The following is a 57,053-nucleotide window of genomic DNA, read 5'->3' on the forward strand; positions in this document are numbered from 1 at the left end:
CGTAGTCGGCCGCCCGGCGGCGGATCTCCGTCACCGGACGCCGTCCGTCGTGCCAGGCACACCGCACCGTCACCTCGAAGTCGTAGGCGTCGCCCTTGCTCGGAGTCTGGACCGGCTCACCGGCGATGATCCATTCCTGTTCGGGACGGTTCTCGGGCGCGCCAGCGATCCAGGTGCGCAGTCGCCGCAGCGGCCCTCGCCGGTCGGGCTCGGCACTCATCACTGGGCTCCCATCGGTCCGAAGATGTCGTTGATCAGACTCTGTGCGGCGGGATGGTCGCCAGAGGTCCGCCAGTCCGCCCACCACAGGTCCGCATAGAAGCGCAGGCGCTTGACCAGCTCGCCGTGATTGGTGAGGCGGATGAGCAGATCCACGGTGGCCTCGGCCCGCTCCGGCTTCGTGTCCGCCTCCTCGCACCACGTCCGCAGCAGCGGCCAGCCCAGGGTCGCCAGGACCGGCGCGGTCAGCAGCAGCCGCCACAGCTCGTCATGGATCTTCTGGCGGTGCGGGTCGGTGCCGACGTGCCCGTTCAATGCCCAGCGGGTGCCGCCGTCCGGGCCGTCGTCGGAGGCGAGGTAGAGCAGGCAGCCGGCGGCGTAGTAGAAGACGGTGGGAGGGCGTATCCGCAGCTGTGTCTCGTACGACCCCCGCAGCCGCAGCCGTATTATCCGTTCCCGTACCTGTTCGATCTCCTGCACCCATTGATCGAGCAGGTCGAATACCTGCTCCATCCCGCCGGCGGACGCCACCGCGTACACCACCTCCATGGCGAACGCGAGCGGCTGGCGGTTCTGCCGAAATGGCACGGCCGCGGTGCGGCGGACCAGCTCGAGGGCCTCCCCGGTGCGGCTGGCCCCGGGCGCAGTGGCGTAGACCAGCAGGGCCGCCGTCCGCCACCGGTCCCCCTGACCGCTCCAGCGCTGCACCCGTTCCCACGCCCGGTCGGTGATCAGTGGGTACCCGATCATCGCCTCAACCGTCCAGGCCGCGGCGCGCTGGCCCGACCGGTTGCGGCGGATCCACGGTTCGACCAGCTCTGCCATAATCAGGTCGAAGTCGTGGGTGGCGAACCGGCCGACGGCCTGCGCCGCTCGCAGCCGCACCGCCTCGGGTTCGGCGCCGTGCGCGCCCACCAGAGCGAGCTCGGTGAGCCAGTGCCGCAATGCCGTCTGCGTCAGGTGGTGCTCGTCCCAGACGAGGTCGAGGACGGCACCCGCCATCGCCGGATTGCGGAACCGGACCCGGCCGGCGTTCCCGGCCGGCGTGTCGTCCTCGTCACGGTCGACCGGGCTCGCCTCCACCCACACCAGCAGCGCCGCAGTCGGCTCGGTGAACGATGTGCCGACCCGCATGCCCGGCCGGCCGTCGGTGAGGACGTCCCGCAGCCGGTTCGCGGCCCGGATGACGAGATCGAGTGGCATGTCGTTGCAGACCGCGAGGGCGACCAGGAAGGCTCGCCGAAACAGTCGCACCGCCTCGGCGGAGCGCGGCAGGTCCTCCTGGGCGATGCCCCGCAGCGGATCGGCGAGCAGGCCCGCGGTCTGCCGACGGACCTGCTTGTCGAGGTAGGCGTCCGCCGGAGCGCGGTCCCGCAACGCGGCGGCGACCAGCGCCGCGATCTGCGCGACCCGCCGCAGCGGCGCGCCGTCCAGAGCGCTGAACACCGATGGCGGCAACCCGCTGATCTGATCGGCCCGGCATGCGTACTGCCGGTCGAGCAGGATCTTCAGTACGTCGGCGCGCTCGGGCATCTCGTGCCGGACCACGTCGCCCCCGGTCAGCACCGTGGCGCCGACGGCTGCGTCAATGGCGAGCACGAACCAGGCGCGTTGGAAGCGCGCCAGTCGGGTCAGCTCGTCCACGAGCAGGTCGAACCCGTCCCGGCGGGCCGCCGCGGTGACGTCGAGGACGTAGCCGTAGCCGGCGCGCAGGTCGGTCGCGGTGAGCCGACCCGGATCGGTACCCGGGTCGAACAGTGCGACGCCGGCGCCCTCCGGCAGTATGTCGGCGAGCGCGCACAGCGCGAGACTGGTACGTCCGGAACCGTCCGGGCCGACCAGCAGCCCGACCGGGCTGTACCGCAGCCGGTCGGCCAGCCGTTGCCTGCTGGTGGCGACGCCGGGGGCCGGGCTGTACTCGACAAGAACGGTGCGTAGCCGCGCGATGGTTCCCGCGCCGACTTCCCGGGCCCGCGGTCCAACGCGTCGCCCGGGGTTGATGTTGATCGTCCCGACCGACCCGCCGATCGTGATCGAGTCGTCGCCCATGCCGATGGTGCCGTGCAGGCTGCGGTGGCCTCGTTCGGCCTCGGCGCGTAGCCGGCGGTTGCCCTCGACGTCGTAACCGAACTCGTCGTCGGATGAGCCGGCTGGATCGGCGCCGTCCGTCTTGCGGTGTCCGTTGTCGTCTCGATCATCGTTGCCCCCGCGGGTATCACGGGGTGGCCGGGGCGGTTCGCCGTCCCCGTGTCCGCCGCCCGCCCGCCCGGGATCGTTCGCGGATCCGGTGGCGCCGGCCGCGCTGCCCTCGCCTGGGCCTGAGCCAGCTGCTCCGCTGTCGCCGCCGGTGTCGTCGGCCGTCGGTGTCGTCATCGTGAACCCGCTGTCATCCGAAATTCAGGGTGTCGACGTCGCCGATGATCACCGGGCTGCGGTCTCCGGTGGTGACCACGAAGCCGGCGCTGGAACCCCCTGGGCTGGACGGACCGGCCGGATCCGGCTGAGCCGGGCCGGGTTCATGAGGACCTGATTCCCCCGGACCTGATTTCCCTGGATCCGGCTCGTCTGGCCTTGCACCGGTCTCCCGGGCGATGGCGGTGAGTACCTCCGGCGACGGAGCGGACTGGGTCGTTCCCCACAGGCAGACCCACAGGGCGGTGCCGGCGCCCTTGCGCCCCGGGCCGATCCGCATCGGGGCGAAGTCGGCCGGGTGCAGGTCACGCCGCTGATCGTGCACGGTGTCGTCGTACATGGCCTGGGAGAGCAGCAGGACGAGATTGGCCGTGGGCACGTGACGCAGCAGCAGGCGTCCTTCGTCCGCGTCGAGGATGCCGGCGGTGGTGTTGATGGCCGAGCTGACCCAGCCGTTGCCGGACGGCTGTGCCAGGCCGTGGTGCAGGGCGAACCGGACGCGCAGCCGGTGGCTGTCCAGCCGGTCGGAGTTGCGCCGGGCGAGGCCCATCGCGAACTCGCGCGGCAGATCCGCGACGAGTCTCTCGCGAGGAACGGACGCGGGGACCAGACCCAGCGCTCCGTCCCCGTCGTCGCGCAGGCCCGGCGCAGCCAGCTCGATGCCGAGCCTGGTGAGACAGGCAGTGAGGATGAACCGGAAGTCCTCCCGAAGTTGGCGCTGGTCGGCCGTTATGTGCGCGCTCGAGTTCGCGATGTCGGCGGCGAGGACGGAGTAGGGCAGCAGGTCCTGGTCGTTCATCGGGCTCCTTCCCGACCGTTGCTGATGGATGCAGCAAACGGGTAGATGGGTGTTGTGATGCGCCAGAACTGGCGGATTGAGCGGTCTGGTCGCGGACACGGCCGGCGACGTCCGCGGTCACCGGGGCAGTGGGCAGCGATCGCCGGTGCGAACCCGCGAATCAGGCGTCGGCTCAGGTGTTCGTGCCGGTCCGAGTGTCCGCATCGGCGAGGCGACCCAGTCCCGCCGGATCGAGGACGACCAAGCGTCGGTACTCGGTCGACAGAACCCGCGCTTCCCGCAGTTCGCGGAGAATCGTCCGCACCGTGGATTCGCTGCAGGCAGCCGCCGCGGCGAGCTCGGGCTGGGTGAGGGCGACGTCGATCTCCACGCCGAGGGGAGTGTGCGTACCGTACAGCTGGCACAGCTCGGCGAGGATGCGGGCCACCCGGACCGGCGGACGGCAGCCGGCGAGGTCGACCTGGCGCCGGGTGGCCGCACACAGCCGGTCGCCGAGCATCCGGGTGTAAGCGGCCTGGGCCTCGGGCCGGTCGCACAGGAACGATCGCCAGCTCGTCGCCGACAGCCGGCGGGTCTCGACGTCGTGGCAGGCCATGACCGTGGCGATCCGTTGCCGGCCGCTCAGGGCCGCGAGGTCGCCGACGATGTCGCCGCCCACCCGCAACGAGATCAGGACGTCCCGATCGTCGGATCTGCCAATCACCTTAATGATTCCGCTTAATAATAGAAGAACATGGTCTGACTGTTCGCCTTCCCGGAGCAGATATTCCTGCGCGGTGAACCGGTATGCGCGGCCCAACCGCGTCGCCTGTTCCGCGATGGGCGCAGGTAGGCGACCCAGAAAGGTGTAGGGCGGCCACTGCGGCAGCCAGGTATACGACACGACGGCCCCCCGAACATCGCCGGATCGATGGCGACAGTATGATCTGATTGATCGGTAAACAATACAGCAGAATTTGGGATTTTCCGCTCTTGCGTCGTCGCCGAGGGCGGCCGCGGTGTGGCGGTGATCGCAGCCGGCCACGGGAACTGGGCGCTGGCGTCATCGACCCGGCGACGTAGGGCGCATCCGCGGAGCAGGGTTGCCACCCCCGGTGGGGTGAAGCATTGCGTACTTCGGCCCCGGTCAGCGTGGCTGTGCCCGCGGTGGCGGTGCCCGGATCGACGATCTGCGTGCCGTCCGCGGGCGGGGCCGGCTTCTGTCCTAATTTGTACGTGATGGTTGCCGGGACGAGCTGTGGGACTGTGGCAGATAGCCGGTCAAGCGGTCAATATGTCGTGCCGGGGGATTCCACCGCCAGGCCCGAGGCGCGCCGCCTCCACGAGGGGCTTGTCATATTTGAGCATGATGTGCAGCGAATCCCCGAGGTCCAGCGCAGTGGCGAGGTGAGTTGCTTCCAGGATGCGCAGGCGCGGTGGTGGAACACGCGTCCCATCGCCGAGCACCGGAGGCATGATTTCGACGGAATCGCCAGCGGGTGGGGGCTTCGATGGCGGGTTCGCAGACCGCACGTCAGGCGGTGAGGAGAACTCGGCCGTCGTGTGCGCGGATGGCTGGCGGCCCGTCGTTCAGTGCGTCGAGGACACGCACCGCGTATGCCTCGGCCATGTCGTTGCGCACGTCGTCGGGTGTCATCCAGCGGAGTCGGGAGGTCTCGTCACTCGTACGGATGGTGCCGCCGATGACGTGGCATCGGAAGACCAGGGCGACGACGGCAAGTCTCATGTTCTTGTAGACGCCGGTGAGAGCCTCCGCTGCAACGAGAAGGCCGGTTTCTTCCTCGACTTCCCGTCGAAGTCCGCTGTCGATGCTTTCGCCCAGTTCCAGGACGCCTCCTGGGGGCTCCCAATGGGCGTTGTCCCGACGTTGGACGGCCAGGACCTGGCCCTGGCCGTTGACGATGGTCGCGGCGACGCTGACCGAGTGCCGCGGGGCCGTTGTGCTCATGTGCGTGATTCTTCTCGGCCTGGTGCTGCCCCGGGGACACGGGGAACGCGCGAGATGGGGGTGGGTCAGGCGGGGGTCGGCAAGCTGGCGGGTCTGGTCGTCGCCGGGGTTGTCGTGCCGGCGGTCGCGGTCTCGCGGTTTGCGGTCTCGCAGTTTGCCGTCTCGGCGGTTGCCGGGATGGCACGACGGCCGGGGATGGCCAGGCCGGCGAGGGCGCCGGCGGTGAGGGCGGCCACGCCGGCCCACAGCGCGGGGACGGTGCCGTCGACGAACGTTTGCGGGTTGTCATATCCGCCCCGGCTCGCGAAGACAGAGGCGAGGACGGCGACGCCGAGGACCCCACCGAATTCGCGGATGGCGTTGTTGGTGCCGGAGGCGAGACCTTCCTGGTCGGGCCGGACGGAGCCCAGCGCGACGGACGCGATCGGGACGAAGAACAGCGCCATGCCGATGCCGGAGAGGGTGAACGCCGGAATGAGCGTGTCGTAGGTCATGGTGGTGGTCATGTTCGCCGCGATCCAGGCGAGTCCGGCGGCTTGGAGGAACAGGCCGGTGACCAGGAGCGGACGTCCACCGATGCGGTCGGAGAGCGGGCCGGCCAGCGGCGCGACCAGCAGTGGCATGGCCGTCCATGGCAGGGTGCGCAGCCCGGCCTCCAGGGGCGAGTAGCCGAAGACGCTCTGCAGGGCCTGTGCGAGCAGGAAGATCGAGCCGAACATGCCGACGGAGAACAGCAGGGCGGTAATGTTCACCGCGGCGAACCCGCGGCCGCGGAACAGGCTCATGGGTAGCATCGGCTGGCCGCCGCGGGCGGCGACGCGCAGTTCCCAGGCAACGAACGCGGTGACACCGGCTGCCCCCAGGAGCAGGCTCGCAAGAACTGGGGCGCTGGTCCAGCCGTGGCCTTCGCCGCGGACCAGGCCGAGAGTGAGGCCGAACAGCCCGGCGGAGGCGAGTGCGACGCCGGGCAGGTCCAGGCGGGTGGACGCCCCGTGGGTCTCGGCGAGGCGGCGCAGCGCCATCGGGATGGCGATGATCCCGACCGGTACGTTCACCCAGAAGATCCACTGCCAGGCGGCGCCCTGGGTGATCGCGCCACCGACGAGTGGGCCGACCGCGACGGCGAGGCCGGAGACCGCGCCCCACACGCCGAGGGCCGCACCGCGCCGTTGCGCCGGGACGGCCGCGGACAGGATGGTGAGGGTCAGCGGCAGGATGAACGCCGCGCCGAGTCCCTGGACGGCCCGCGCGGCGATGAGGATCCCGATGGATGGGGCGAGGGCGGCGGCTGCACTACCCAGAGTGAAGATCGTAAGGCCGGTGACGAAGATGCGGCGACGGCCCAGCCGGTCGCCGAGGGCTGCGCCGATGAGCAGCATGACGGCGAACGGCAGCGTGTAGGCGTTCACCGTCCACTCCAGGCCCTCGAGCCCGGCGCCGAGGTCCGCCCGGATCTGGGGGAGCGCGAAGGTCACCACCAGGTTGTCCAGGGAAACCATGAACGCGGCCAGCGAGGTCACGACGAAGGTCCAGATGATCCGTGTCCGTTGGGTGATCACGATCTACCTTCTTTCTAGTTAGTACTCACTTACTTTTGATGAAGTGAGTAGTCACTCTCTTTGCTGGGCAAAAAAAATCAGTCCTCGGCCGACGGAGCGGCCAGGCAGACCAGCCGTGCCCACTCCTCGCTGAGGGAGGGCAGGTCCATCGCGGCCGCGACGTTCATGAGCATCCCGTGGGCGAAGAATCCACGCAGCGCCTCGGACGGCACCCCCGAGAGCCGCTCCACAGCGCGCCACAGATCGCGGAAGCCGGTGCGGGTCACCGCCCGAATGTCAGGGTCGGTGCAGCTGGCGTACGCCTGCAGCTGCATGAGCAGGTAGGTCCGGTCGCGCAGGAGTTCCTGGTAGGACAGGCCGATCGCCTTGAGCGCCGGCTGCCCGCCGAGCTCGCCCGCCGCCTGTTCGAAGCGTCGCACGGTGCGGGCGAAGGTGTCCCGCACGGCGGTGAGGAAAAGATCCTTCTTGGTGGGGTACAGGCGGAACAGGTACGGCTGGGAGATGCCGGCGCGTTTGGCGATCACCTCGGTGGATGTGCCGGCCAGGCCGCCACGGGCGAACTCCTCGACGGCTACGGCCAGCACGCTCGTGCGACGCTCGTCCGCGGTCATCCGCGTCCTGCTGCTGCCCGTCGCACGCGTGGCCATGCCAGAAAGGTAGTGCCCACTCACTTTCTCTGTCAACCGGACGCCGCCGCGACCGACTCGTCCCGACTCGGCCCGGCCCGGATCCGGTGGAGAACGCCTGGTGTCGGTCAGCCTAACCACGCTTAGTCTAACTCGGGTTAGTCTAGATGCATGGCAAAGCCATCGGACCTGTTCGATCGCGAGTACGAATGGGATGACCTGGAGCGATTCGTCACGTCAACGAGCCCCGGCGTCCGGGTCGGTGTCCTGTCAGGACGACGCCGGGTCGGCAAGAGTTACCTGCTCCGCCGACTTGTCTGGGAGTTCGGCGGGATCTACCACATGGCCCTGGAGGAAGAGCCTGGCCCGGCCCTGCAGCGTTTTGCCGACGGACTGGTCGCGCAGCGACTCCATGCAGGTCAGGTGCGCTTTCGGGACTGGAACGAGGCGATGCGCGCCGCGCTACCGCCCGCCGGTGTCGGTCTCGCCCCCCTGGGCGACCCGGCGCCCGGTCGTGCGGGTGCGCCTCTGCTGGTCATTGACGAGCTGCCGTACCTGCTGGCCCATCCCGCTGGACGGGAGCTGCCGTCGGTGCTGCAGAGTCTTGTGGATGAGAGCCGTTCCGCCTTCGGGTGGCCCTCGTACCGGGTGATCGTCTGTGGATCGGCGCTTTCGATCATGTCGGAGCTGCGAGCGGGCCAAAGGCGACGCGAACATGTTCCTTCCGCGTCGCCGGAGGCCGAAATACCCGAGCAATTGTCAGGGAGCAGGCCGCTGCGCGGGCGAGCCGAACTCGACCTGATGCTGCGTCCGTTCGACTTCCGCACCAGCGCCGGTCTGTACGGCATTGCCGACCCGGCCGTCGCCTTTGCGCTGTATGCGATTGTCGGCGGTATTCCCGGTTATCGCGACCTGCTTGCCGACGCCTCCCCACAGACCATGGCCGAGCTTGACGACCTGCTGGTGAGCACGGTCCTCAATCCCAGTCATGCATTGTTCGGGGAAACGGCCTACCTGCTGCGGGAGGATCCGCGTATCACCGAGCGGGCGCTGTACTACTCGGTGCTCGCCGCGATTGCCGGCGGCGCTACCACACCGTCCAAGATTGCTGCTGTGCTCGGACGGGCGCAACGCAGTCTCGGCCATGCGCTCGACGTTCTGATCACCGCCGGGTTCGTCTGCAAGGACGACGACGTGCTGCTGCAGCGCAGACCGACGTTGACCATCGCCGACCCCATCGTTCGTTTTCACGAGCTGGTGGTGAACCCGCGGTTGGTCGCCTTCGAGGAGCGTCGGGCGATGCAGGCATGGCGCGCGGCTCGGGAAACCGTCCGGGCACAGGTTTTCGGGCCGGCGTTCGAGGAGATTGCCAGGGAGTGGACGCTTCGCTATGCCTGCGAGGAGACCCTGGGGGGTCCGGTGGGCGAGGTCGGGCGGACGGTTGTCAACGACCGTGCGGGTCGAGCCCAGCACGAGCTGGACGTAGTGGCCCTCGCGGCCGGCGGGCGTCGCGGCGGCGGAGCGCCGGTGGTGCGCGCGATCGGTGAGGTCAAGGACTCCGATCGGCCCCGCAGCGGCGCCGATCTGGCGCGCTTGGACCGCGTCCGGGCACTACTGGTCGCCCGCGGAGTGGAGGCGGCCGGCGCGAAACTGCTGCTGTTCGGGCGCGCCGGATTCGACCCGGAGCTGCAGGCTGCCGCGGACCGGCGATCCGAGGTCGAACTCGTCGACATACACCGCCTGTACACCGGCATGTAAGAGCGCCCGGCAACAGGTGTGTGGATCAAGGAGCGGGGCTGGGGCGCGCACGCTCGTGGTCCACCCCGTCCGGCGGATCAGGCGACCCGGACCTCAACTCCGGCGACGGCGACGACGTCACCGCATCGAAGCTGCCGGCCGCGGCGCTCGTCGACCTCGCCGTTCACCTGTACCAGGCCGGCTGCGAGCAGCGGCTTGACGTCTCCGCCGGAATCCACCAGATCCGCGAGCTTCAGGAACTGGCTCAGGCGGATCGCCTCGCCGGCGATGGCCACCTCTCGCATGTCGATTTCCTCCTCTAGTCGGCATCCGAAGTCGGCATCTGGCGATGCGACAGAACCACAATCGCATCGCCGTCGGCCCGTCAGCACGACGGGCCGTTCACGTCACATGGCCGTGCGAGAGTGGTCGGGTGCAGGTGGGGATCCTCGGTCCACTCGAGGTACGCGGCGACGACGGTCGGGAGATCGATATCCCGGGCGCTGAGGTCGCCGGGCGCTGAGGTCACTGGGCGCTGGGGTAGTCAGGCGCGGCGGTTGTAGGCCCGCAGCGCGAGCGGCACGAACACCGCCAGCAGCGCCGCCATCCAGCCCAGCGTCCACACCAGGTCCGAGGCGACCGGTCCGCCCAGCATCAGGCCGCGCACCGCGGCGACCAGGTGCGAGATCGGGTTCACCTTGACCGGCGCCTGCAGCCAGCCGGGCATCGTCGAGACCCGGACGAAGGTGTTGCTGCCGAACGACAGCGGCAGCACCAGCATGAACATGATCCCCTGCACCGTACCGGGAGTGCGCGCCACCATGCCGACCCACACCGAGATCCAGCAGAAGCACAGGGCGAACGCGATCGACAGCCCCAGCGCGGCCACCAGTGACAGCGGGTCGGTGGCGATACGGAAGCCGATGAGGTACCCGAAGCCCAGAAGAATGACACACAACAGCAGATAGCGCACGACATCGGCGAGGACCGCGCCGACCAGCGGAGCCGACCGGGTGATGGGCAGTGCCCGGAACCGGTCGAACACCCCCTTCTCGATGTCGGCGTTGAGGTTCTGCCCCAGCGCGATGCTGCCCATGGCGATGGACTGGCCGAGCATCCCCGGCAGCAGGAACTCAAGGTAGTCGTGCTGGGACCCGCCGCCGATCGCGCCACCGAAGATGTAGACGAACAGCAACAGGAAGATCACGGGTTGCAGTGTCACGTCGACGAGCTGTTCAGGTGTCCGCATGGTCTTGATCAGATTCCGGCGCGCGAGCACCAGGGCATGGCGCAGCGCACGGTGCCGGGGCTGGGCGGCTACGGGCCCGGGTGTCGGTGGCGCGGGTGGCCGCCGCCGTGGCTTGGTGGTCATGACTGTCATGCGGCCGACTCCTGTTCGGACGTGGTGCGGTCGTCGGTGCGGCTGCCGGTGCGGCTGCCGGTGCGGTTGCCGGTGAGGGTGAAGAACACCTCGTCCAGGCTCGGCAGGTGCAGAGACAGCTCGGTGACGCGGATGCCGGCCAGCTGCAGCTGGGCGATCGCCTCCGGCAGCACCTCGTCGCTGTCGACGGCGACGGTCAGGCGGTCGCGCCCGTCGGGCTGCGGCGCTGACCCCGCGATGTCGGCGAGCAGCCGGCTCAACGCGTCGCGCTGGGCCGGGTCGGCCGGGCGGACGCTCAGGCGCTGGCCGCCGAGTACGCGTTTGAGGCCGTCGGGGGTGTCGTGGGCGATCACCCGGCCGTGGTCGATGACGGTGATCTCATCGGCGAGCGCGTCGGCCTCCTGTAGGTACTGGGTGGTCAGCAGCACCGTCGAGCCGTCGTGGACGAGGCTGCGCACGACGTCCCACATCTCCTCCCGTTTCACCGGGTCCAGGCCGGTGGTCGGCTCATCCAGGAAGATCACTGCTGGTCGGCCGACGAGCGACGCGGCGAGGTCGAGCCGGCGCCGCATGCCGCCGGAGTAGGTCTTGGCCAACCGGCCGCCGGCCTCGACCAGGTCGAACCACTCCAGCAGCTCGCCTGCCCGCCGCCGGGCCTGCGCTGCGGGCAGGTCGAGCAGCTGGCCGATCATGACGAGGTTCTCGACGCCGGTCAGGTCCTCGTCGACGGAGGCGTACTGGCCGGTCAGGCCGATGTGCATACGGACCTGCTGCGGGTTGCGCGCGACGTCGAAGCCGGCCACTGTGGCGTGTCCGGAGTCGGCGCGCAGCAGGGTGGCGAGGATGCGGACGGCGGTGGTCTTCCCGGCACCGTTGGGGCCCAGCACACCGAGCACGGTGCCCTCCCGCGCCGCCAGATCGATGCCGGCTAACGCGTGGGTGTCACCAAAGCGCTTGGTGATCTTTTCGGCATGGATGGCGAACGTCATACGCCAGATACTGCCGGGCAAGGCTGGTATGGCGCGTACATCCTGCTGGCACATGTTGACGGAGGCAGGTAGGGACGGCGGGGTGTAGGGACGGCTCCGGCGGCCTACCGCTGGTCGAGCATCCATGCGACCAGGAGCGCGATGCCCATCACGACGAAGACGATCATTGTTCCCGCCAGCACGTAGAAACCGACGGTCTTGATCAGCCCGATGGTGACCGGAACCGCCGCGGCGACCACGAGAAAGCCGCTTGTCGTGACCGGCGTGCTGATGAGCGTCAGCACCGTCCTGGGTCCGCTCGGCCGATCGGTGCCCTGGCGATCGGTGGCCAGTTCGGTGGCCAGTTCGGTGGCCAGCGATGGCATGAGCCGCACCGTTCCCCAGGTGAGCACGACGAAGGCGATCGCGAGGCCGAGGGCGTAAAGAAAGCCGACGGCGTGGCCGAACGCGTCGAACGACGCGCCGGCGCCGAGCGCAGTGGCCGCGAACGGGACGTACCACGCGGTCGTGTGGTCCTGTTTTGCCTGCTCGGCGAGCCGCCGGGCCTGCGCGAGTCGTTCGGCCTGCCGGGCGGTCCTGTCGGTGTGCGGGCTGGCCATCGTTGATCCACTCCCATGGTGCGCTCGTGCGCGCAGCGCCCGGCGGGGGCTTGGTGGGCATTCTCCGGTTGGCAGGACATTGTCGCACACGCAGGGGCGACCCCGGGCTTTCGTTCGACCGGCATCCGTGGTCATGGTTCCCGCGACCCGGGGATTCCACCGGGGTTTCACGGGGATTCGCTCGGTGGGAGTTTTCTCCAGGGACGGTGACCCGGTGTTTTCCCCGGGTCGGGCAGGCGACAGAAACCAGGGCTGGTGCATTCTGTCCGGTAGGTTATAGCGTGCTGTCCGTCACCTGGCTGACCAGTCTCGCGAACCGTTTCATCGTATTCTTCTGGCCTTCATTCGAATAGTTCCACGAAACACCTGCCGGGACGGAACGGGACGACATCCCAAGTCCCGCCAGATATACCGTCACCGGTTCGCCAGCTGGTCATCCGTGTATCGAGCAGGAGGACTGACATGCCAGCGACCGAGTCGAGTGAATCCACCGTCGTCGCATTACCGGTACCACGTGAAAGGCACAATTTCCGCTGGCTGCTCGCAGCGAACCCGAACTATTTCGGGTCCGCGCCCGACCTCGGCTTCGAGGCCGTCGAGCAGAAGAAGGGCGACACGGCCTTCGAGGGGCTTTCCTGTGTGGCCTACCAGCAGCGTCGCGACCGCATCGAGGCGACCCTGCTGGTCAAACGGGCATCGGGCTACCGCGGCGGGCTGTGCACCGCCGGATCCTTCGAGTACGTACGGTTCTACATCGACTACGGCAGCGGCTGGTCGGACGCGGGGATGGCTGCCGTCAACGTCCACGACATCCCCGTCGAGCGGGACTGCCAGCGCGAGCCCACCCACCCGCTCAGCTATACCTGCGGCGTCGCCCACACCCCGTCCCGCGACTGGTGCGGACGTCCGGTGCTGCCGCTGGTGCGGGCGATCCTGTCGTGGGAGCTGCCCCCACCCCCGGGGCAGCCGGACTGGCAGCCGATCTGGGGCGACGTCCACGAGTGCCGGGTCCAGATCTCGCCACGCCGGTTCGTGTTCGGCGACATCGTTGAGCACCTGCCCGCCGACCTGGTCACCCAGCTTCCGCGCCACGTCGTCGAGCAACCCCCGGTACCCGGCCCCGACCCCGAGCCGCAGCAACCACTCGGACTGGAGCTGCTCGCCCGGAGTTACCAACCCGACGACGTACCGCCGCACCGCTTCGCCTTCCCGGCGTTGGCGGCGACGGCGTCTGCACCCTTCGCCGATCCGGGCACCCTGGCGGGCTCGGCGGTCGTCGCGAAAGCGGCCGGTGTCGACCTCGCCGCCGTGCTGAAGGTGGTCGATGACGTCTCCGGCAACACCACCTACGAGCAGCTGGAGTGCCTCGGCCTCGACAGCGGGTGCTCGGCCCTGGTCGCATCCTTGCGGGTCAACAAGTCCGCCGGTTACTCCGGCCCGCCATGCAGAGCCGGCAGCCAGGAGTACGTCGCGTTCTGGGCGCAGTGGGGTGCGGACTGCGGCTTCACCTATCTGGGAACGGTCGCGGTCAACGTTCACGACTATCCCGATGTCAGGGACGGCCTGTGCTATGCGGCCATCCTGCCCGTGGACCTGGGAGCGCTGCGGCGTGACTGCACCCATCCCATGATCGGACGGGTGCGCGCGGTGCTGTCGTGGGCGACCGCGCCGTCCACGACGGATCCCGACGCCGTGCCTGTATGGGGTAACCGGATCGACCGGCATGTGCAGGTCGAGCCCGGCCGGCCCTACGACGGCACGGCGCGCTTCACGATCGTGGGTGGGGTTGCCGCGAGTGATGTCGACCTGGTCAGTGGCCTGACCGTGCCGGGAGCCGTGCTCGGGACGTCGACCGTGCCGCTGCCGTCGGACTGCCCGTTCGCCGGCCGGGTCGAGTTGCACGGGCCGCCGGACCCGGCGCTGGTGGGTCATCAGTACCGCATCCGCGCAACCAATGTGGACAGCGGCGGCAGCATCCTGCTGACGACGCCGTTCTCCGTGGTAGACGGTAACGGCGCGCATGGGACTGTGACACCAGACCCGGTCAACGGTTGGGTGCCGTGGCCGTCATGGCTGGTCAACACGACCGGGGTGCTGGGCGTGTCCGCACCCGGTGGTGACGACCGGTGGGACTTCACCCTGGAGCTCGATACTTCCGGAAACGTCGTGGACACCGCGCGGGTGCAGTTGGACAACACCGTTAACGGCGTCGCGCTGGCCACCGACACCGTGAACGCGGGCGACCTGGAGCTGTTCACCGCGGGCGCCTGCCGGCTGCCGCGCGGACCGCTGGGCGGCCGGTTCGTCGCCCGGGATCGACACTTCGAAGCCTGGTCGATCTCGGTGCTGGGCGGCCCGGGTGGGTCGATCCCGCCGACCCCGCTCACGGTCGGCATCACGACCGGCACCCAGACGCCGTTCACCGGGGCACCGTTCACACTGGACCTGTCCAGGCTCACCCCGTGCGGGTATGTCGTCCGCCTGACCATCGCCGACCGTGCGATCGTCAACAGCGTGACGACCGGACAGTATGTCGTGATCGACCGTGGTGTCTGCCTGGAGTAGCTGGAGCAGCTGGGGTAGCCCACGGATTGCTGGCTGCTGACGCCTGGCTGCTGACGGACGCCTACCGGTCGGGGGCGGCAGCGCCACCTCAGGGCTTGTCGGTGTCGCCGGCGTCCACGACCAGCGTGGATGCCGGCGATCACCTGGAACGGACGAGTGGAAGGACGACGTCAGGAGGCGCCGGTTTTCGGGCGGAAAATGTATGTCAACCATCCACTCGTCCCGGTCTGGTTCCCTGTCCCGGTCCGGTTCCCTGTCCTGCCCGGTCCGCGGCGGTGACGGGCGGTTACCAGCCCAGGACGGCGGCGATCTGTTCACGGTGGTGGGCTGCGCCGCCGAGTAGCACGGCGTCGGCGCGGGCGCGGCGGAAGTACAGGTGGGCGTCGTGTTCCCAGGTGAAGCCGATTCCGCCGTGCAGCTGGACGGTTTCCGCGCTGACCCTGCGGAAGGCGTCCGAACACCAGGCCTGGGCCACCGCCGCCGCCTCGGTGAACGCGGGTGTACCCGCGGCGAGCAGCGCGCGGTCCACGGCCGAGCGCGACATCTCCACAAGCACGAGCAGGTCCGCGCACAGATGCTTGACGGCCTGGAACCCGCCGATGGGACGGCCGAACTGCCGGCGCTCCTTCACATAGGCGACGGTCATGTCCAGGCACGCCTGCGCGCCACCGAGTTGCTCGGCGGCGAGCACCACACCTGCGGTGTCGAGCGCGGGGCCGACTGTTGCAGCCGCGGTTGCGCCGTGGGTGAGCCGGGTCGCGACCGCCCCGGTAAAGGTGATCTGGGCTTGGGCCCGGGTGAGGTCGAGGGTGTCCAGGCGGGTGACGTCCACCCCGGGCTCGTCGGTGTCGACGAGGAAGAGATCGGGCCCGCCGCCTGGCTGCGGCACGGCCGCGACGACGAGGCTGCGAGCGCCGGGGGCGTCCAGGACGAAGGGCGCGACCCCGTCGAGGGTCACCCGCGCGGACGTGCCGGCCCCGCTCCCGTTCTGAAACGTCACCTGGAGGCGGTCGGGACGCCAGCGCCCGTCGGCGTCGGTGACGGCGAGCGCGGCCACATCCCCGGCCGCGACCCGCGCGAGTGCGCTGGCCGCGGCGGATCCGCCTGTCCCGGCCTGGGCAGCCCCGGCCTGGAGGGTGCCGGCCAGCACCTGGCCGGCCAGCACCGTCGAGGACAGGAAGGGGACGGGTAGGAGGTGAGCGCCCAGCACCTCGGCGACGGTGACGAGCTCGGCGAGGTCGCCCGCGCCGCCGGCCTCCGCCGGCAGACCCAGACAGGCCAGGCCGATCTCGCGGCCCAGGATCTCCCAGGCGTGTTCGTCGAAGCCCGGCCCGTCGTCCCCCAGGCCGCGAGCCAGGGCCGGACCCCCGAGTTCCAGGCAGGCCTGCGCGACGGTGTCCCGCAGGCTTGCGAGCTCCTCGCGCCGGTCGTCAGAACCGGTGGCCGGTTCGGTGGCCGGGGCCGGGGCCCCGGCCGTGGTTGCGCGGGTGTCGACGGTCATGGGGTGTGCTCCGGACTGATCGTGACGGCCTGTGCGGCCTGTGCGGCCTGTGCGGCCTGAGCGGCGGCGAGCCGGGCGACGGGTACCCGTTGCGGCGAGCACGAGACGTAGTCGAGCCCCAGGGGCTCAAGGGTGGCGATCGATGCCGGGTCGCCACCATGCTCCCCGCATATTCCGATCTTGATGTCGGGCCGGACCGCCCGGGCCCGCTGAGTGGCGAGGGCGAGCAGTTCGCCTACGCCGTCGGGGTCGAGCTCGGCGAACGGGCTTGCCGGTAGCAGGCCGCGTTCCAGGTAGTCGGACAGCAACCGGCTCTCGACGTCGTCCCGGGAGAAGCCGTAGGTGAGCTGGGTGAGGTCGTTGGTACCGAAGGACAGGAACTCCGCGTGTACCGCCAGCTGGCCGGCCAGCAGCGCGGCCCGCGGCGTCTCCACCATCGTGCCGATGCGGTACGCGACGGTGACACCGCTGCGCCGGGCGACCTCGGTGGCGACGTCTGAGACCGCGGCGGCGGCCAGGGCCAGTTCCCGCGGTATCGAGACGAGCGGGATCATCACCTCAAGGATCGGGCGGACGCCTTCGGCGGCGACGTCGATCCAGGCGGAGAACAGGGCGTCGACCTGAGCCGGGTAGAGCCCGGGGTGCAGGAGGGCGAGCCGTACACCGCGCACGCCGAGCATGGGATTGGCCTCGCGCAGCTGCCCGGCGCGGGCGGCCTGCCGGTCGTCGTCATAGTCACCGTCGTGGGGAAGGAACTCGTGCATCGGTGCGTCCAGGAGACGCACCGTCACCGGACGATCCCCCACCGCGCGCAGCAGGTCGCGGAAGTCCTCGCGCTGAGCGTCGGCCAGGGCCGCGAGCGCCTTGCGTTCGTCCTCGGCATCCTCGGCAAGGATCACCCGGCGGACCAGCGGCAGTCGGGCGCCGAGAAACTGGTGTTCGGTCCGGCACAACCCGATGCCCTCGGCGCCCAGCCGCACGGCGCTCGCCGCGTCAGCCGCGGTGTCGGCGTTGGCCCGCACCCCGAGCCGGCGGTGGTCGTCGGCCCAGCCGAGCAGGACGTCGAGCTCGGCGGAGGGGGCTGCCGGGCGAACCTCGACCGCGCCGACGTAGACGTCGCCGGTGCGTCCGTCAACGGAGATGACGTCGCCTTCGCGTAGCTCCCGCCCATCCACACTGACCCGGCTCGTGGCGGGATCGACCCGCAGGCTCGACGCGCCACACACCGCGGGCCGACCGGCGCCGCGGGCGACCACGGCCGCGTGTGAGGCGAGCCCCCCGCCCGTCGTGACGACGGCGGCGGCGGCCAGCAGACCTGGCACGTCCGCGGGTGTCGTCTCGGTCATCACCAGGATGGTGGGTACACCGTCCGCGGCCCGGTCGAGGGCGTCGAGGCTGGACAGCGAGATTCGGCCGCTGGCCGCGCCGGGGGAGGCGGCGAGCCCGCGTACCAGCAGCGGTTCGCCGCCGCGTAGCCGCAACTGGGGGTGCAGCAGCGCCTGTACCTGTTCGGGCCGCACCGAGCGCACCGCGGTGGCCTTTTCCAGGGTGCCCGCCTGGACCAGGTCCACCGCGAGCCGCACCGTCGCCTGGGGGCTGGGATGGCTCAGTGGCGCGGCACTGAGCAGCGCGAGCTCACCGTCTTTCAGCTCGAACCCAACCTGTGCGACGGTGCGGAAGTGGTGTTCGAGGGTGGCCAGCGCTTCGCGCAGGAGATCGGCGCCACCGGGCAGCTGCGCCAGCGGCTCGCCCGGTCCGCTCGGCGGTTCGCTGCGGCGTACGCCGCGGTGGAACACCCCGCTCGGTGCGAACGCGCCGGTGTCAGGGTCGCGGCTGGCCGCGCTGCCGTGGCCCGAACGTGCCCACGGTCCGATGAGCAGCGCCTGCAGATGGAGGGCGATCGGGGTGTCGGCCGGCAGTGACTGCGCCGTGCGGGCACGTCGTCCGCGCGGGGAGTTCCACCGGGCCAGCGTCGCGGTGGCGGCGAGCGCGACCTGCTCGGCCGGGTCGTGCGGATAGGGCCGGTTGCCCAGCCGCTCACACATGTCGAGCAGCGCGGGTACCTGTTTGGCCGGGTCGGGGTTGTCCAGGACGAGGTCGTCGAGGTCGTCGGCGGGGACGCCGAGGGCACCTTCGGCGATGGTCCGTACCGTCGCCGACCAGGTTTCGTACAGTGTGTCCGCACGGCCGATCGCGGCGCACAGCGCCGGGGCCGTCGCCGGCGAGAGCCCGAGTCCCGCGACCATCGGTGGCAGGCCCGCCGCCGGCACCGGGGCGCTTGCGACGAGCCGCAGCAGCATCGGGCGGTCGGCCTGCCCGACGCGCCGGCCGGCCAGCGCGGACAGCAGATCGACCGCGCCGCGGGCGACAGTCACCTCGGTGAGGTCGCCGGCATGTGACGCCGGGATCGTGAGACCCGGGACGGTCGGCAGCCCCAGCCGCACGAGGCTGTCCATCTCCATTCCGTGGACGCCGAGCTCGGCGGCGTCCAGACCACGGGCGTGCCCGTGGCCGTATGGGACGAGGTGCGCGCCGGGGGAGGGGGACGACGCAGCGTTCACCCGGCGGACCCCGCGACCAGCCGTTCCTCCAGCGCCTCGTCCTCGGCCCGACTCACACCGAGTAGCAGTAGCAGCTCCTGGTGCAGGCGCATCCACACCGTGTGGTAGGAGTCGCTCAGCGGTGAGGTCAGGGCGGAGGCGTCACCGGCGTCGAACGCGTCGAGCGCGGCGCCCAGGTCGTCGCGGTAGTGGCCGAGCCCGGGGACCGGGTCGGCGAGCCGGCGGATGATCCGTGCGATCGATGCGTGCACGTCGTCGAACTGATCGCGTACGGTCGCGTCATAGGTGGCGTCGCCATGGTCGTTGGCCGACCCGTCCGGCCGGCACTGCCACGCCGTGCACAGCTCCCGCAACCTACGGTTGACAGGCAGGAACGCATGGTAAAGGACGGTGACCTGCTCCTCGGCCCGGGAACCGGCCGGCAGCCGGGACCAGCCGCCGACAAGCTTCCTGGCGTCGACGGTGGGCATCGTCACCGGGCCCTTGGCCAATGCCAGCCCGGCATGCACCAGGCGGTCCAGTTCCGGGGCCGGGCCACGCCGCATGCCTCGAATGACGAGGTCGGTCAGTGCGGCGCGGGTCGCTTCGTCGAGCGAGTGCGGGTCTGTTCCGGTCGCTAACTGCGTCATCGGTGTTGCCTTTCCTCGTCAGGCCGTGAATCGTGCCCGATGGCGTGTCGTCTCATGATCTGTCATGTCATGAGCTGTCGTGATGCTTCCTGACGGCCTGGAAGCGCCGGGTAGGCCCTGGTCCGACCATCGGTGTGTGATTCCGGTCATGCTGCGTCTTTTGGGAATCCGAGTCAAGAAACAGGCGGGTGCGGCCGTGCTGTGATCGCCGTCGCAGCTGTACCTGGGGATCGTCGTGGCTCAGGCTGCCTCGCTGTCGTTCACTATGTAGACGGTGACTACAGTAACTACTTCAGTGCGGACGTGCAGGTCCGGACCGTTGCGGCCGTGCCGGGAGCCGTGGCCGGCCCGAGCAGCACCGCTCCCCGGGCGACCGAGGTGACCGAGGTGACCGAGGGCTGGCGGGCTCGCCGTCGGGGAGCGCCGCCGGTCCCGAGCAAAGTAACTGTTGACATCCTCTAGTTAAGACGATGTGATGCGGGTCATAGGCACCCGGATCGTGACGGAAGGGGCTTCGGCGTGTCGGCAAAAATGATCTTTACGATGGAAGGGGTGGTCCGATGACCACCATTGACACGACTCCGCTCGCCGCTTCCGTCCCCGCTTCCGTCCCCGCCGGCGCTTCAGCGGACGTCGACGGCTTTGCGCCCGTCTACACCCCCGCGTTGGACGGCAGCGCTGACACCGTCGTGGGCCGGGACGCGCGCTCGGTGATGGAGCGGCTGGTCGGTCTCTATCGGGAGCAGACAACGGACCAGGCGCCGGCGCAGTGGCGTGAGCCCGTCCGCAACTACTCCGACCCACAGCGCTGGCGTGATGAGATCGACGCCATCCACCGGCGGGTCCCGTTGCCGCTGGCGCTGTCCTGTGAGCTGCCCGAGCCGGGTGCCTACAAGGCCATACAGGTCCTCGACACCCCGGTGCTCATCACCCGGGACGCCGCCGGTGTCGTGCACGCCAGCGTGAACGCCTGCCGCCACCGGGGCTCCGAACTGGTCGCGGAGGGCGTCGGCCGGACGAACCGGGCGAAACGGATCACGTGTCCGTACCATGCCTGGTCCTACGACATGGCGGGCTGTCTCGTCGGCATCGGCGGTGAGAAGACCTTCGGGCCCGTCGACCGCGACCGTAGCGGGCTGGTGTCGCTGCCCGCGCAGGAGCGGGCCGGCATCATCTTCGTCGGGCTCACCCCGGGCCGTCCGCTCGACCTCGACAACTGGCTCGGCGATCTTGAGCCACTACTCGAAGGGCTTGGGCTCGCCGGGTGCCATCACCACTCCACACGGGTGCTACCCGGGCCGAACTGGAAGATCACAGTTGACGGGTACCTCGAGGGATACCACTTCGCCTCGCTGCACCCGACGACGGTCTACAAGACCAACCTGTCGAATATTGCCGCGTTCGACAGCTGGGGTCCGCACCAACGCAACGCGTTCGCGCTGCGGACCATTGCCGAGGCGTCCACGGCGCCACCCCAGACGTGGGACCCGGCGACCTGCGTCGGTGCGATCTTCTGGCTGTTTCCCGGGTTGGCTGTTTCCGGGGGTTGGCGCCAGTCGGTCTCGGTGTCCCTCGTGCTGCCCGGCCGCACCCCCGAGGAGTCCCGTACCCAGCAGGTGATCCTGCTGCGTCGCCCACCGGCCGACGACGAGGAACGCAGGGCCGCGGACGTCACCCGCGACTGGTTCCACGACGTCGTGCGCGACGAGGACTATTCGACCGGCTTCGGCGTGGCACGCGGACTCGCCGCGCTTGCCGGCACCGATTTCGTCTTCGGCCGAAACGAGCCCGGTGTCCAGCATTTCCACCGAGTCATCGACCGGTTCCTCGACGAGGGCGGTACCGCGCAGCCCGGCCACGGCGACCCGAGCTGACCGGCACCTGTTTCCCGACCACCTGTTTCCCGACCACCCGATTTCCCGACCACCTGTTTCCATCTACCCGTATTCCGACCAGGAGGTCGTACGCATGACTCTCGACGGACGTGTCGCCGTTGTCACCGGAGGCAGCCGAGGCATTGGCCGCGGGATCGTGGAGGTGCTCCTTGCCGACGGCGCCAGCGTCGTGATCAGTGGCCGTTCCGAGGCCAAGGGCAAGGAGGCCCTCGACGAGCTCGCGGTCGGCGACCGGGCGCAGTTCGTGCCCGGTGACGTCCGGCTTCAAAGCGACGTGGAGGGGCTGATCGACGCCGCTGTCGCGAACTACGGCCGGGTCGACATCCTGGTGAACAACGCCGGTGGCAGCGACGGGTTCGCCCCGATCCACGAATTGACCGACGAGGCCTGGACCAACGCCCTCAACTGGAACATCAACGCTGTCTTCTGGGCCACCCGGCGAGCCGTGCCGTCCATGCTCGCCAACGGCTGGGGACGGATTATCAACATCTCCTCGGTCGAGGGCAAGCAGGCCAACAAGGCTGCCGTCAGCCACTACATCACCAACAAGCATGCGCTCAACGGCTTCACCAAGGCCACGGCGTTCGAGTACGGCACCACCGGGATCACCTGCAACGCGATCTGCCCCGGCGCGGTCGAGACGGACCTGATGAAGGAGGCCGGGCCCGTGGCCGCGGCCAGCGTCGGCATCACCTATGAGGAGTTCCTCCAGACGTACGCGAACGAGTCCGCGATCAAGCGGCTGAACACCGTCGAGGAGGTCGCGGCGATGGCCCGGTTGCTCGCCAGCGACGTCGGCGGCGGCATCACCGGCGCGCTGCTCAACGTCGACGGCGGTACCGCCGCCTGGTAGCGGCGACGGCCGGTGGGAGTCCCGGTTCGGCAGTTCTACCGAACCGGGACTCCCACCGGCCCGGCCATGCCCCCAAGCGCGAGTCTGATGGATCTTCGACCAGCATCCGTCAGATGCCATGGCGAGTTCTCCTCTCGGTCGACGGGTCTTCGGGAATACCCCGGTCAATCGACCCACGCCAGACGTTATGAAGCGGATTGCGCAGCCTCAATACGCGGCGCTTTCCCGGCAGGGACTCCAGCCGATGGCGCTCGATGGGCGGCTCAGATCGATGGCGAACAAGGCCGAGTGGCCTGTCCGCCCACCCGGCCCCGCTCCTTGATCCACGCCCCTATTGCCGGGCGCTCTAAGTGCGGACCGCCGGTGGAGGCGGTTCTCAGCGCGGGAGATCCGCCATCAGGGGGCGGTGGCCGCCAGCGCCCGGCGAAGGCTCAGCGCAAGGATGATCTGTGTGACCCCGTGAACGATCACCCAGATTCCGAAGACCACGGCCAGGACGTAGACGGTCGCAGACGGCCAGGACATGGCCACGATACCGGCGATCACGCACAGAATGCCGACCAGGGCGGCTCGCCCACGTCCAGGATCGTTCGCCGGAGCGGCCGAGGCCATGATCAGCCGGATGAATCCGGCTACTACGAGGGACACCCCAACTATCACAGCCAGCGCCCAGAGCGTCACAGCAGGCCAGGCAAGTGCCACGATTCCGCCCACGACCAGCAGGACGCCGAACACGGCCGCCATGGCAGGTTCCGGCGCCCGTCCCGCCGCGAGCACCTCGGTGATCCCGGACAGCACCATAGCCAACCCGACCAGGATCGCCAGCGTGCTCGCCGAGTCGGACGGGTTTGCGACGAGCACGACGCCGAGTGCTGTCACGGCGATGCCCAGCACAAGGAGGACGGCCCACACTGCACCGGCGGCGTCGCCGTACTCTCGATGCTCTGTCGCTGTTCTGGACATCATGACCTCCCTGCATCCGGTGCGGCCACGCGACGGTGATGCGCGGTGGCGCACCGAGGGTGTTCCCCCATTTCGACCGCGCCAGTCCCCGCGGGCATTGCCTGACCTGATGGCAGCGTCGACGGCGCTGCCCGGGAAACCGCGCTGCCCGGGAAACCGCGCTGCCCGGGTAACGGCGCTGCCCGGAAAACAGAATTGCCCGGGTAACGGCGCTGCCCGGGAAACCGCGCTGACCACGGAATCATCTGATGGATTACGCGCCGGGTTGTCCGTTGTGATGAAACCATTACCACAGTGCGCGGTATGTGACGCCTCGACCCCGCGCGACGGCCTACGGTTCCAGGGAAACGTCCACTTCGGATATCTGCTGGGGGCAAGCATGACCGCCAGAACCCTGCGGCGTGCCGGTGTCGTCACCGTCACCGGGATGCTCGCCGCGCTCCTGGGTGCCGCTCCGGCCAGCGCCTTCCCCTCCCTCACCGCCGGCGGCGACCCGGGCTCCACGGCGGCCGGTGCGGCCGGTGACGTGTCCCGTATGGCGCTCGACATCACCCGCGGTGCGCTGTCCAGCGCCGCGAATGCCGTCCCCGGCGTTGGTGGAACCACTACCAACGCCAGCACCACCCCTGGCTCAGGTTTCGGCTCCGCCCCGGGAGCCAACGCCGCCCCGGGAGCCAACGCGGGCTCGGGAGCCAACGCGGGCTCGGGCACCGGCGGCAACGATGGCGCCGACCCCGGCAGCATGGGCGAGAACACAGCCAATGATGTTGCCCATGCTGCCTTGAATCTCACCCGCGGTGCGCTCTCCAGCGCCGCGGACGCCCTCTCCGGCGCTGCCGGCTCCGGGTCCGGATCCGGAGCCGCAACGGGCGGCGGTTCCGGCGGTTCCGGGACCGGTGGTGGGTTCCCGCGGTGACATCGACCGGCGGGATCGGACCGGTACCCGCTACCGGACCCTGACGGCGTCGCAGTGCTGGTCGCCGTACGCAACGACACAGCCGGACCGGCGTGACCTCACGCCGGTCCGGCTGTGTCGTTGGGCTGTGTCATCCGGTTGTGTCGGTGGGCAGGTCCACGGGATCGGACAGCTACCCGCGCATACGGGCCGACCGGTTGGCTTCGCATTACCATGCGAGGCGTCGCATGGCTGGTCGCCCCTGCCCGCACCACCGACCACCAGCCACCGCATCATGGTCGGTGGCGGGTGCGAGGTCGGATGGGTGAGGGGGCGAGCCAGTGGCTGGCCGGGACGTCGAATACGACCGACCGATTCTGCTGAGCTGTGGGCGATGCGGTGTCCGTTGGACGGCGTTGAACGCCGCCCACTGCCCGAGCTGCCATGAAACCTTCGTCGGGGTGAGTACCGGATTCGACACCCATCGGGTCGATGGCAGGTGCGCTCCGCCCGCGCAGGTCGGCTTACACCGCGACGGCGGCTACTGGTTGACCAACGGCGAACGTGCCCCCGGCAGGATCCTGGTGGTGGGTAGCGACTCCCGCACACATCCGGTGGACTGAGCTCGCCCTGCACGACGCCCACGGCGACGATCATGCATCGGCGCCGTGGGCGTCGGTGACGCCGCGGGCGAACTCGTGGAACCGTATTCCTCATGAGGAGTCACCGGCGAGGGGACCCTCCCGTAGGACCGGCGTCCGTGCCGGCCGATGCGCGTGACCGTCCCGCATCCCTCCCTTGCGGTTAATCGTCATGACGTTTATGGTCTCCGTGTGACGTGGACCACGGTTGATACGGGCAGCGTGGACGCCCTCCGGTATCTCCTTGGCTCGCGTGTCCGGTCCGCCGGTACCGGCGGTACCGACGGTTGGCGAAGGGGAGGGCATACCTCGTCCGTGGCCACGGCGGCTGGCGACTCTTGGGGCCTCCGAGCGCGCGAAAAGGACCATGATCGCGTGCACTTCGGCCAACTGGATGACGGCCGGGCGTGTCTGGTTCCCGGTGGATCTCCAGAAGGGGGCCGCCGAGCATGTCCTTGACAGCGAACATCGCGAGGAATAATTTTCCTGGCACTTGATCCGGCTCTGACTCGGCGTCCAGGTGCGACACCGCCGACAGTCCTTCCCCACGTCCAGCTGTTTCCCAACTGATCCTCTATCACTCGGCGACGGCATTCCGAGACGGTGGCCGGCCGGTGCCGGCGCTGTGTCAGGATGCCTGCCTTTTCCTTCAAGGACCGACGGGGTAATCACATGCATCGCAGTTCTCGAAGAGTAATGCCCCTCGTCGTCGGCGTGGTCCTCGCGCTGTTCCTCGCGGCGTGCGGCAGTGATTCGGACTCGGCGACGCCGGCGGCGGTAAACCCGAGTCCGGCGTCCGACGCGTCGTTAGCAGCAGCCAAGGCGAACCTCGCCAAGTACCTGACGCCGCCGACGAGCATCGTTCAGTCCACGCCGCTGAAGTCTGCGCCGCCGAAGAAGAAGGTCGCCTTCGTCCAGTGCGCGGACCCGAGCTGCGCCATCCTGGCTGGCTTCGTCAAGGACGCCACCAGCGCCCTGGGTTGGAGCCTGACCACGCTGAGCGCCACCGCAACCGATCCGGGTTCGGCCATTCAACAGGCCATCGACGCCGGCGTGGACTACATCGCCACCACCGGCTTTCCCGTCGACCTGTTCAAGCAGCAGATGAACCAGGCGAAGGCCAAGGGCATCCCGCTGTTCATGTGCTACACCACGGACGTGCCCGCGGGACCGGGCAACAACCTTTTCTCGGACTGCAACGACGCCACCGCCGCCAGTGCCTTCGGCGGCGCGATGGCCGACTTCATGGCTGTGGATTCGAACGGCAAGGCCGACATCCTGCAGGTGACGATCCCCTCCTACCCGGTTCTGACGGCACAGGCCGACGGGGTGACGGCCGAGCTCGGCAAGAACTGCCCCAGCTGCAAGATCCACAATCTTGAGACGACGGTCAACGACCTCGCCGGTGGCGCCGTGCCGCAGAGCATCTCCTCCTACCTGCAGGCAAATCCCAGCGTCAACTACGTCTTCTTCACCTACAGCGGCCTTGAGAAAGGTGTGCCGGCCGTCCTGAAGACAGCCGGCCTGTTGGGGAAGGTGAAGCTGGTCGGTACCCAGGGGGCGCAGCCGCAGTTCAACGAAGTCATCAACGGCACCTCGACGGCATGGAGCGCACTCCCGCAGGAGCTCGCGATGTGGACGATGGTGGACCAGATGGCTCGTGTCGCAGTCGACCAGTGGTCGCTGCCGGACGAGCGCAAGGCCGCGATCTCGCCGTTCTATCTCGTGAGCACACCCGACCAGGCGAAGGCCATCGTGGACGAGAAGAACGGCTGGCCCGGGCCGGCGGGCTTCAAGGACACGTTCAAGAAGCTGTGGGGTCTCTGAGGTCACGGCAAGCTGAAATCAGACGGTTCGCCGAAGAGTGCGCGATCATCGTTCTTTCACGCACTCTTCGGCCCCAGCAGGCGCGGGGTGTCAGGTCAGTTGAGTAATGGTGAGTGACGGCGAAGTCGAGACAGCGTCGCAGGAGGACCGGGCGAACGTGCCGGCCCTGGACATCCGCAACCTGTCCAAGACGTTTTCCGGGCAGGTGGTCCTCGACCGTGTCGATCTTGCCATCGCTGAGGGAAAGGTGCACGCCCTCGTCGGGCAGAACGGCTCCGGCAAGTCCACCCTGATCAAGATTGTGGCGGGCTACCATCGGCCGGACCCGGGCGGCGGCGTCTGGGTGCACGGTATGCCGTTGCAATTCGGATCAGCGGCGGCGCACGAGGCCGGAATCCGTTTCGTCCACCAGGACCTGGGGCTGCTCCTCGACCTCAGCTCGGTGGAGAACCTCATGCTGGGACTGTCCTACCCGCGGGGCTTCCTCGGCCGGATCCGCTGGCGGGAAGCCCGCCGGCAGGCGCAGGAACGGGTGGCGCGGGTCGGGCTCGACATCGATGTCCGCGCCCCGGCGGGCGAACTGGGGCTGGCCGACCGCACAGGTCTCGCGATCGCGCGGGCGCTTCCCGAACCGGACCAGGGTAGGGCGGTGTTGGTGCTCGACGAACCGACCGCCGCCCTGCCGGCGGCCGACGTGGACCGGCTGTTGGCGACGATCCGGCGGCTGCGGGACGCCGGACACAGCGTGCTCATCGTCTCGCACCATCTGGACGAGGTCCTCGACATCGCGGACCACGTCACGGTCCTGCGCGACGGCCGGAAGGTCGCATCGGCAGATGCCGCCGGCATGGACCGCGACACCCTCGGCCGGCTGATGGTTGGTCACGACCTGGTCATCTCGACCGGGCGTGACGAGGCGGTCGAGGCGGCCGGGCCCGTCGTCCTCGGACTTGAGGAGATCGCCGGGGGAACCGTCGCCGGAGTGTCCACCACCGTGTGCCGTGGGGAGATCGTCGGAATCGCCGGCCTGACCGGTTCGGGTCGCGAGGTGCTGGGTGCAATGCTCAGCGGACGGATGCCCCGGACGGGCCGGGTGTCCGTGGACGGTGTCGCCGTTCCGTCGGCGAATCCCGCCGCGGCCATGGCTGCCCGGCTGGCCTTCGTACCGGGAGAGCGGGCGCGGTATGGCACCTTCGCCACCCTGACGGTACGCCAGAACCTGACCATGGGGTCACTGCGTCGCCATGTCCGGCGCGGCTACATCGACGCCGGGTCCGAGCGCCGGGAGGTTCGTACCTGGGTCGACGAGCTCGGGATCGTGACCCGCGGCGTGGACGCGCCCATCACGAGCCTGTCCGGAGGTAACCAGCAGAAGGTGCTCGTCGCCCGCGCGTTGCGCCTGTCCCCGAAGGTGCTCGTGCTCGACGACCCGACCGCCGGCATCGACGTGAAGGCTCGTGATCAGGTCCACAGCATCATCGAGCGTAGCGCGGACGCGGGAACGGCGGTCCTGCTGGTGTCGACCGACAGCGAGGAGCTGGCCCGCCTGGCCGACCGCGTACACATTCTGAGTCACGGACGTGTCGTGCGCACACTGCACCGGGGCGCCGACCTTTCGCCGGAAGCCGTTGATCACGCACAGGTATCGCTGGGAGCGCCATGAGCCCCTTTTTCGACCGGCGGTCCTGTGATCAAGGCCGCCTTCCTCCTGTATCTCCCGAGGTGGAGCAATGTCGTTAGAAATCGGTCGTCGACCCACGGCCGACGGCACCGCGGCCGACAGCACCGCGGACCGGGCCGGCGCCCAGCCGGCCGGGCCCGTCGCCGCCCAGCCACCCGCTGTGGAAGCCGTGATCGCGAAGGGCGGGGCAGGTCGTGGTGTCGCGGGCGGTCCGTACCCGCCGGGGCCTGTCCGGGCGCCGGTCAGCCTCACGGTCGGCAAGTACAGTGCTCTACTCCTTTTCGCGCTGTTCATCGTCATCTTCGGAGCGCTCAAGCCACATTTGTTCCTGACGGTCAGCACGTTCCGTCTCACCTTTGGCGAAGGCGTGGTGACCGCGGTCCTGGCGCTGGCCTTCCTGGTCCCGCTCGCGGCCGGCATCTTCGACCTGTCGATCGGCGCGATGATGGGTCTGTCGCTGGTACTGATCAACTGGTTCGCGGCCAACACCGACATCCCGGTCGGCCTGGTCTGCCTCGGCGCAGTGCTGGTGTGCTGTCTGGTCGGACTGGTCAGCGGCTTCCTGGTGGTGCGGCTCCGGGTCAACTCGCTGATAGCCACCCTCGGCGTGAGCCAGGTGCTCACCGCCGTGGGCCTGAAGGTCTCTGACAACCGCCAGATCACCGGCGCGTTCTCCGACCGGTTCGCGACGCTCGGCAGCACGAACCTGCTGGGCGTTCCGGTGGTCGTGCTCTACCTGCTGGCGCTGGCGGTCATCCTGTGGTTCGTTCTGGAGCACACGCCGGTCGGGCGCTACCTGTTCGCGGTCGGCAGCAACCCGGAGGCCGCCCGGCTGGCCGGCCTGCCGGCGGAGCGGCTCGTCTACGGCTCGCTCATCGCCTCCGGCGGGGTGGCCGGGATCGCCGGCGTCATCTACGCGATGCGGGTCGGCGTCTATACCGCGGACTCCGGTTCAGGTCTGCTGTTCCCCGCGCTGGCAGCGGTGTTCTTCGGGGCGTCGCAGTTCTCCCGGCGGCCCAACGTGTGGGGCACGCTGGTCGCATATTTCGCGCTCGCGTTCGGTGTCAAGGGCCTACAACTGGCCTTCGGGCCCGGCACCTTCTGGATCCAGCCGCTGTTCCAGGGGGTGGCCCTGCTGATCGCCGTCGCGCTGGCGAGTCGACAGGTCGCCCAGACCCGGCGCAGCCGGCGAACGCAGGCGGCGGCTGCCGAGTCCGAGTCCACGTCCGGGTCCGGGTCCGGCGCGCAGCCTGAGCCCGTCGCGACCGGCGAGCCACGTGCCCCGGCTCCGTGACGCCGTGTCCCTGTTGCCGGTTGCTCTCAGCGCAGTCGCTTTCAGTGCATCGGAACCTTTTTCTGCAGATATCTCCCCTACCGGATCGGAGTACCTTCGGTGATCAGTACGTCGGACAATTCCTCGACATATCCGATTTCGGCGGAAACCGCACGGCAGCTGACACGCCCCCTGTTCGGTCACGTTATCGACGGTGAGGTCGTCCCGGCTGCCGACGGAGCGACGATGGCGGTCGTCGATCCCGCGACGGAACGGCAGGTCGCCACCGCCGCTGCCGGCTCGGTGGCCGACGCCGAACGGGCCGCACAATCTGCACGCGCAGCCTTCGATGACGGCCGGTGGCGGTTCCTCCCGCCCTTGGAAAAAGAACGCCGGATGCGCAGGCTCTCCAGCCTCCTGACGGAGCGGGCGGACGTCTTCGCCGAGATCGATGTGATCGACGCGGGCTTGCTGCGCTTCTATGAGGGCTTCATCGTCCAGTTCGCGGTCGACGGTATTGACTACTACGCGGGCTGGCCCTCCAAGCTTTCCGGAACGATTCCGTCGGTACCGTCGGACCTGGCCGTGTATCAGCACCGGGAGCCGATCGGCGTCGTCGGCCTGATCACTCCGTGGAACGGGCCGACGGCCGTGTTCGCCTCGGTGGCCGCCGCCCTCAGCGCGGGCAACAGCGTCGTGCTGAAGCCGGCCGAGCAGACCCCCATGTCGGCGGTTCTCATGGCGGAGCTGGCGCTCGAGGCGGGGATTCCGCCGGGGGTCTTCAACGTCGTTCAAGGTGTCGGTGAGGTCGTGGGCGCCGCACTCGTCGCCTCTGCCGACATCGACGCCCTGTCGTTCACCGGGTCCGTGGCGACCGGTTGCGCGATCCAGGCGGCCGCCGCCGCACGGGTGAAGCGGGTGAGCCTCGAACTCGGCGGCAAGAGCCCGTTCATCGTCTTCCCCGACGCCAACCTGGAGGCCGCCGCCGCAGCGGCCATGGCCGCGGTGTGGGGCGCATCCGGACAGGTGTGCACCGCGGGTAGCCGTCTGTTGGTGCACCGTTCCGTGCACGACAAACTGGTAAGCATGATCATTGAAGGGTCGCGTGACATCCGGCTCGGCTCGGGTTTCGACCCCAGTAGCCAGATGGGACCGCTGGTGTCCGCGGAACAGCTGGAGCGGGTGCAGCGCTACGTCGGCTACGGCCGTGACGAGGGCGCGGAGCTGGTGCTCGGCGGTGAGCGTCACGGCGATGTCGGCTACTTCCACCAGCCGACGGTGTTCACATCCGTGCGCAACGACATGCGGATCGCCCGCGAGGAGATCTTCGGGCCCGTGATGTCCGTGCTGGAGTTCGGCTCGGAGGAGGAGGCCATCGCCATCGCCAACGACACCGAGTACGGCCTGGCGGCCGGCGTGTGGACCAACGACCTGGGCCTGGCACACCGCATGAGCAGAGCGCTACGGACAGGAACGGTGTGGGTGAACACCTTCCAGATGGTCTACCCGACGGTGCCCTACGGCGGTGTGAAGTACTCCGGGCATGGCCGCACCCTGGGCGCGGCCTCTCTCGACGAGTTCACCCAGCTCAAGAGCGTGTGGATGAAGGTCGGGGCTTGACACGGCAGCGCCGCAGCAGACGTGGCACCCGCCGGGACGGCTGCGAAGGGAGCGAGCATGCGTACAGCGGCCGAGATTGAGGCCGGTTTGGACCGCGCCGACGTTACCGAGGTGCTTTACAGGTATGCGTCGTGTATCGACAAACGGGATGTCGACGGGATCCGTGCGACCCTCGCCGACGACCTGTGGGCGCAGTACGGCAACGCTGATCCCATCGTCGGCGGTGACGCGGTCGCCAATTGGATCGACGAAGGCACCCGGGAATGCGTCTGGCAGCATCATCTGCTCAGTGTTTACCATGTGGACCTTGTAGCGGATCACGCCACGGCGCTCATCTACCACACCTCGCACCAGGTGTTCCGCGCATCGCCGGAAACGGTGCACGTGCTCGTCGGCCGGTACCATAACCAGCTGCGACGCACAGCGGACGGTTGGAAAATCAGCAGGCTTCTCTTCGAGATTCTCTGGGGCGAGCGTCGGGTGGACTCCACCGGTTACCTCGCTGCCGTCGGCGGCAGCGGCCCCCAGGTGTATCCCCGTTGACGCGGCCGGACCGGTGAGATTCAGCTGAGGCCGGAAGGGACGATGATGCGGATCGGCCTGTCGGTATACGACATGGGTGCGCGTGACCTACTGGACCTCGCTGTGGCGGCCGACGACCTCGGCTTCGATGCCCTCTGGCTCGGTGAGCATCTCGTCCTGCCGTACGACTACTCCAGCGAGCACCCCACCCAGGGCGAAACGGCGCACCAGCATCACACCCGGCCGATCATCGACCCGGCCACGAAGCTGCTGGACCCGTGGTCGGCGTTGAGTGCCGCCGCAGCGCTCACGACGAGGGTGAAGCTCGCGACGGGCATCTACATCCTGCCGTTACGTCATCCGCTTCTGACAGCTCGTGCCGCCTGCACGACGCAGGAGATCGCTGCCGGCAGGTTCATGCTCGGGGTCGGAGCCGGTTGGCTGCGCGAGGAGTTCGCCGCCCTCGGCGTGCCGTTCGACGAACGTGGATCCCGCCTCGAGGAGTGCCTGGAGGTCCTGCGGTCGGCCTGGAGCGGAGGACCCTTCGAGCATCAGGGTAACCACTTCACGACCGGCAGGATCCAGGTCACCCCCCGGCCCGTTGCGGTGCCGCTCGTCCTCGGGGGGAACACGGACCGGGCGCTGCATCGCGCAGCCCGACTGGGGGACGCCTGGTTCAGTTCCGGCACGCCTTCCTTCTCCGACGCGGTACGGCTTCGCGACCGGCTCGCGGCACTGTGCGAACAGTACGGGCGCGCGATGATTGCCTGCTACTTCCGGTTGGAAGGCCAGGATCTGGAACTGGTGCCCCGCTACGAGGCCGAGGGGATCATCAACCTGGTCGTGTGGGCGGACCAGATATGGCGCGGGGCCGACCTGGCGCAGAAGCGAGCGTGTCTCGCCCGCGCTGCCGACAGATTCATGATCTAGCGGGTCAGCACGGTGCAGGCGCTGACCCCCGGCGCGCCGTAGACGTGGCTGAACGCCACCGTCGGGTTCGCGGGCACCTGTCGCGCCGCGGCGGCCCCGCGCAGCTGCAGGACGTTCTCGTACACCTGACGCAGACCCGACGCGCCGATCGGCTCGCCGTTGGCGAGGCAGCCACCGTCAGTGTTGATCGGAAGGCTGCCGCCGATCCCGGTGGCACCCGTTGCCAGCAGTTCCTCCTGCTCACCGTCTTTGCACAGGCCGCACTCGGCCATGTGACAGATCTCCGCCCCGGACTCGGTGTCCTGGATCTGCGCGACGTCGACATCGCCGGGGGCGACCCCGGCCAGCTCGAACGCCGCCCGGGCCGCGTCCACACTCGGGCTGTCAGCGCGTTCCAGCGCCAGCCACGGGCTGAACACCTCGAACGAGCCGAACCGGCGTGAACGTAGTACCGCGGACCGCAGGTACACTGGCGTGTCGGTGTACCTGCGCGCGCGGTCCGCCCGGCACAGCACGAGCGCGACTGCGCCTTCCCCCGGCGAGCAGAACATGTACTGCGTCAGCGGATGGCTCACCATCGTCGACGACATGATCGCTTCTTCCGTGTGCGGGATACGGCGCCACGCGTTGGGGTTCAGCGAACCGTTGTAGAAGGCCTTGACCGCCACCTTCGCCAGTATCGACGGACTGAGGCCGTACGTGTGCAGGTAGCGCTGCGCCTTCATCCCGAAGAACTGGGTCGTCAGCATGAGTCCGGTTTCGCCGTACCACTGCCCCAGGCCGACCGCCGCGGGGTCGGTGTCGAAGGCACCCCGCGGATGCTTGTCGAAGCCGATCACCATCCCGAGTTCGTACGCGCCCGACCTGATGGTACTGTCTGCGTTGATCAGTGCGCTGCCGCCCGTCGCGCATCCGTTGGCCACGTTGATGAACGGGATGCCGGTCAGCCCCAGGTCCGAGACGAGCGAGTCGGCGGCCCCTGCCGCGAGGCTGCCGCCGAAGGCGAACTGGATGTCGGGCCATTCCAGGCCCGCGTCAGTCAGCGCAGCCCGGGCCGCGTAGGCTCCCTGCGCCCGTCCGCTAACCCCCTCGTGTCGCCCGAACGGATGAATTCCGATGCCCACGATGGCGACATCCACGGCGCACTCCTTTGTGGTTACTTGTGGTTACCCAGGTTCGGGGTCTGGTTTCCGTCTGATCCCCGTTCCGGGTCACCGGATCGGACGGGGGAGAACGCGTAGGTGAGGACCTGGGTGCCGTCGTCGTCGTGACACAAGGGCACGAGGACCAGCTCCATCGGCTCCCCGATGTGCAGCCGCTGCGGGTCGTTTTCGGTCAGGACGGCCTCGACGATGACCGCGCCGGGAAGCTCCACGTATCCCACGCCGAAGGGCGTGAACGGCTCCGGACCGGCGTAGGGCGGTTTGGGACGGAAACTCTGCACGGTGAAGGACCACAGTGTGCCGCTGCGGGGGAGAAGGCGGTCCGTCATGTCCATTCGGGTGCATTTCGGGCACGACTGCTGGCGCGGGAAGGTCGTCGTCCCGCACGACCGGCAGCTGCTCGCGACGAGGCTGGGCCCGTCGTCGCCCTCGACGAACAGTCCGTCGTCCACCGGCCGTGTCCGTACTACAGGTCTGCTCATCATCGGTCTGCCTCCTCGGCGGCGGGTACGTGTCCAGTGTGTTCACCCAACCGTGGCGCCCGCGTGGGAGCAACGGTCTGGAAGGACGAGAACCGGTAGGGGCTCGTCGGGACCAACGCGCTGAGATCGCTGTCGAAGGCGACCGTGGTGAAGAAGTTCCTCGCCTGCAGGTGCTCGTCGTCCAGGACATCCTCGGGGGCGTTGACCGGCCCGATCGGCAGCCCGCGCCGTTGCCCCTCGTGGTAGGCCGTCGTGGCGTCCTGCAGGAGGAACAGGCATTCGATGAGTTCCTGAATGTGTGCGAAGTTCTGCTGGCGGTGCGCCAGATCATCGTAGGCTGTGTCGGTCAGGTCCGCGGCGACGCCGAGGCTTTCCATCCATGCGACCAGCGCATCCCATGGCTTGCGGTCGGCGAGGATGAGCGCGAAGTAGACCCATCGGCCATCGGCGCAGCGGAACAGCGCCGGCTGTGTCGGCACGGGCTGGGCGTGGCGACAGGTCTGCCTGTGCACGAGGACCTTCGGGTAGAACCAGTATGGATTCGCCAGTTCCCCGCTGACAGCGAGCGACTCGTGCATGGACACGTCCACCAGCTGCCCCGCACCTGTCCGCTGGCGATCGAGTAATGCCAGCAGCAGGCCGCAGTGGGCGAAACTCGTCGCCGTGTGGTAACCTTGATTGCCGCCGGGGCGGATGGGCGGGATCGAGTGGTCGTCATAGCCGCAGCTGGCCAGCGGGCCGCCCGCGGCGAGTCCGACCAGATCGCAGGTGCGGTAGTCCGCCCACGGGCCGTCCAGCCCGAACGCGGTGACCGACAAGATGATCAGTTGCGGATGCGTGGCCAGCAGCTCGGAGTAGTCCAGGCCGGCCGCGGCGATCTCGCGCGGGCGCAAGGTGATGAGCAGGACGTCCGCGCCGACGAGCAGGCGGTGCAACAACGCCTGGTCCGATTCCGATCCGTCGGAGACCACGCTGCGCTTGCCGAAATTGTAGTACCAGAACGTCAGGCTCGTGTCGGCGCTGACGACGTCGTGCGCGAAGGGACCGATCCGCCGCGTCGGTGATCCCTGCGGTGGTTCGATCTTGATCACGTCGGCACCGAGCTCCACGAGGAGTCGTCCGGTCCCTTCACCAGCGGGGTCACCCGCCCACTCGACGACCGTCAGCCCCGAATACGGAAGCGGCGGGGAACCGGGTGTCCCGGTCTGGGACGTGGTCATCTCAGATCACACCCGCCGCGGCGAGGTCGGCCACTTCGTTCGTGGACAGGCCGAGGATGTCGCTGAACACGTAGGAGTTGTCCTCGCCGAGCAGCGGGGCTGACCGCCAGTTGTCCTGTTCGATACGGGAGAACGCCACCGGTGTCCCCTCGAAGCGCGCCGGGCCGATCACCGGGTGGTCCAACTCGAAGAACGTGCCGCGATGGGCAAGCTGCGGGTCGACCTCGTTGAGGTCGCGCGCGTCCTGGACGGCACCTGCACAGACGCCGTTGTCCTGCAGCAGTGTCATGACCTCATGCGGTGACCGCTGTCTGGTCCACTCCGCGAGGTGGGCGTCGAGCGCGTCAGCGTGGGCGAACCGGCTCGATCCGCTGGCGAAACGCGGGTCCGTCGTCCATGCGGGGTTGCCGATGGCTTCGGTCAGACGGTGCCAGTCGGTGTCGTCGAAGACTGCGACGGCCACCCACCGGTCCTCGCCGGCGCAGGGGTACACCCCGTGCGGGGCAGCCTGCGGGTGTTCCAGCCGGTTACCCGGGGGGAAGCCCGGCCGGCGGGTCGGTCGTGCGTTCACGGTGACGTCCAGCAGATCGGGACCGAGCAGGCTGACGCCGACCTCCACGGCGGAGGTGTCGATTTCCGTGCCCTTCCCGGTCGCGTTGCGATGCATGATCGCCATGAGCAGGGCCGCGCTGTTGTAGTAGGCAGCCTGGTTGTCCATGTAGGACAGACCCCAACCCGAGGGCTCCCGGTCGGGTAGGCCGCTGATGAAGGACAGTCCGCTGACCGCCTGCACCACCGGCCCGTAGCTGCGGTACGTGTGGTGCGGGCCGCTCTGGCCGAAACCGCTCATGTGGGCGTAGATGACCTCGGGGCACAGCGCGCGTAGCCGTTCGTAGGTCAGATTCCAGCCTGCCATGACGCCGGGAGCGAAGTTCTCCGTCACCACACTGCTTTGTGCGATGAGTCGTTCGGCCAGTTCCCGGCCCTCGACGGACCGCATGTTGATTGTCACGCCGAGTTTGTTGCGGCTGTAGTTGTTGAACAGTCCGCCCTTGTCCGGGTCGGGATCGGGATCCTCCGCGCCGAACGAGCGGGAGTCGTTCTTGTAGAGCGGTAATCGGCGGGGCATGTCCAGCCGGGTCCGGCTTTCGATCTTGATGACCTCGGCGCCGAAGTCCGCGAGCATGCGGGTGGCGACGGAACCGACGCCCATCCAGCAGAAGTCGGCCACGCGGATGCCCGACAGCGGCCCGCGTCGGGCCCGGGGCTGCCGTTGCACCAGCGACGGATGCCGAGCGTCCACCGTGTGACCTCCCTGTACGCGGGTGTGTAGCCGACTTTATTTCTCATGATGAAAAGCCGCAAGCCCCGGTTGCGACCGCTCTGGCCTGGCCTGCTCTGGTCTGCTCTGGTCTGCTTTAGCCTGTCGTCGACGGTGGAGATGGTGGTGACGCGGTCACCCGCCCAGCCGGCGGCGGGAAGGGGCGACATGACCCTTGTGGCTTTTCATCACGACGAATATTGTGCGAATCCGGCATGGCGCAGTCCACCGCAGTCCACCGCGGTCATGGCGCGAGCAATAGCCGATGACGATGCGCCGGCGGGGCGAACCGGGTGGAGAGGAGCCAGCGGTGACCGGTAGCCGGGAATGGCACCTGATGCGCCGTCCTGCGGGATGGCCGACGGACGACGATGTGGCTCTGGTCGAGGTCGACATACCCGACCCCGGCGCTGGTGAGCTCCTCGTGCACAACACCGTGATGTCGGTGGAACCGTACATGCGTGGCCGGATGAGTGCGGTGGCCTCGTATGTCGAGCCCTATGCGCTCGGCGCCCCGATGCAGGGACACGCGGTCGGCGAGGTGGTTGCGTCCGGTGTGTCCGCCATCCCGGTCGGCCGGCACGTGGTCCACCGGGCGGGATGGCGGGAGTACGCGCTGGTAGCCGCCGCGGATGTTGAACCCGTCGATGTTGAACCCGTCGACACGACCGGGTTTCCCGACTCCACGTACCTCGGTGCACTGGGCATCACGGGTATGACCGCCTATGTCGGGCTGCGCCACGTCGCCGCGTGCACACCCGGAGAAACCGTGTTCGTCTCGGCGGCGGCCGGTGCGGTGGGCGCCACGGTCGGTCAGATCGCCAAGGTCATGGGCTGCCGTGTCATCGGCAGTGCAGGCTCCGAGGAGAAGGTCCGCTTTCTCACCGAGGATCTGGGGTTCGACGCCGCGTTCAGCTACCGTGATCAGCCTGTGCGGGCGTCGCTCTCCGCGGCTCTCGCGCAGCTTGACACCGACGGTTTGGACGTGTATTTCGACAACGTCGGGGGAGAACAGCTGGAAGCCGCGATCCGGGTGATGCGCCCGTTCGGCCGCATCGCGCTCTGCGGGGCGATCTCCACCTACAACGCGACCGAGCCCGTACCCGGTCCACGCAACCTGCTGCTGATGATCTGGCGGCGGCTGCGGATGGCGGGTTTCCTCGTCGGTGACCATGCCGACCAGCGCGCCGCATTCACCGGTGACATGTCGCGCTGGCTGCGCGAGGGCGCTGTCCGCAGTGTCGAGACGGTTGTCCACGGTGGTATTGAGGCCGCTTGGCCGACCTTCCTGGCCATGCTCCGCGGCGACAACGTCGGGAAAATGATCGTGTGTCTCGACCAGTCCGCTGGTAGCGAATCGGATCACTGATCACCCTTGACAAGCTAGTTCGTTATAAGGAATCTGTCTCCAACCTCGCCTTCAGCCGTCGACGAAGGTGTGACATGCGGCCGGAATCGACCCGCCAGAGCGATGCGGACCGGCCGGTTGACAGTGTCACCGCAAGTCACTGCAAGTCACCGCAACCGATCCCCCCATGGCAGGAGGAGCACCGGATGACCACTGTGAAGACGTTCGAGGATGTCCGCGACCACATCAACGCGAGCGACACGCTCTACCGTTACTGTTCGACGGTCGACCAGAAGGATTTTGTAGGTTTACGCACGGTGTTCGACGACGACGCCCGGATGCGCTTCACCGCAGCCGGTACGTGGAGCGAGTGGGTCGAGGGCGCCGATGCCATCGTGGCCTGGGTCGACAAGATGACGGCGGACCGCGGCTTCCAACATCACCTTGTGTCTGTCTACCACGTCGACGTCGAAGGCGATCAGGCCTCGGCGCTCGCCTACCTCACCTCCCACCAGGTTGCCGCCGACGACCCCAACCAGGTTCTGCAGATGTCCAGTCGTTACCGCAACCGGCTGCGCCGCGACGGTGACGGTTGGGTCATCACCGAGATCCAACTCGAGATCGGCTGGATCGAGGTCCGGACGTTCGACCAGAGTCTGGCACTCGGCTGATGTCGGCGCCCGTACCCACACCCATGCCGGAGCGCGCGACGCCCGCCGGGTCCTGCCCGGTGGTCAACTACGACATCATGTCGCCGCGGCCGGTGCTGGCGGGCATCGGAGAGATGGCGCAGCTGCGTGAGGCGTCCCCCGTCTACTGGAACAGTTTCGGGGCCGGCTTCTGGATGATCACCCGCTTTGATCAGTGCCGCGAGGCCTACCAGAACCCCGAGGTCTTCGGTAGCGACTCGGTGATCGTCCTGGACCCGAACCCGGGTTACCGCTGGATTCCGACCAATGTCGCCCCGCCCGAGCACGGCAGGTACCGTCAGATCCTCAACCCGCCCTTCTCACCCCGTGCGGTCGCCCGGGCGACGCCCCGGATGCGCGAACTGTGCGACCGGACCATCGACGCCTTTCTCGACTCCGATGGCTGCGAGTTCGTGGCCGACTTCGCGGCGGTGTACCCGACCCGGGTGTTTTTGTCGATCATGGGTTTGCCTGAGACCGATGACGCGTTGTTCGTCGAGTGGGTGGACACGGTCTTCGACGCCTTCGCCGATCCTGAGGGCCAGGCCCGGACGATGGCGGCGATGGGCGCGATGACCGAGTACTTCATCGGTGTCGTCGCGGATCGGCGGGCGACGCTGCGCGACCCCGAGAGTGACTTCGTCAGCTATCTCATGACAGCACATTATGAAGATAGACCGTTGCGTGATGACGAGATTCTGCAGATGTGCGTTGTGTTGGTGCTTGCGGGTCTCGACACCGTCAAGAGCCAGCTGAGCTATGCGTTCCACCATCTGGCGACGACGCCGGAGCACCGTCGACGGGTGGCGACCGAACCGGGGGTGGTGCCGACGGCGGTCGAGGAGTTCCTGCGGGCGTTCCCGATCATCCAGGATGGCCGAAAGATCACCCGTGACGTGGACTTCCACGGCTGCCCGATGAAGAAGGGGGACATGGCGCTGCTGTTGCTCGGTGCGGCCATGCGCGACCCGCGCTCGTTTCCAGACGCTGACCAGGTCGATCTCGACCGTGCGGTCAACCGGCACATCTCCTTTGCCGCCGGACCGCACCGGTGCCTGGGCTCCCATCTCGCGCGCGCCGAGATGGCGGTTGCGCTGGAGCAGTGGCACCGGCGGATCCCCGACTACCGGATCGCGGGCGGTGAGCCGGTGCTGGAGCGCGGTGGTGCGGCCGGGCTGGTCGCCCTGCCGCTGGTCTGGGACCGGTCATGACCGCCGATCCGACAACGGGGGAGCGGCTCACCGTGCAGATCATGGTCGACCCCACCCGGTGTACCGGGCAGGGCCGCTGCTATTCGCTCGCTCCGGAGGTGTTCGACACCGATGACGACGGTTTCTGCCTCCCCCGCGGCGTCACCTTCGTGGTGACCGCGGACCGGGCACAAGCGGCCCGGCTCGGCGCCAGTTCGTGTCCGGAAGACGCGATCACGGTCGCGGCCGGTCCGCCGGGGCCGGCGGTGGACGTCTGACAGGTGAGGTACCTGGGTGGATCGGGCCGCGTGAGCCGGACGCGTGCGCCGTGGGTCGGCGCCTGGGCAGCACTCGATGGGGTCGCCCAGGTGGCCGGGCCAGTGCCTGCGGTAGCCGAAGTCGTTCGAGGCCGCAATGTGGACCGGTCTTTCCGTTCGGCGAGAGGAAATCGCGTCCGCGCTACATTTCCGGGACCGCTTGTCGGATTTCCTCATAAGAAATAAGGTATAGATCACATCAGAGTGCGGCCGGGACGCGCGTCGTGACAGCCGGCGTCTCCCGAAGACCTCGAGGGGAGCGGCGTCATGGCCGGGACGGCAGTGACCGATGGCATCAGAGTGATCGACGCGGATACCCATGTGATCGAACCCGCCGATCTGTGGACGTCGCGGATCTCCACGGCGAAGTGGGGTGATCTGGTTCCGCACGTCCGCTGGGATGACGACCTCCAGGAGGAGGCGTGGTATTTCGGCGACGCGCGCCTGTCGGCCACCGCGGGCGGAGCGATGGCCGGTTGGGCGGAGTTCCCGCCGAAGCATCCCCGGCGCCTCGCCGATGTCGACCCGGCGCTGTGGAACGCCCCCGATCGGCTGCGCAAAATGGACGAGTACGGGATCTGGGCGCAGGTGCTGTATCCCAACGTGGCGGGGTTCGGTACCGGGAGGTTCCTCGGACTCAAGGATCCCGAACTGATGGTGCGCTGCATCCAGGCGTACAACGACTATCAGACCGACTGGGCGAGCGCGGACCCGTCCCGGCTGCTGCCCATGGCGGCGCTGCCCTTCTGGGATCTGGCGGCGAGCGTCGCTGAGATCGAACGAACAGTCGCGATGGGGCATCGGGGCGTGATCATGGCTCAGGAGACCGACTTCTTCGGTCTGCCGCTGCTCGGTGATCCGCACTGGGACCCGATCTGGGCGACCGCCCAGGATCTCGGCGTTCCGGTGAACTTCCACATCGCATCGGGCGACCTGTCCCTGATCGAGAAGAACTTCCCGGGTAACGGGATCCACGCGAACTACGCCTCGGTCGGGGTTTCCTTCTTCATGGGCAACGCCCGCGCCATCGCGACCGTCATCTGTGCCGGGATCTGCCACCGCTTCCCGCGGCTGAATTTCGTCTCGGTCGAGAGCGGAATCGGCTGGCTCCCCTACGCCCTCGCCGCTTTGGACTGGCAGTGGAGGAACTGCGGCGTCCCGATCGAACACCCCGAATACGACCTGCTGCCCAGCGAGTACTTCCAGCGCCAGATCTTCGGTTGTTTCTGGTTCGAGCGGGAGACCGCCCTGCAGGCGATCGAACTTCTTGGAGCCGACAACTTCCTCTTCGAGACCGACTTCCCGCACCCGACGAGCATGTCGCCCGGCCCGGCGAGCGCGGCGATCCGGCCGGACCTGTTCGTCGCGGAGGCGTTCGCGCAGCTGCCCGGCGACGCGCTGCGCAAGATCCTGCACGACAACGCCGCCCGCATCTACCATCTGGACTGATCCGGCCCGACCGGGCCCGCCGTCGGTGGGCGCGGAGTGCGGGTTGGTTCGGGCCGTCCGCGTGCACACATGATAGTCAACAATGTTGACGAGCCTCGTTCGCGATTTGATCTTCAGTGTCGCCTGTTCCTTGTGCACGAGTCGACCGGCCTGCTTTGCTGACGGAAAACTGACGATTCTCGGCCAGATCCGCGGCGGGTCTCCTTTGGGCGACGCCGGCCGGTATGAAGGAGGTCCACGTGTCCATTGATCTTGGCCATGACCCGGTGGTCAGTGAACTCGCCAGCCGCACTGCCGAGTTCGTGCGCAGCGTCGTCGTCCCCGAGGAGGAGGCGTTCGCAGGCGTGGCCGCGCGCGGCGGTGACGCGATGCGGGCGCGGCTACAGCAGGCGGCGAAGGACGCGGGGCTCTTCGCCCCGCACGTACCGGCGGAGCTCGGCGGGCACGGCCTGGACATGCGCGGACGCGCACCCGTCTTCGAGGCGGCGGGCTACTCGCTGTTCGGCCCGCTGGCACTGAACATCGCCGCCCCCGACGAGGGCAACATGCACATGCTGGCGGCCATCGCGACGGCCGAGCAGAAGGAGCGGTATCTGCGGCCGTTGGCAACGGGCGAGGTGCGGTCCTGCTTCGCGATGACCGAGCCCGCGCCCGGAGCGGGGTCGGATCCGACCGCTCTGACCACGCGCGCTGCAAAGGAGCCGGGCGGCTGGCGGATCGACGGCCGTAAGTGGTTCATCACCGGCGCGGACGGTGCCGCATATGCGATCTGCATGGCCCGCACATCGGGCGAACCGGGTCACCGCGGTGGAGCGACGATGTTCCTCGTCGACGCGGACAACCCCGGAATGAAGATCGTCCGTCATGTCGAGACCCTCGACGAGAGCCTGTACGGCGGTCATTGCGAGATGCTGTTCGACGGCTGCCTGGTGCCGCACGACGCGGTTCTCGGCGAGGTGGACAAGGGTTTCGACTATGCCCAGGTTCGCCTAGGGCCGGCGCGGACGACCCACTGCATGCGTTGGCTGGGGATCGCCGCCCGGGCCCAGGATATCGCCGTGGCCCGGGCGGCGGACCGGCGGCTGTTCGGTTCCCGGCTGGCGGAGCTGGGCATGGTCCAGGCGATGATCGCGGATAATGAGATTGATATCGCGGCGTCCCGCGGGCTGGTCCTGCAGGCATGCTGGGAACTCGACCAGGGTCGCTCCGGGGCTCAGTCGACCGCGGTGGCGAAGACGTTCACCGCCGAGGCCGTCTGGCGGGTCGTCGACCGTTCGCTGCAGATCTGTGGTTCCCTCGGTATCTCCGGGGATGTGCTGCTCTCGCGCTTCCTGCGCGAGGTCCGCCCGTTCCGTATCTATGACGGGCCGTCGGAGACCCACCGCTGGGCGATCGCCCGTCGTGTGGTCCGCCGTCACCTCGACAATCATGCGAGCGCGTCATGACGATCGTAGCGTCTGCCGGCTAGCGGCCATCCGGCCATCCGGCCATCCGGCCGGCTAGATGATTTTTCGAGGTTTGTGCGACGAAAGAGTCCTTGTCGATCGCACAAACCTCGAAAGATCGCGTAGGCGTCGGTTCACCGGCCTTTGATGTCGAGGAAATAGTCGAGAAGGCGCCAGGTCGTCCGGTCGACCACACCGGTGACTGCCACCGCCGGGTCGTTCAACCGGCAGAATTCCTGGAAATCACGGAACGCTTTCTCCGTCAGCGGGCCGAAGGCGCCGTCCGGGGAGAGCAGGCGATTATCGCCCTCCCGGCCCGTAGCGATGTTGAGCGCGTTCTGAGCGGTCGTGACCGGGTGGCGCAGATCCGGGAACACCCCTGACTTGCCCTGGTCGAGGGACCCGCGCGCGCTCGTCGGGAAGTAGGCGAACCGGTTCGGCGAATTCTGGGGGGCGAGCGGGAAGCGCGGGCCACCGCTGAACATCGACTGCCAGTTCACGCATCCGACGATGAGTATACCGCCGGCCAGCCAGGTTCTGCGTAGTACCTGATCGTTTCCGACGTTACCTTCGACCGTGGCAATATTATTGCCGGTGCGTTCGACGACCAGGCCATGGGCTCGCGCCCAGGACCAGATCGTGGTGACCGTACTTCGTGTGATTGTGGCCATCCCCGGCGTAGCCGACCTCCGCCAACGCATGCTCGACCAACTGTTGCACAGCCGTCATCGCTGACTCCTTTGCGGCGACGCCGTGTTGGCGGCCGGGGCCGATGGCAAGGATTCGACCAAAGACGGTGCCCGGGCCGCTGCCAGAACCCCTGCCAGATGAGACAAGACGTACCCCGTCGATTGGCCTGTTTGCTCATCGCTATCACCGTGCGTGTCCTCGCGGCCAGTGCATGTCAGTATTCTGCCGCCGAGCTCGACGCACGGTCGGCGGTCTTGATCCGATTCTTCTGACCGGCCGGTCGGATGATTAATACGCATAGTAGTCGACATGCGGCGAGATTCGCGGAAAATGGCCCTTGCGGTCACAGCGTGTAGTTCGCTACCGTGGCCGGGCTCTCAGCAACACCGGGCCGAACGCCGAGTTCTGCCCTCGGTCCGGTGTTCCCTTCTAGTAATCACCAGGGCAGCAGCGGGGGAACCAGGACTTGGCGGACGTCGCCCTTGTGGCGCAGTCCTCGGGGTGAAGTCGGCCGCGGATCTCCGCGCTGACCGGGCTTCCCGGCCCGAACCCGACAGCTAACCTCGCAGGCGTACGGGAAGGATCATTGTTGCCTGCATATCAGGCGTGTGCAGATTCTGCTGACGGGGTTCCGTCCGGACACGGTCGCCACCGTGCACCGACCGCCAGGTCCAGCTTCCGCCGCCGGTCCGCACGTGCGGTGGTTGCCGCCGCGGCCACCGGGACCGTCGCTCTGACCGCTTTTGCGGCCCCCGCACTGGCGAACGACGCCGGGGCTGACAGTCCGGCCGGCTCGACCACTGCCACCACTGCCACCACTGCCACCACTGCCACCGCGCAGACCTGGGCCGGTGACACCGCTGCCGGTGACGCCGGGACCACGCCCTCGGCGTCCGATTCGCCCTCGGCGTCCGACCCGGCGTCGGCTGCTGGTTCGGCGTCGGCTGCTGGTTCGGTGTCGGCCCAGACTGGCGGCCTCTCGGCACCGCCGGACAGTGCATCGTCGCAGCAGGACGGTTCCGCGGCGTCCACTGCCAGTCTCGGTGAGAAGATCGTCTATTTGGCATCGAAGCAGGCGGGCAAGCCATACGTGTGGGGCGCCCAGGGTCCGAACTCCTTTGATTGTTCCGGGCTTGTCCAGTACATCTACAAACAGCTCGGCCGGAGCGTGCCGCGGGTGACCGACGCCCAGTACGCGGCGTCGCAGAAGATATCGCGGGATGCCAAGCAACCCGGTGATCTCATTTTCTTCGGGCAGCCCGGAAACATCCATCACGTGGCGATTTACGCCGGGGCCGACATGATGTGGGCCGCTCCCCACAGCGGAACCGTCGTCCGGCTTCAGAAGATTTATTCCACGAGTTATCTCGTTGGTCGCCTGGGGTGACCTGGCTCGACTGTTAACAGACATGCGACCCGTCATGGCCGGGCTGCCGCGTGCCCCACCGTGGGCATTCCGCCAGCTTGGCTGTGACGGGTGCGTCCGCGCGGCGCCTATGAGCCGATCGACGATACTGAAGTGAGATATCTGATAATGACCAGGGGAAGGCACAGAAAGCAGTCCCAGTACAACCGCGGCGCGGTGGCTGCCACTGCCGGCGTCATCGGCGCGACGGCGGGAATGATGCTGACCGCGGGTCCGGCGAACGCGAGCCCCGCGGCGGCGTCCGGTGCCGGTACGGCGCCTGCGCCCGGCGCGAGTTCTGTCGCTGCGACACCTGTTCCCGACGCTTCCATCGCCGGTGCCGGCAGGAAGGCGGGACTTGGCGGTTGTGACGGGAAGCCGCTGCAGACCTGGGTCGCGGTCGCGCTGGCCGAGTCCGGCGGCAACGCGAACGCGCACAACCCCAATGGCGAGGATTCCCGGGGACTGTGGCAGATCAACATGCGGGCGCATGCGGGCTGGGTCGGCGGGGCAGATCTGTTCGATCCAGCCATCAACGCCCAGGCCGCCAAACGGGTGTGCGACATGCAGGGCATCGGAGCATGGAGTACGTACACCAACGGGTCCTACCGCGTGTACCTCGGGCGGGCTGCGGCAGCCGCCACCGAGGCAGCTGGTGATGGCGCGACAGGCACTTACCAGGCCGATCCCACCGGCCCAGGTGGTCCTACTGGGCCGGTCAGTACACCGGTTACACCGGTTACACCGGTCACTACGCCGGACCGGACCGCTGCGGCCGACGTGGCGCCGGCACGACGGGTCGCCGATCCGGTGCCCCGAGCGCGGGAAGTCCGCTACACCCACCGCGGGCGTCCCGGCGTGCGCCAGATTCAGCGAGCGCTGACCGGACGTGGCTACCCTGTCGTGGCGGACGGAAAGTTCGGGCCACATACCACAAATACGGTGAAGGCATACCAACGCCGGCACGGACTTGCGGCCGATGGCGTAGTCGGGGCGCGGACCCGCGCTGCGCTGTTCTCTTTCACCGCGTAGGTCCCATTACTGGATAGATCATCATATTCTGTCTGTATTGTCGCGGAGAGCAGCGGACTTCAGCGCATCCGTCGGGATGCATTTGAACGGCTTCGTGACCCACTGGCATGTCAGGAGCACAAATAATAACAAGGCTTTTCCAGGTAAATTATGCTGCGGTCGACATCGACCCCGTCTCCGTATTTTTGCATCATTCTGCGTTTGGCGGCAGGACCATCATGATTTCCGGTTGACTCCTGGTGTGGGTGGCATAGATTTATGCCTGTAAATGACATCTCGATGCGGAGGTGATCGAATGGAGCAGCAGCAGGCGCAGCAGGTGGAGCAGTATCTGCGGCAGAACTGGCAGGAGATCCGGCACCAGATTCTCGACCAGTTCGTCCAGGTCAGCACCGCTGATCTCGAAGCCGCTTCCAGCGTCAACGATCTCGTGCGGCGGATCGCGGACAGGTCGCATTACACCGAGCCCTACGTCGAGGCCCGCCTGCGGGAACTCGTCGGCGTCGCAGCGGGGGTCGGCCAGTCGGCGCAGGCCGAGGGCGGGGCCGAGCAGGCGACCGCCGAGGACCAGCGGAGCACCGAGGCCGCGGGCGAGGAGCAGGCCGAACCCCTCGGCGGATCACGGCAGGCATTCGGCGGATCGGAGCAGCCTGCGGATCCTGGGTGAGATCTGATTCCGGCTGGGATCGGCACGCGGCAGGACCGGGTCCGCGGTTATGCGGCACAGGCCGCGTCCGGAACATTTCGGGCGTGGCCGCCGCGGCCTGTGCCATCATGGTGCCCACACCGCGTTCCCACCGTGCCCCCAATCGTGCGGTCACGTGGACGACATGTCCGTCCTCGGGGCTATGCTGCTTTTCTGATCACTATAGTGACCTGTAAGGTCGCGAATAGCAGCAGACATTCGGGGGGCTTCGGTTGCAACGAGGCAGCCATCATCACCGCGTGACAGACGCGGCGGGCGTTGCTACGCGGCCTCCGCGTCGATACGAGCCGCAGTCCATCAGTTCCGATTTGTTCAAGCTCGGTTTGTTCATCGCCCGCATCCTCGTGCCCGGCCGAGTGGTCACTTCCGACGTCGCCGCCGACGCCGTCGACGGTGTGCTGGACCGCACCGGCGTGAATCTCGTGCGGGCCAGCCTCGCCGACGATCCGCGTGTTCGTCCGGCAGCGCTTGCCTGGTATCGCTACCTGCGATCCGGCGCGGGCTCGCATCCCACGACAGTGCCCCTTGATGACTGGCGCGATCGAAATTCCGCTCCTTCATCCACGCCCCTATTGCCGGGCACTCTTGATCCACGCCCTGTTTCCGGGTGTTTTTAGTCAACAGTGTTGACGGCCTTTTGCCGCCGATTGGATCTTGAGATCCGTACGGCAGGCGCATCCCGATCTCCGATCCGGTAGCATGTCATACGTTTCATCCCGTGATTAGGTGAGGATTGCCGCATGGACGTCGGGGATCAGGTTGGGGATCTGTCGGGTGTCGATGAGACGGGCGCGGTGCTGCACCTGGCCGGCCTGCTGGCCAAGGGTCCGCTGGTGGTCTTCTTCTACCCGGCGGCGATGACGTACGGCTGTACCAGGGAAAGCTGTCATTTCCGCGACCTGGCCGGTGAGTTCGCCGCGTTGGGCGCCGGCATCGTCGGGATCAGTGCCGACGACGTCGCCAAGCAGGCCGCGTTCAGCGCGAAGCATTCGCTCGGCTTTCCATTGGTCGCAGACACCGACCGCACGATCGCGCAGGCGTTTGGCGTCCGGCGCAAGGTGGGCCCGAACAAGCGCGCCACGTTCGTCCTGCGCACGGACGGCACGGTGCTTGCGCGCATCGACTCCGAGCTGTCCATGAGCCGGCACGCGGACACCGCACTGGCTGCGCTGCGCGCCGACGCCGCGTAAAGGGCCAAAGGCGAGGGGACCGGGCTATTCCGGGGATTCGGCGATGGCGGTGCGAGCGCTGGTGGCAGCGGTGGTGCGCAGCCTCACTTCCCGAAGAAAGAACGAAAGCGCGAAGGCGACGAGTCCGATCAGGATCGTCCACAGGTAGGCGCGGTCCATTCCATGGGTGAACGTCTGGCGCGGTCCTTCACGGGGGCCGTAGCGTTCGATGTCGCCGGCCAGATGCGAGCGCTGGTAGGCGATGATGATCGCGCCCAGACTGGAGGCGCCGACCGCGCCGCCGAGTGTCCGCAGGAACGTGACGGCAGAGGTAGCGGTGCCGAGATCACCGATGGCGACCCCGTTCTGCGTGGCCAGGACGGTGTTCTGGATGAACAGACCCAGGCCGAAGCCGGCGACGAACAGCATGGCGGAGAGAACCCAGCCGTTGGTGTCGACGCGGATGAGGGCGAACAGGGCCATGCCCGCAGTCATGACCCCGGTGCCGACGACGATGAAGATCTTGTATCGTCCCAGCTTCGTCACCAGCCGACCGGAACCGATCGAGGTGATGAGCATGCCTGCGAGTAGCGGCAGTAGCCGCAGGCCCGACAACGTGGGGCTGATGCCGCGCACCAACTGGAGGTACTGCGGCAGGAAGATGATCGCGCCGAACATGATCGCGCCGGTGACGAGTGACAGCGTGCTGGTCACGCGGAAGACCGCGTTGCGGAACAGCCGCAGGGGCAGTATCGGTTCGGCCACCCGCCGTTCCCAGCCGAGGAATCCGACGATGAGTGCGAGCCCGACGATGGCGAGGATCCAGATCGTCTCGGTGATCCGTGCCTGCTGCCCGGCGTCCTGCACGGCGATCAGGAACAGCGACACCCCGCTGACGAGCAGCAGGGCTCCGAAAATGTCCAGGCGAGCCCTACGCCGCACATAGTCGATCGTCAATACCCTGTGTATGACGATGAGCGTGATGACGCCGAGGGGGATGTTGATGTAGAACACCCAGCGCCAGGACGCCTGGTCGACCAGGAAGCCTCCGATCAGCGGGCCGAGGATGCTGGCGGCACCGAACACCGCGCCGAAGTAGCCCTGGTACCTGCCTCGTTCGCGGGGTGAGATGACATCGCCGATGATCGCGAGCGCCAGCGAGATCAGGCCGCCGGCACCTACGCCCTGCACACCTCTGAATATGATCAGCTGGAGCATGCTCTGGCTGAGGCCGGCCAGTGCCGATCCCAGCAGGAAGATTGCAATGGCGATCTGAAAGATCGTCTTTCTACCGTAGAGATCACCCAGTTTGCCGTAGAGCGGAGTGCTCGCCGTTGAGGTCAGCAGGTAGGAGGTCACGACCCAGCTGTAGAGGTCGGGCCGGTGGAAGTCCTGGCTGATCCGGGTCAGCGCAGTCGAGATGATCGTCTGGTCGAGGACCGCGAGTAGTACGCCGAGCATCAGCCCGGACATGATGGTCGTGATCTGCCGCTGTGAGTACGGGGTGGTGTCTGCACCCGGTGCCGACGCCGATCCCGGAGGTGGCGCCTCGATGGTGGCAGTCATGAAGCGCTGACCTTTCCGGCTGCGAGTAGCCCATATTTGTTGCCGCATACAAGTTTACCATGGCGATCCGTTCCGGAGCCGTCGCTGATCTGAACCGGGCGCCCTATTGCCGGGCGCTCTGAGGATCACACTCGGCGGTACGGGCGACGCTGCTATGATCATTGCGGGAAGAGTGATGGCTGCGCCGCACGCGCCTGATCGTCGGCCCGCCCATCATCACCGATCCGGCCTGACCCCACCTGTCGGTGCACAAGGGATGCTGCCCATGGCTACGACCAGCCACCACACCACGCTCATCATCGGCGGGGGAAGTGCCGGAATTTCCGTCGCGGCCCGCCTGCGCCGCGCCGGTAGCGTCGACGTCGGCCTCATCGACCCGGCCGAAACCCACTACTACCAGCCGCTGTGGACCCTCGTCGGGGGCGGGTGCGCACCTCTTGCGAGCAGCGCCCGCCCGCAGGCCGGGGTCATGCCCGCTGGCGTCGCCTGGATCCGCGACCGCGCCGAGACGATCGACACCGACAATCAGATCGTCACCACCGGTGGCGGTGCGCGGATCGGCTATGACCATCTCGTCGTCTGTCCGGGAATCCAACTCGACTGGACGACGATTCCCGGGATGGGGGAGGCCGTCACCACACCGTGGGTGTCGAGTAACTACACCTACGACCTTGCACCCAAGACCTGGGAGATGATCCGCTCGCTGCGGTCGGGCACCGCGGTGTTCACGATGCCCGCAGGGCCGATCAAGTGCGGCGGCGCTCCCCAGAAGATCGCGTACCTGGCGTGCGACTTCTGGCGCCGGCACGGTGTCCTCGACGACATCCGGGTTGTACTCGTGCTGCCCACCCCCGCCCTGTTCGGCGTGCCGGAGTTCGCCGACGTGCTGGCGACGGTCGTGGCCCGCTATGGCATCGAGGTCCGCCTCAACAGCGAACTCACCGAGGTCGACCCCGAATCGCGCCGTGCGGTCGTCATCGACCATGCCACCGGCGTCACCGATGACATCGGCTATGACCTGATGCATCTCGTCCCCCCGCAGAGCGCACCAGACTGGATCAAGAAAAGTCCGTTGGCGGACCCGACCAGCCCGGCCGGGTATGTCAGTGTCGATAAGCACACGATGCAACACACTCGCTACCCCAACGTGTTCTCCCTCGGGGATGCCAGCAGCTCGCCCAATGCCAAGACCGGCGCGGCCATCCGCAAGCAGGCGCCCGTCGTCGTCGCGAACCTACTGTCGGTCATGAACGGCCAACCCGCCGCGCGACAGTACGACGGGTACGCCTCGTGTCCGCTGACCACTGCACGGAACAAGATGCTGCTGGCCGAGTTCGACTACACCATGCGTCCCCATCCGACGTTTCCTCCATGGTTGGTCAACGCCCAGCGGGAACGTCGCGACATGTGGTATCTCAAGCGCTACGGCCTGCCGCTGATGTACTGGAATCTGCTGCTCAAAGGCCGGGCCTGAAAAGGTCACACCGGCCAAAGGCCGCGCGAGGATGGCTTGTTCGCGCGGCCTTCGGCCTGAAAGGTCACACCGGCCAAAGGCCGCGCGAGGATGGTTTGTTCGCGCGGCCTTCGGCCTGACGGCTTCTAGCCCAGGGCGTCTCCGGGCTGGATGCCCGCGAGGAGTGCCCGGACCTCGGCTTCCTGGTAGCGGCGGTGCCCGCCGAGGGTACGGATCGAGGTCAGTTTCCCGGCCTTGGCCCAGCGGGTCACCGTCTTGGGGTCCACCCGGAACATGGTTGCCACCTCAGCAGGTGTCAGCAGAGGAGCGGATTGCGGTGTTCGTGTCGTTGCCACGCAGCCTCCCATCACAGAACGTCGATGTGTAATATACACACGGTTCTTCCTTCGAGGGCAATTCGGGCATGGCACGTCGGGGTCATGTGGTGACTAGTCCGGTCGCGTCGGCGGGGCGTGAGTTACTCTCAGTAATGATGCCTATTTTATAATCAACAGTGTTGACGACCTTTCGCTCGACATTTGATCTTCGATGGCAGCTGTCCCACAGGCGATCGGCGGTAATTGGTCGTTCGCCTTCGCCACCTCGACCCGTTGCTCATCGGCGTACGGATCGTCAGCGGGCGAGGTGCAGCGGTCCCCTGCCGTTTCGCCCCGTTCGGGTGGCGGCAACGGCAGAACTGGCCGGTGCCGTCGGGTCGTCGACCCGTCTTCGGGGGTGTTCTGCCGGGGGTGTTCTGCCGAGGGTGTCCAGTCGCCGGGCGGTCAGGTCGTCGGCGGCGTGGAAGGTGACGAGCTGCTGATCCGCCGGCGGAATGTTCATCGTCTCGCAGACCACGTTCAGCGCGCCGACGTCTGGATGGTGGAGGCGCCGGCTCGCTCCACATCGCTGGACGACGTCATGCCGGTTCCACCAGCCGTCGAATTCCGGACTCGCCGCGGACAGCTCGGCGACGAGGTAGCTGATGCGCGGTTCGCCTGGGCGACGTCCGAGTTGGGCTCGCAGGTTGGCCACCAGGTCGGTGGCGGTGTCCTCCCAGTCTGACCACCGTCGGCGCAGCGGCGGGTGCAGGAAGCTGAGCCAGACGATGTTGCGGATGTGTTCCGGCACCGTGGCGAAGTCGGTGAGGGTCGCCGCGGCTGCCGGATTCCAGGCGACGACGTCCATCGCCACCGTCAGGACGTAGGCGGGCATCGGATGCAGGACGTCGATGATCTCCCAGGTCCTGGCCCGCACCGTGCGAGTGTCCTGCGGGGTGACCGGAACCGCCAGTCCGGCCAGATAACACAGATGGCGATACTCGTCGGCGGTCAGCCGCAGACCCCGGCTGATCGCCGTCAGCACCTCGTACGAGGGGCGGCGGTCGCGGCCCTGCTCCAGACGCGTGTAGTAGTCGATGCTCACCCCGGACAGCGCGGCGACCTCCTCGCGGCGCAGACCGCTGGTCCGCCGAGCGCCGTGCGAGGGCAGGCCCACCTGGGCGGGCAGCAGACGGCCTCGACGTGAACGTAGGAAGGCACCCAGATCATGCACCCCATCCATGTCAGCAGTCTGCGCCGCGGGGTTCGCCGCAGCCAGGCCCCGCCGGGGCCAGGCTGTCGACCTGGTCCTGGCGGGGCCTTCACCACCTTCACCGCGGACGCAAGCGTCTGCGGCGAAGGCGCGTCCGTCCTGCGACGCGGCCAACGGATTTCGACAGCAGTACCCGGGAGGACCACCGTGACCACCACCGCATCCCCGACGGCAGAGCCGAACAGCGCCCGACTTCCGGCGCCGACCAGAGCGCTGCCCCTGCCACATGCGCTCGCCGACGCCCGGGTGCTCGTTATCGGCGGCAGCGTCGGCATCGGGCTCGCCGCCGCCGACCTGCTCGCCGGTATCGGCGCCGATGTCATCCTCGCGGCGCGGGACTCCGGCCGGCTCGCCACGGTCGCAGGCCAGCTCGCCGAACGGCATGACAGGAAGATCGATACCGGCGGCGTCGATGTCACCGACCCCGCCACGGTCGAAGCACTGTTTGCCTCCATCGGCACGGTCGATCACGTCTTCGTCTCCGCCGCCATGATGGCGACCGGTGTGATCGCCGAGGTCCCGGACCCCACCCGCGACGTCAACATCACGAGCAGGTTGTTCGGCGCACACCATGTCGCGCGCGCGGCCGCGCCCAGGATGCCCCCGGGCGGCTCGCTCACGTTCACCTCCGGAGTCTTCATCGACCGCCCGGCGCCGGGCGTCGCGCTGGGTGCGGCGTCGCTGGGAGCCATCGAGGCCTACACTCGCGCGCTCGCCGTGGAACTTCGTCCGTTGCGCGTCAACGCCGTGCGTCCGGGAAGCACCGACACGCCCTTGTTCCGCACCATGATCGGCGCGGCCGAAGGGCCGGCCGGACAGGCGGCTGTCGCTGCCGCCGGCGCGACGCTCCCCCTGGGCCGGGTGGCGACTGCGGCGGAGGTCGCCGCCGCCGCGCTGTTCTTCATGGCCAACAGCTACGTCACGGGCACGATCGTGACCGTGGACGGGGGCAGCACCATCGCCTGAACGGCTCGGCGGGCGCCGCTGGTGGCGCCCGTGCCCTGGCCCGACGACGTAGCCACCGGACACGGCCCGCTCCCCGCGGGCGGCAAAGAAGGCAGCCGGTGCTTTAGTGGTGCCGGCTGTCTGAGGTGGCCTGTCGGGATCATGCCGATTTCGACCGGCCACCGCATGTTCAGGTCAACGTATGTACCGGGGTCAACGCACTGGATGGGAGACGTGTGAGCAGCGCGGCCATGACGGGCACGTCGATGGGTCGGGTCAGCAGGAAACAGGTGCGGACGGTGACGGTTGGTGCCACGCTGGGTCTGGGGCTCCTGCTCGGTGGGTGCGGCGGCGAGTCAACGTCCGCCAGCGCGCCCGCGGCGTCGGCGTCGGTGGCCGGCGCGTCCGCAGCCGCCATACCCACCAACCTGCCGACCGACCTCGACCTGGCGCCGACGGCGTCCCCGGCGGCGACAGCGACCGCAGCTGCCACCGCGACCTCGGGAATCGCCGCTCTGCGGGGAACGGTTGTTCCCAAGCACTTCCCGTTCCCCAAGGGGTCGACGCCGACGGTCGTAGCGTCCGAGGGCCTCGGGGCGACCCTTGCGTTGAGCGGTGTGACCGGGGATGAGGCGATCCGCTACTACCGCCAGGCGATGCCCGCTGCCGGCTATACGTTCGAACACCAGGTCAAGTCCGACAGCACGACAGAGCTGACCTTCGTGGGATACAACCAGCGCGTCGAAGTCGCATCGAACGGTACCGGCGCCGCCCAGACCGTGACTGTGGTCTTCGGTCCCCAGTGATCGGGTGACGTGACCGATCGCCGCGATGCCCGCGGCCGTCGCGGTCAGCCGAGCCGTCAGCGGTCAGCCGAGCCGTGAGCCGCACAGTGGCGTGGGCGGGACGAGCTGGAAGCGTTTCCCGTCCGAACTGACCTGAAGGAAGGTGTAGCAACGGTTGAGTTGACCGAAACCGGCGGTGAAGTCCACGGGAGCGGGCAGCAGTCCGTGCGCGTCATAGTCGTGCACCGCACGCAGGCCGGTGATGAACCGCTGGCGGGTGGGGCAGGGCCCGGCGTCGGCAAGTCCTCGAAGGAACATGTCCGCTGAGATCCAGCCGGAGAGCGCGGCCTGCTGGTTCGGTGGCTGAAGTTGTGGTGCGTAGTAGGGCACGGCCTGGAGAAATTCCCGATGTGCGGGTGTGTCGGATTCAAAGGGGGCGTAGTCGACGAAGAGGTAGACGCCGGCAAGGGTAGTTCCGAAGAGGCGCAGAACGTTCTGATCATAGCCGGTCGGGGAGAGGATGACCCGTAGGCCGGCCCGGGCGGCCCGGGCCGCCGCGACGACCTGGCCGAAGGACGCGGCGGTCACGGCACCGACGAGGACGTCCGCCCCGCTGTCCCTGATTCGTCCCCCGATGTCGGCGGCGTCGATGGGGCCGGTCACGTCGAGGGTCGCCACGACACGGATACCCGCTGACCGCAGGCTTGCGGTCAGTTCGGCGGCGACGCTCAGCGATGTAGCGGAGAAGGTCGCCTGGGCCACGACCGCGGTGTGACCGCCGTGAGCGGCGACGAAGTCCCCCCAGGTACTGATGGACGTGCCGTTGGCAATCAGGTTGGAGTAGCTGAACATGTTGTCATAGATCGTCCAGGGTGTTTCCAGGGACGTGCCGGTGACCGGTATCCCGCGGTCGTGCAGGAATGCAGCCGACCCGCTGGCCACCGAGGTGGACTCGATGATGCCGAAGACATCGTCGGTGTCGACCAGGCTGTGTGCCGCGGCGAGATTGGCAGTCGCTCGGGACTCGTCGTCGCGCCAGGTGTACACCACCTCGCGGCCGTTTATTCCACCCGCGTTGTTCGCGACGCCCAGCCGGGCGTCTACACCCGCGCGGAAGGGCAGGAACAGCGAGGCCGCGTTTCCGGTGTCGGGATACAGCATCCCCAACGTGATCTGGTCCTTGGTTACTCCAGGTTCTCGACAATCGGCGGCCGTGGATGATCTGATCGGTGTATTTTGGGCGTCGCAGGCGGGGATCACGAGTCCGCATGCGAGGTAAAGTCCGGCCACGGCTGTGGCCAGCCGCCTGTACCCGTACCGGTGGCGTGCGGCCAGCTTCGCAGCACGCGGTCCCGCGGCAATTCGCCTCACGCCACCACGCTAAGCGCTTACCGGCGTCAGCCGTGGTGATTAACACGAATGGCACCCCAGCGCTACACCATCCCTTGATCCATGCCCCTGTGGCCGGGCGCTCTCACGCGAAGTTGCACCGTCCACCGCTGCGGCCGAAGCCGGGACGGGCGACGTCGAAATCCAGGTGGTTGTCCGAACCGGTGATTTTACGAAGATCGTATATGCACTGGTGTCCGGTGGCGGTGTCGTCGACGGTGACCCGCTGTGACCCGGCGTACATTGCGCCGCTGGTCCAGTCGGCGCCGCCGCTGCTGTAAGTGACCGCAAAGGAGGAGATCGGGTATCCCGCGGACGAGCGCGCGTCGCCACCGAAGATCATGAACCTGATCTCGTTCTTGGCTGGCAGAGCCCCACCTCTGGTCACGTTACCGGTGATCTGGGCGGTACCCGGGTCCGCGAGGGTGGCGAGGGCGATGGTTCCCACATAGGCGGCGTAGGTCCAGCCGTTCGCCCGGTGGTTGAAGCTGTCGACGTAGAAACGGGAGTGCACGTACTCCTGGTCACGGGTGACGTCGGGGTAGAACTCCAGCGAGAGCCCGGCTGTGCGCGCGCCCCAGTCCGTCCGCAGCGAGCCGCCCCCGACCAGGTCCGGCTGCGTGTCGGGCATGAAGTAGCCGTGTGGGAAAAGAATGCCGTTGCCAGCGGCGAACCGCGTGTAGGTGGCGTAGCTTCCGCGGACCTCGCAGGCATTCACGAAGGTGTCACCGGTGCCCGTCCGCGGATCGAAGTGCTGGCACGGCAGATACGGCTGGGCGGTCGAGCCGAGAACGAGGTCCGCGCCCACCGCGCCCGAGATCGCGACCGGTTGCCCATTGCGGTCGGTGAAACCGCTGAACGGGATGGCGACCCCGAGGCCGCGGGAGGTGTCGCCGCCGTACTGGGTGGAGTCGGCAGCCTGTGCCGGCGTCGGCTGGGCGAGCACGAGCACGGTGATCGTGCTCAGCGTGAGCGCGGCACTGCGGACTCGGCCCCTGGTAGCGGTGGTGCCCCTGGTAGCGGTGGTCGCACCGCCGGCCGCTCGACCGGACGCTGGAAAGTATGCCCGCCGGC

At 68.0% G+C, this 57,053-nt stretch carries 53 protein-coding genes and 1 riboswitch (1 of these 54 running past the window's edge); of the genes, 27 read left to right on the forward strand and 26 right to left on the reverse strand.

Annotation, left to right across the window (positions count from 1 at the left end):
* The 8 genes from U9977_RS00245 to U9977_RS00280 form a co-directional block, all read right to left on the reverse strand.
* The coding region (locus U9977_RS00245; protein ID WP_322747084.1) for a hypothetical protein at window positions 1-220 on the reverse strand (220 nt) is incomplete at its 3' end.
* On the reverse strand, window positions 220-2,592 hold the full coding sequence (locus U9977_RS00250; protein ID WP_322747085.1) for an ATP-binding protein: 2,373 nt from the start codon (window positions 2,590-2,592) through the stop codon (window positions 220-222). The genes U9977_RS00250 and U9977_RS00245, both read right to left, overlap by 1 nt.
* Window positions 2,593-2,605: 13 nt before the next feature.
* Complete coding sequence (locus U9977_RS00255; protein ID WP_322747086.1) at window positions 2,606-3,430, reverse strand: hypothetical protein; 825 nt, start codon at window positions 3,428-3,430, stop codon at window positions 2,606-2,608.
* A gap of 172 nt (window positions 3,431-3,602) precedes the next feature.
* Window positions 3,603-4,313 (reverse strand): Crp/Fnr family transcriptional regulator, encoded by a 711-nt coding sequence (locus tag U9977_RS00260; RefSeq protein ID WP_322747087.1) that lies wholly within the window; start codon window positions 4,311-4,313, stop codon window positions 3,603-3,605.
* A 377-nt stretch (window positions 4,314-4,690) separates the two neighbouring features.
* Complete coding sequence (locus U9977_RS00265; RefSeq protein ID WP_322747088.1) at window positions 4,691-4,876, reverse strand: hypothetical protein; 186 nt, start codon at window positions 4,874-4,876, stop codon at window positions 4,691-4,693.
* Window positions 4,877-4,943: 67 nt separating this feature from the next.
* Window positions 4,944-5,378, reverse strand: a complete 435-nt coding sequence (locus U9977_RS00270; RefSeq protein ID WP_322747089.1) for an NUDIX hydrolase — start codon at window positions 5,376-5,378, stop codon at window positions 4,944-4,946.
* 65 nt (window positions 5,379-5,443) lie between these two features.
* Window positions 5,444-6,877 carry a DHA2 family efflux MFS transporter permease subunit gene (locus U9977_RS00275; protein WP_416210433.1) on the reverse strand — a complete coding sequence of 478 codons (1,434 nt, stop codon included), beginning with the start codon at window positions 6,875-6,877 and terminating at the stop codon, window positions 5,444-5,446.
* A 137-nt stretch (window positions 6,878-7,014) separates the two neighbouring features.
* On the reverse strand, window positions 7,015-7,548 hold the full coding sequence (locus U9977_RS00280; protein ID WP_322747091.1) for a TetR/AcrR family transcriptional regulator: 534 nt from the start codon (window positions 7,546-7,548) through the stop codon (window positions 7,015-7,017).
* A 186-nt stretch (window positions 7,549-7,734) separates the two neighbouring features.
* Here U9977_RS00280 and U9977_RS00285 point away from each other — a divergent pair, with 186 nt between their 5' ends.
* Window positions 7,735-9,321, forward strand: a complete 1,587-nt coding sequence (locus tag U9977_RS00285; protein WP_322747092.1) for an ATP-binding protein — start codon at window positions 7,735-7,737, stop codon at window positions 9,319-9,321.
* 77 nt (window positions 9,322-9,398) lie between these two features.
* On the opposite strand, the gene U9977_RS00290 is transcribed toward U9977_RS00285, so the two are convergent.
* The 4 genes from U9977_RS00290 to U9977_RS00305 all read right to left on the reverse strand — a co-directional run bounded on the left by U9977_RS00290 (window position 9,399) and on the right by U9977_RS00305 (window position 12,269).
* Window positions 9,399-9,605: an RNA-binding S4 domain-containing protein gene (locus U9977_RS00290; protein ID WP_322747093.1), complete on the reverse strand. Its 207-nt coding sequence runs from the start codon at window positions 9,603-9,605 to the stop codon at window positions 9,399-9,401.
* Window positions 9,606-9,844: 239 nt separating this feature from the next.
* Window positions 9,845-10,681, reverse strand: coding sequence for an ABC transporter permease (locus U9977_RS00295; RefSeq protein WP_322747094.1), 837 nt, complete (start codon window positions 10,679-10,681; stop codon window positions 9,845-9,847).
* On the reverse strand, window positions 10,678-11,670 hold the full coding sequence (locus U9977_RS00300; RefSeq protein WP_322747095.1) for an ATP-binding cassette domain-containing protein: 993 nt from the start codon (window positions 11,668-11,670) through the stop codon (window positions 10,678-10,680). Before U9977_RS00300 ends, U9977_RS00295 begins: the two co-directional genes overlap by 4 nt.
* Window positions 11,671-11,774: 104 nt before the next feature.
* A complete protein-coding gene (locus U9977_RS00305) occupies window positions 11,775-12,269 on the reverse strand; it encodes a hypothetical protein (RefSeq protein ID WP_322747096.1) in 495 nt (164 codons plus the stop codon).
* Between the two features lie 462 nt (window positions 12,270-12,731).
* Here U9977_RS00305 and U9977_RS00310 point away from each other — a divergent pair, with 462 nt between their 5' ends.
* Window positions 12,732-14,834: a hypothetical protein gene (locus tag U9977_RS00310; RefSeq protein ID WP_322747097.1), complete on the forward strand. Its 2,103-nt coding sequence runs from the start codon at window positions 12,732-12,734 to the stop codon at window positions 14,832-14,834.
* 286 nt (window positions 14,835-15,120) lie between these two features.
* On the opposite strand, the gene U9977_RS00315 is transcribed toward U9977_RS00310, so the two are convergent.
* The 3 genes from U9977_RS00315 to U9977_RS00325 are packed head-to-tail and all read right to left on the reverse strand — an operon-like array spanning window position 15,121 to window position 19,525.
* Window positions 15,121-16,335 carry an acyl-CoA dehydrogenase family protein gene (locus U9977_RS00315; protein WP_322747098.1) on the reverse strand — a complete coding sequence of 405 codons (1,215 nt, stop codon included), beginning with the start codon at window positions 16,333-16,335 and terminating at the stop codon, window positions 15,121-15,123.
* Complete coding sequence (locus tag U9977_RS00320) at window positions 16,332-18,896, reverse strand: putative PEP-binding protein (protein ID WP_322747099.1); 2,565 nt, start codon at window positions 18,894-18,896, stop codon at window positions 16,332-16,334. The genes U9977_RS00315 and U9977_RS00320 overlap by 4 nt, the downstream gene beginning before the upstream one ends.
* Complete coding sequence (locus U9977_RS00325; protein WP_322747100.1) at window positions 18,893-19,525, reverse strand: hypothetical protein; 633 nt, start codon at window positions 19,523-19,525, stop codon at window positions 18,893-18,895. Before U9977_RS00325 ends, U9977_RS00320 begins: the two co-directional genes overlap by 4 nt.
* Window positions 19,526-19,726: 201 nt before the next feature.
* Here U9977_RS00325 and U9977_RS00330 point away from each other — a divergent pair, with 201 nt between their 5' ends.
* From U9977_RS00330 to U9977_RS00340, 3 genes are all read left to right on the forward strand, one after another.
* Window positions 19,727-19,987 (forward strand): hypothetical protein, encoded by a 261-nt coding sequence (locus U9977_RS00330; RefSeq protein ID WP_322747101.1) that lies wholly within the window; start codon window positions 19,727-19,729, stop codon window positions 19,985-19,987.
* 98 nt (window positions 19,988-20,085) lie between these two features.
* Window positions 20,086-21,399, forward strand: coding sequence for an aromatic ring-hydroxylating dioxygenase subunit alpha (locus U9977_RS00335; protein ID WP_322747102.1), 1,314 nt, complete (start codon window positions 20,086-20,088; stop codon window positions 21,397-21,399).
* A gap of 94 nt (window positions 21,400-21,493) precedes the next feature.
* On the forward strand, window positions 21,494-22,273 hold the full coding sequence (locus tag U9977_RS00340) for an SDR family NAD(P)-dependent oxidoreductase (RefSeq protein ID WP_322747103.1): 780 nt from the start codon (window positions 21,494-21,496) through the stop codon (window positions 22,271-22,273).
* Window positions 22,274-22,669: 396 nt separating this feature from the next.
* Here the strand turns inward: U9977_RS00340 and U9977_RS00345 are convergent, their stop codons facing one another.
* Window positions 22,670-23,236, reverse strand: a complete 567-nt coding sequence (locus U9977_RS00345; RefSeq protein ID WP_322747104.1) for an HdeD family acid-resistance protein — start codon at window positions 23,234-23,236, stop codon at window positions 22,670-22,672.
* 379 nt (window positions 23,237-23,615) lie between these two features.
* Between U9977_RS00345 and U9977_RS00350 the strand changes: the two genes are divergently transcribed.
* The 8 genes from U9977_RS00350 (at window position 23,616) to U9977_RS00385 (ending at window position 32,625) form a co-directional block, all read left to right on the forward strand.
* Complete coding sequence (locus tag U9977_RS00350) at window positions 23,616-24,152, forward strand: hypothetical protein (protein ID WP_322747105.1); 537 nt, start codon at window positions 23,616-23,618, stop codon at window positions 24,150-24,152.
* Window positions 24,153-24,472: 320 nt separating this feature from the next.
* Window positions 24,473-24,754, forward strand: coding sequence for a hypothetical protein (locus U9977_RS00355; protein WP_322747106.1), 282 nt, complete (start codon window positions 24,473-24,475; stop codon window positions 24,752-24,754).
* A gap of 714 nt (window positions 24,755-25,468) precedes the next feature.
* On the forward strand, window positions 25,469-26,599 hold the full coding sequence (locus tag U9977_RS00360) for a sugar ABC transporter substrate-binding protein (RefSeq protein WP_322747107.1): 1,131 nt from the start codon (window positions 25,469-25,471) through the stop codon (window positions 26,597-26,599).
* 109 nt (window positions 26,600-26,708) lie between these two features.
* Window positions 26,709-28,262 carry a sugar ABC transporter ATP-binding protein gene (locus U9977_RS00365; RefSeq protein ID WP_322747108.1) on the forward strand — a complete coding sequence of 518 codons (1,554 nt, stop codon included), beginning with the start codon at window positions 26,709-26,711 and terminating at the stop codon, window positions 28,260-28,262.
* A gap of 67 nt (window positions 28,263-28,329) precedes the next feature.
* Window positions 28,330-29,574, forward strand: coding sequence for an ABC transporter permease (locus U9977_RS00370; protein ID WP_322747109.1), 1,245 nt, complete (start codon window positions 28,330-28,332; stop codon window positions 29,572-29,574).
* 225 nt (window positions 29,575-29,799) lie between these two features.
* Window positions 29,800-31,173: an aldehyde dehydrogenase family protein gene (locus tag U9977_RS00375; RefSeq protein ID WP_322747110.1), complete on the forward strand. Its 1,374-nt coding sequence runs from the start codon at window positions 29,800-29,802 to the stop codon at window positions 31,171-31,173.
* A gap of 57 nt (window positions 31,174-31,230) precedes the next feature.
* Window positions 31,231-31,716: a nuclear transport factor 2 family protein gene (locus U9977_RS00380; RefSeq protein ID WP_322747111.1), complete on the forward strand. Its 486-nt coding sequence runs from the start codon at window positions 31,231-31,233 to the stop codon at window positions 31,714-31,716.
* A 45-nt stretch (window positions 31,717-31,761) separates the two neighbouring features.
* Window positions 31,762-32,625 carry a TIGR03619 family F420-dependent LLM class oxidoreductase gene (locus tag U9977_RS00385; protein ID WP_322747112.1) on the forward strand — a complete coding sequence of 288 codons (864 nt, stop codon included), beginning with the start codon at window positions 31,762-31,764 and terminating at the stop codon, window positions 32,623-32,625.
* Here the strand turns inward: U9977_RS00385 and U9977_RS00390 are convergent.
* Genes U9977_RS00390 through U9977_RS00405 form a run of 4 tightly spaced genes read right to left on the reverse strand, consistent with a single transcriptional unit; the run spans window position 32,622 to window position 36,793 of the window.
* Window positions 32,622-33,764, reverse strand: a complete 1,143-nt coding sequence (locus U9977_RS00390; protein ID WP_322747113.1) for a thiolase family protein — start codon at window positions 33,762-33,764, stop codon at window positions 32,622-32,624. The two genes, U9977_RS00385 and U9977_RS00390, sit on opposite strands and share 4 nt — an antisense overlap.
* A 17-nt stretch (window positions 33,765-33,781) precedes the next feature.
* Complete coding sequence (locus tag U9977_RS00395) at window positions 33,782-34,270, reverse strand: Zn-ribbon domain-containing OB-fold protein (protein ID WP_322747114.1); 489 nt, start codon at window positions 34,268-34,270, stop codon at window positions 33,782-33,784.
* Complete coding sequence (locus tag U9977_RS00400; RefSeq protein ID WP_322747115.1) at window positions 34,270-35,490, reverse strand: CaiB/BaiF CoA transferase family protein; 1,221 nt, start codon at window positions 35,488-35,490, stop codon at window positions 34,270-34,272. The genes U9977_RS00395 and U9977_RS00400 overlap by 1 nt, the downstream gene beginning before the upstream one ends.
* Window position 35,491: 1 nt before the next feature.
* A complete protein-coding gene (locus tag U9977_RS00405) occupies window positions 35,492-36,793 on the reverse strand; it encodes a CoA transferase (RefSeq protein ID WP_322747116.1) in 1,302 nt (433 codons plus the stop codon).
* 289 nt (window positions 36,794-37,082) lie between these two features.
* Between U9977_RS00405 and U9977_RS00410 the strand changes: the two genes are divergently transcribed.
* From U9977_RS00410 to U9977_RS00435, 6 genes are all read left to right on the forward strand, one after another.
* Window positions 37,083-38,180, forward strand: coding sequence for an NADP-dependent oxidoreductase (locus U9977_RS00410; RefSeq protein ID WP_416210434.1), 1,098 nt, complete (start codon window positions 37,083-37,085; stop codon window positions 38,178-38,180).
* 185 nt (window positions 38,181-38,365) lie between these two features.
* The gene (locus U9977_RS00415) at window positions 38,366-38,830 is read left to right on the forward strand and encodes a nuclear transport factor 2 family protein (protein WP_322747118.1); all 465 of its coding nucleotides are present in this window, start codon (window positions 38,366-38,368) and stop codon (window positions 38,828-38,830) included.
* 59 nt (window positions 38,831-38,889) lie between these two features.
* Complete coding sequence (locus U9977_RS00420; RefSeq protein WP_322747119.1) at window positions 38,890-40,059, forward strand: cytochrome P450; 1,170 nt, start codon at window positions 38,890-38,892, stop codon at window positions 40,057-40,059.
* A complete protein-coding gene (locus U9977_RS00425; RefSeq protein ID WP_322747120.1) occupies window positions 40,056-40,316 on the forward strand; it encodes a ferredoxin in 261 nt (86 codons plus the stop codon). The genes U9977_RS00420 and U9977_RS00425 overlap by 4 nt, the downstream gene beginning before the upstream one ends.
* A 306-nt stretch (window positions 40,317-40,622) precedes the next feature.
* Window positions 40,623-41,804: an amidohydrolase family protein gene (locus U9977_RS00430; protein WP_322747121.1), complete on the forward strand. Its 1,182-nt coding sequence runs from the start codon at window positions 40,623-40,625 to the stop codon at window positions 41,802-41,804.
* Between the two features lie 239 nt (window positions 41,805-42,043).
* Window positions 42,044-43,249, forward strand: coding sequence for an acyl-CoA dehydrogenase family protein (locus U9977_RS00435; protein WP_322747122.1), 1,206 nt, complete (start codon window positions 42,044-42,046; stop codon window positions 43,247-43,249).
* Window positions 43,250-43,383: 134 nt separating this feature from the next.
* Here U9977_RS00435 and U9977_RS00440 read toward each other — a convergent pair whose 3' ends face one another.
* Window positions 43,384-43,920, reverse strand: coding sequence for a peptidoglycan-binding domain-containing protein (locus U9977_RS00440; protein WP_322747123.1), 537 nt, complete (start codon window positions 43,918-43,920; stop codon window positions 43,384-43,386).
* A 446-nt stretch (window positions 43,921-44,366) separates the two neighbouring features.
* Window positions 44,367-44,525: riboswitch (cyclic di-AMP (ydaO/yuaA leader) on the forward strand.
* A gap of 114 nt (window positions 44,526-44,639) precedes the next feature.
* On the opposite strand from U9977_RS00440, the gene U9977_RS00445 reads away from it, so the two are divergent.
* From U9977_RS00445 to U9977_RS00465, 5 genes are all read left to right on the forward strand, one after another.
* Complete coding sequence (locus U9977_RS00445) at window positions 44,640-45,326, forward strand: C40 family peptidase (protein ID WP_322747124.1); 687 nt, start codon at window positions 44,640-44,642, stop codon at window positions 45,324-45,326.
* 147 nt (window positions 45,327-45,473) lie between these two features.
* The gene (locus U9977_RS00450; protein WP_322747125.1) at window positions 45,474-46,376 is read left to right on the forward strand and encodes a peptidoglycan-binding protein; all 903 of its coding nucleotides are present in this window, start codon (window positions 45,474-45,476) and stop codon (window positions 46,374-46,376) included.
* A 295-nt stretch (window positions 46,377-46,671) separates the two neighbouring features.
* Window positions 46,672-47,043 carry a hypothetical protein gene (locus U9977_RS00455; protein WP_322747126.1) on the forward strand — a complete coding sequence of 124 codons (372 nt, stop codon included), beginning with the start codon at window positions 46,672-46,674 and terminating at the stop codon, window positions 47,041-47,043.
* A gap of 278 nt (window positions 47,044-47,321) precedes the next feature.
* Entirely contained in the window at window positions 47,322-47,699 is a 378-nt protein-coding gene (locus U9977_RS00460; RefSeq protein WP_322747127.1) for a hypothetical protein, read from the forward strand.
* 123 nt (window positions 47,700-47,822) lie between these two features.
* The gene (locus tag U9977_RS00465; RefSeq protein WP_322747128.1) at window positions 47,823-48,272 is read left to right on the forward strand and encodes a peroxiredoxin; all 450 of its coding nucleotides are present in this window, start codon (window positions 47,823-47,825) and stop codon (window positions 48,270-48,272) included.
* A 24-nt stretch (window positions 48,273-48,296) separates the two neighbouring features.
* On the opposite strand, the gene U9977_RS00470 is transcribed toward U9977_RS00465, so the two are convergent.
* A complete protein-coding gene (locus U9977_RS00470) occupies window positions 48,297-49,817 on the reverse strand; it encodes an MDR family MFS transporter (protein WP_322747129.1) in 1,521 nt (506 codons plus the stop codon).
* A 265-nt stretch (window positions 49,818-50,082) separates the two neighbouring features.
* Between U9977_RS00470 and U9977_RS00475 the strand changes: the two genes are divergently transcribed.
* Window positions 50,083-51,291, forward strand: coding sequence for an FAD/NAD(P)-binding oxidoreductase (locus U9977_RS00475; RefSeq protein ID WP_322747130.1), 1,209 nt, complete (start codon window positions 50,083-50,085; stop codon window positions 51,289-51,291).
* A 125-nt stretch (window positions 51,292-51,416) separates the two neighbouring features.
* On the opposite strand, the gene U9977_RS00480 is transcribed toward U9977_RS00475, so the two are convergent.
* Together U9977_RS00480 and U9977_RS00485 are read right to left on the reverse strand one after the other, a co-directional pair.
* A complete protein-coding gene (locus U9977_RS00480; protein ID WP_322747131.1) occupies window positions 51,417-51,638 on the reverse strand; it encodes a BldC family transcriptional regulator in 222 nt (73 codons plus the stop codon).
* A gap of 265 nt (window positions 51,639-51,903) precedes the next feature.
* The gene (locus U9977_RS00485) at window positions 51,904-52,830 is read right to left on the reverse strand and encodes a helix-turn-helix transcriptional regulator (protein ID WP_322747132.1); all 927 of its coding nucleotides are present in this window, start codon (window positions 52,828-52,830) and stop codon (window positions 51,904-51,906) included.
* 177 nt (window positions 52,831-53,007) lie between these two features.
* On the opposite strand from U9977_RS00485, the gene U9977_RS00490 reads away from it, so the two are divergent.
* Window positions 53,008-53,826 carry an SDR family oxidoreductase gene (locus U9977_RS00490; RefSeq protein ID WP_322747133.1) on the forward strand — a complete coding sequence of 273 codons (819 nt, stop codon included), beginning with the start codon at window positions 53,008-53,010 and terminating at the stop codon, window positions 53,824-53,826.
* Window positions 53,827-54,056: 230 nt separating this feature from the next.
* The gene (locus U9977_RS00495; protein WP_322747134.1) at window positions 54,057-54,611 is read left to right on the forward strand and encodes a hypothetical protein; all 555 of its coding nucleotides are present in this window, start codon (window positions 54,057-54,059) and stop codon (window positions 54,609-54,611) included.
* A gap of 63 nt (window positions 54,612-54,674) precedes the next feature.
* Here the strand turns inward: U9977_RS00495 and U9977_RS00500 are convergent, their stop codons facing one another.
* Both U9977_RS00500 and U9977_RS00505 read right to left on the reverse strand, forming a co-directional pair.
* Complete coding sequence (locus tag U9977_RS00500; RefSeq protein WP_416210430.1) at window positions 54,675-55,961, reverse strand: ABC transporter substrate-binding protein; 1,287 nt, start codon at window positions 55,959-55,961, stop codon at window positions 54,675-54,677.
* Window positions 55,962-56,064: 103 nt separating this feature from the next.
* A protein-coding gene (locus U9977_RS00505) for a hypothetical protein (RefSeq protein ID WP_322747135.1) crosses the window boundary here: on the reverse strand, window positions 56,065-57,053 show its 3' portion. 25 nt of this gene lie beyond the right edge of the window; the window shows 989 of its 1,014 coding nt (coding positions 26-1,014); its start codon lies off the right edge, out of view; the stop codon is at window positions 56,065-56,067.

The sequence above is a fragment of the Protofrankia sp. Cas8 genome (assembly GCF_963555845.1).
Taxonomy (GTDB): Bacteria; Actinomycetota; Actinomycetes; order Frankiales; family Frankiaceae; genus Protofrankia.

Excerpts from the sequence above, each read along its gene's own strand:
- U9977_RS00465 (WP_322747128.1), top strand. The coding sequence starts at position 47,823 with ATGGACGTCGGGGATCAGGTTGGGGATCTGTCGGGTGTCGATGAGACG.
- U9977_RS00470 (WP_322747129.1), bottom strand. The coding sequence starts at position 49,817 with ATGACTGCCACCATCGAGGCGCCACCTCCGGGATCGGCGTCGGCACCG.
- U9977_RS00455 (WP_322747126.1), top strand. The coding sequence starts at position 46,672 with ATGGAGCAGCAGCAGGCGCAGCAGGTGGAGCAGTATCTGCGGCAGAAC.
- U9977_RS00360 (WP_322747107.1), top strand. The coding sequence starts at position 25,469 with ATGCCCCTCGTCGTCGGCGTGGTCCTCGCGCTGTTCCTCGCGGCGTGC.
- U9977_RS00485 (WP_322747132.1), bottom strand. The coding sequence starts at position 52,830 with ATGGATGGGGTGCATGATCTGGGTGCCTTCCTACGTTCACGTCGAGGC.
- U9977_RS00310 (WP_322747097.1), top strand. The coding sequence starts at position 12,732 with ATGCCAGCGACCGAGTCGAGTGAATCCACCGTCGTCGCATTACCGGTA.
- U9977_RS00285 (WP_322747092.1), top strand. The coding sequence starts at position 7,735 with ATGGCAAAGCCATCGGACCTGTTCGATCGCGAGTACGAATGGGATGAC.
- U9977_RS00410 (WP_416210434.1), top strand. The coding sequence starts at position 37,083 with ATGCGCCGGCGGGGCGAACCGGGTGGAGAGGAGCCAGCGGTGACCGGT.
- U9977_RS00290 (WP_322747093.1), bottom strand. The coding sequence starts at position 9,605 with ATGCGAGAGGTGGCCATCGCCGGCGAGGCGATCCGCCTGAGCCAGTTC.
- U9977_RS00495 (WP_322747134.1), top strand. The coding sequence starts at position 54,057 with ATGACGGGCACGTCGATGGGTCGGGTCAGCAGGAAACAGGTGCGGACG.
- U9977_RS00370 (WP_322747109.1), top strand. The coding sequence starts at position 28,330 with ATGTCGTTAGAAATCGGTCGTCGACCCACGGCCGACGGCACCGCGGCC.
- U9977_RS00295 (WP_322747094.1), bottom strand. The coding sequence starts at position 10,681 with ATGACAGTCATGACCACCAAGCCACGGCGGCGGCCACCCGCGCCACCG.
- U9977_RS00345 (WP_322747104.1), bottom strand. The coding sequence starts at position 23,236 with ATGTCCAGAACAGCGACAGAGCATCGAGAGTACGGCGACGCCGCCGGT.
- U9977_RS00385 (WP_322747112.1), top strand. The coding sequence starts at position 31,762 with ATGCGGATCGGCCTGTCGGTATACGACATGGGTGCGCGTGACCTACTG.
- U9977_RS00340 (WP_322747103.1), top strand. The coding sequence starts at position 21,494 with ATGACTCTCGACGGACGTGTCGCCGTTGTCACCGGAGGCAGCCGAGGC.
- U9977_RS00380 (WP_322747111.1), top strand. The coding sequence starts at position 31,231 with ATGCGTACAGCGGCCGAGATTGAGGCCGGTTTGGACCGCGCCGACGTT.
- U9977_RS00335 (WP_322747102.1), top strand. The coding sequence starts at position 20,086 with ATGACCACCATTGACACGACTCCGCTCGCCGCTTCCGTCCCCGCTTCC.
- U9977_RS00440 (WP_322747123.1), bottom strand. The coding sequence starts at position 43,920 with ATGGCCACAATCACACGAAGTACGGTCACCACGATCTGGTCCTGGGCG.
- U9977_RS00255 (WP_322747086.1), bottom strand. The coding sequence starts at position 3,430 with ATGAACGACCAGGACCTGCTGCCCTACTCCGTCCTCGCCGCCGACATC.
- U9977_RS00375 (WP_322747110.1), top strand. The coding sequence starts at position 29,800 with ATGGCGGTCGTCGATCCCGCGACGGAACGGCAGGTCGCCACCGCCGCT.
- U9977_RS00395 (WP_322747114.1), bottom strand. The coding sequence starts at position 34,270 with ATGAGCAGACCTGTAGTACGGACACGGCCGGTGGACGACGGACTGTTC.
- U9977_RS00415 (WP_322747118.1), top strand. The coding sequence starts at position 38,366 with ATGACCACTGTGAAGACGTTCGAGGATGTCCGCGACCACATCAACGCG.
- U9977_RS00250 (WP_322747085.1), bottom strand. The coding sequence starts at position 2,592 with ATGACGACACCGACGGCCGACGACACCGGCGGCGACAGCGGAGCAGCT.
- U9977_RS00480 (WP_322747131.1), bottom strand. The coding sequence starts at position 51,638 with ATGGGAGGCTGCGTGGCAACGACACGAACACCGCAATCCGCTCCTCTG.
- U9977_RS00300 (WP_322747095.1), bottom strand. The coding sequence starts at position 11,670 with ATGACGTTCGCCATCCATGCCGAAAAGATCACCAAGCGCTTTGGTGAC.
- U9977_RS00430 (WP_322747121.1), top strand. The coding sequence starts at position 40,623 with ATGGCCGGGACGGCAGTGACCGATGGCATCAGAGTGATCGACGCGGAT.
- U9977_RS00325 (WP_322747100.1), bottom strand. The coding sequence starts at position 19,525 with ATGACGCAGTTAGCGACCGGAACAGACCCGCACTCGCTCGACGAAGCG.
- U9977_RS00275 (WP_416210433.1), bottom strand. The coding sequence starts at position 6,877 with ATGGTTTCCCTGGACAACCTGGTGGTGACCTTCGCGCTCCCCCAGATC.
- U9977_RS00400 (WP_322747115.1), bottom strand. The coding sequence starts at position 35,490 with ATGACCACGTCCCAGACCGGGACACCCGGTTCCCCGCCGCTTCCGTAT.
- U9977_RS00270 (WP_322747089.1), bottom strand. The coding sequence starts at position 5,378 with ATGAGCACAACGGCCCCGCGGCACTCGGTCAGCGTCGCCGCGACCATC.
- U9977_RS00280 (WP_322747091.1), bottom strand. The coding sequence starts at position 7,548 with ATGACCGCGGACGAGCGTCGCACGAGCGTGCTGGCCGTAGCCGTCGAG.
- U9977_RS00315 (WP_322747098.1), bottom strand. The coding sequence starts at position 16,335 with ATGACCGTCGACACCCGCGCAACCACGGCCGGGGCCCCGGCCCCGGCC.
- U9977_RS00425 (WP_322747120.1), top strand. The coding sequence starts at position 40,056 with ATGACCGCCGATCCGACAACGGGGGAGCGGCTCACCGTGCAGATCATG.
- U9977_RS00350 (WP_322747105.1), top strand. The coding sequence starts at position 23,616 with ATGACCGCCAGAACCCTGCGGCGTGCCGGTGTCGTCACCGTCACCGGG.
- U9977_RS00305 (WP_322747096.1), bottom strand. The coding sequence starts at position 12,269 with ATGGCCAGCCCGCACACCGACAGGACCGCCCGGCAGGCCGAACGACTC.
- U9977_RS00450 (WP_322747125.1), top strand. The coding sequence starts at position 45,474 with ATGACCAGGGGAAGGCACAGAAAGCAGTCCCAGTACAACCGCGGCGCG.
- U9977_RS00475 (WP_322747130.1), top strand. The coding sequence starts at position 50,083 with ATGGCTACGACCAGCCACCACACCACGCTCATCATCGGCGGGGGAAGT.